59 protein-coding genes and 1 other annotated feature (1 of these 60 running past the window's edge) are annotated in these 57,671 nt (G+C 28.8%); of the genes, 10 read left to right on the forward strand and 49 right to left on the reverse strand.

The window, feature by feature from the left end; translation table 11 throughout:
• Positions 1-106 precede the first annotated feature (106 nt).
• From QX51_RS05955 to QX51_RS05965, 3 genes are all read left to right on the forward strand, one after another.
• Positions 107-658, forward strand: coding sequence for a DUF3793 family protein (locus QX51_RS05955; protein WP_052232906.1), 552 nt, complete (start codon positions 107-109; stop codon positions 656-658).
• Positions 659-777: 119 nt separating this feature from the next.
• A complete protein-coding gene (locus tag QX51_RS05960) occupies positions 778-1,206 on the forward strand; it encodes a MarR family winged helix-turn-helix transcriptional regulator (protein ID WP_039678992.1) in 429 nt (142 codons plus the stop codon).
• A 5-nt stretch (positions 1,207-1,211) separates the two neighbouring features.
• On the forward strand, positions 1,212-1,607 hold the full coding sequence (locus QX51_RS05965) for an HsmA family protein (RefSeq protein ID WP_039678993.1): 396 nt from the start codon (positions 1,212-1,214) through the stop codon (positions 1,605-1,607).
• A gap of 88 nt (positions 1,608-1,695) precedes the next feature.
• Here QX51_RS05965 and QX51_RS05970 read toward each other — a convergent pair whose 3' ends face one another.
• From QX51_RS05970 to deoC, 4 genes are all read right to left on the reverse strand, one after another.
• Positions 1,696-2,454 carry an AAA family ATPase gene (locus QX51_RS05970; protein WP_039678994.1) on the reverse strand — a complete coding sequence of 253 codons (759 nt, stop codon included), beginning with the start codon at positions 2,452-2,454 and terminating at the stop codon, positions 1,696-1,698.
• A gap of 22 nt (positions 2,455-2,476) precedes the next feature.
• The gene (locus QX51_RS05975; RefSeq protein WP_039678995.1) at positions 2,477-3,307 is read right to left on the reverse strand and encodes a DUF975 family protein; all 831 of its coding nucleotides are present in this window, start codon (positions 3,305-3,307) and stop codon (positions 2,477-2,479) included.
• Positions 3,308-3,475: 168 nt separating this feature from the next.
• On the reverse strand, positions 3,476-7,009 hold the full coding sequence (gene nifJ / locus QX51_RS05980; protein WP_039678996.1) for a pyruvate:ferredoxin (flavodoxin) oxidoreductase: 3,534 nt from the start codon (positions 7,007-7,009) through the stop codon (positions 3,476-3,478).
• 374 nt (positions 7,010-7,383) lie between these two features.
• Positions 7,384-8,058 (reverse strand): deoxyribose-phosphate aldolase, encoded by a 675-nt coding sequence (gene deoC, locus QX51_RS05985; RefSeq protein WP_039678997.1) that lies wholly within the window; start codon positions 8,056-8,058, stop codon positions 7,384-7,386.
• 441 nt (positions 8,059-8,499) lie between these two features.
• On the opposite strand from deoC, the gene QX51_RS05990 reads away from it, so the two are divergent.
• A complete protein-coding gene (locus tag QX51_RS05990; RefSeq protein WP_039678998.1) occupies positions 8,500-8,865 on the forward strand; it encodes a winged helix-turn-helix transcriptional regulator in 366 nt (121 codons plus the stop codon).
• Between the two features lie 57 nt (positions 8,866-8,922).
• Here QX51_RS05990 and QX51_RS05995 read toward each other — a convergent pair whose 3' ends face one another.
• From QX51_RS05995 to QX51_RS06075, 17 genes are all read right to left on the reverse strand, one after another.
• Positions 8,923-9,486: a phosphate propanoyltransferase gene (locus QX51_RS05995; RefSeq protein WP_039678999.1), complete on the reverse strand. Its 564-nt coding sequence runs from the start codon at positions 9,484-9,486 to the stop codon at positions 8,923-8,925.
• A gap of 101 nt (positions 9,487-9,587) precedes the next feature.
• Positions 9,588-10,853, reverse strand: coding sequence for a 3-phosphoshikimate 1-carboxyvinyltransferase (gene aroA, locus QX51_RS06000; protein WP_039679000.1), 1,266 nt, complete (start codon positions 10,851-10,853; stop codon positions 9,588-9,590).
• Positions 10,846-11,952 carry a 3-dehydroquinate synthase gene (gene aroB / locus QX51_RS06005; RefSeq protein ID WP_039679001.1) on the reverse strand — a complete coding sequence of 369 codons (1,107 nt, stop codon included), beginning with the start codon at positions 11,950-11,952 and terminating at the stop codon, positions 10,846-10,848. Before aroB ends, aroA begins: the two co-directional genes overlap by 8 nt.
• Positions 11,940-13,109, reverse strand: a complete 1,170-nt coding sequence (gene aroC / locus QX51_RS06010; RefSeq protein WP_039679002.1) for a chorismate synthase — start codon at positions 13,107-13,109, stop codon at positions 11,940-11,942. Before aroC ends, aroB begins: the two co-directional genes overlap by 13 nt.
• Before the next feature lie 241 nt (positions 13,110-13,350).
• Positions 13,351-14,793 (reverse strand): Na+/H+ antiporter NhaC, encoded by a 1,443-nt coding sequence (gene nhaC / locus QX51_RS06015; RefSeq protein ID WP_039679003.1) that lies wholly within the window; start codon positions 14,791-14,793, stop codon positions 13,351-13,353.
• Between the two features lie 31 nt (positions 14,794-14,824).
• Positions 14,825-15,889, reverse strand: a complete 1,065-nt coding sequence (gene orr, locus QX51_RS06020; protein WP_039679004.1) for an ornithine racemase Orr — start codon at positions 15,887-15,889, stop codon at positions 14,825-14,827.
• Positions 15,874-17,277, reverse strand: a complete 1,404-nt coding sequence (locus QX51_RS06025) for a GlmL-related ornithine degradation protein (protein WP_330376045.1) — start codon at positions 17,275-17,277, stop codon at positions 15,874-15,876. The genes orr and QX51_RS06025 overlap by 16 nt, the downstream gene beginning before the upstream one ends.
• The gene (gene oraE / locus QX51_RS06030) at positions 17,270-19,477 is read right to left on the reverse strand and encodes a D-ornithine 4,5-aminomutase subunit OraE (protein WP_039679006.1); all 2,208 of its coding nucleotides are present in this window, start codon (positions 19,475-19,477) and stop codon (positions 17,270-17,272) included. Before oraE ends, QX51_RS06025 begins: the two co-directional genes overlap by 8 nt.
• A 1-nt stretch (position 19,478) precedes the next feature.
• Positions 19,479-19,880 (reverse strand): ornithine aminomutase subunit alpha, encoded by a 402-nt coding sequence (locus QX51_RS06035; protein ID WP_039679007.1) that lies wholly within the window; start codon positions 19,878-19,880, stop codon positions 19,479-19,481.
• A 69-nt stretch (positions 19,881-19,949) separates the two neighbouring features.
• The gene (gene ortB, locus QX51_RS06040) at positions 19,950-21,383 is read right to left on the reverse strand and encodes a 2-amino-4-oxopentanoate thiolase subunit OrtB (protein ID WP_039679008.1); all 1,434 of its coding nucleotides are present in this window, start codon (positions 21,381-21,383) and stop codon (positions 19,950-19,952) included.
• Positions 21,376-21,684, reverse strand: coding sequence for a 2-amino-4-oxopentanoate thiolase subunit OrtA (gene ortA, locus QX51_RS06045; RefSeq protein WP_039679009.1), 309 nt, complete (start codon positions 21,682-21,684; stop codon positions 21,376-21,378). Before ortA ends, ortB begins: the two co-directional genes overlap by 8 nt.
• A gap of 45 nt (positions 21,685-21,729) precedes the next feature.
• Positions 21,730-22,800: a 2,4-diaminopentanoate dehydrogenase gene (gene ord, locus QX51_RS06050; RefSeq protein WP_039679010.1), complete on the reverse strand. Its 1,071-nt coding sequence runs from the start codon at positions 22,798-22,800 to the stop codon at positions 21,730-21,732.
• A gap of 146 nt (positions 22,801-22,946) precedes the next feature.
• Positions 22,947-24,356 carry a sigma-54 interaction domain-containing protein gene (locus tag QX51_RS06055; protein WP_039679011.1) on the reverse strand — a complete coding sequence of 470 codons (1,410 nt, stop codon included), beginning with the start codon at positions 24,354-24,356 and terminating at the stop codon, positions 22,947-22,949.
• Between the two features lie 43 nt (positions 24,357-24,399).
• Complete coding sequence (locus tag QX51_RS06060; protein WP_039679012.1) at positions 24,400-25,002, reverse strand: flavodoxin family protein; 603 nt, start codon at positions 25,000-25,002, stop codon at positions 24,400-24,402.
• Positions 25,003-25,010: 8 nt separating this feature from the next.
• Complete coding sequence (locus tag QX51_RS06065; protein ID WP_039679013.1) at positions 25,011-26,777, reverse strand: GAF domain-containing SpoIIE family protein phosphatase; 1,767 nt, start codon at positions 26,775-26,777, stop codon at positions 25,011-25,013.
• Positions 26,778-26,856: 79 nt separating this feature from the next.
• Positions 26,857-28,278, reverse strand: coding sequence for a M14 family metallopeptidase (locus tag QX51_RS06070; protein WP_039679014.1), 1,422 nt, complete (start codon positions 28,276-28,278; stop codon positions 26,857-26,859).
• A gap of 96 nt (positions 28,279-28,374) precedes the next feature.
• Complete coding sequence (locus tag QX51_RS06075) at positions 28,375-28,851, reverse strand: hypothetical protein (RefSeq protein ID WP_039679015.1); 477 nt, start codon at positions 28,849-28,851, stop codon at positions 28,375-28,377.
• 252 nt (positions 28,852-29,103) lie between these two features.
• Here QX51_RS06075 and QX51_RS06080 point away from each other — a divergent pair, with 252 nt between their 5' ends.
• On the forward strand, positions 29,104-29,580 hold the full coding sequence (locus tag QX51_RS06080) for a hypothetical protein (RefSeq protein ID WP_039679016.1): 477 nt from the start codon (positions 29,104-29,106) through the stop codon (positions 29,578-29,580).
• Positions 29,581-29,636: 56 nt separating this feature from the next.
• Here QX51_RS06080 and QX51_RS20875 read toward each other — a convergent pair whose 3' ends face one another.
• From QX51_RS20875 to hpt, 6 genes are all read right to left on the reverse strand, one after another.
• Positions 29,637-29,807 carry a hypothetical protein gene (locus tag QX51_RS20875; RefSeq protein ID WP_200886382.1) on the reverse strand — a complete coding sequence of 57 codons (171 nt, stop codon included), beginning with the start codon at positions 29,805-29,807 and terminating at the stop codon, positions 29,637-29,639.
• A gap of 75 nt (positions 29,808-29,882) precedes the next feature.
• Entirely contained in the window at positions 29,883-30,491 is a 609-nt protein-coding gene (locus QX51_RS06085; protein ID WP_039679017.1) for a manganese efflux pump MntP, read from the reverse strand.
• Between the two features lie 496 nt (positions 30,492-30,987).
• On the reverse strand, positions 30,988-31,206 hold the full coding sequence (locus QX51_RS06090) for an alpha/beta-type small acid-soluble spore protein (protein ID WP_039679018.1): 219 nt from the start codon (positions 31,204-31,206) through the stop codon (positions 30,988-30,990).
• 90 nt (positions 31,207-31,296) lie between these two features.
• Entirely contained in the window at positions 31,297-32,523 is a 1,227-nt protein-coding gene (locus QX51_RS06095; RefSeq protein WP_039679019.1) for a BaiN/RdsA family NAD(P)/FAD-dependent oxidoreductase, read from the reverse strand.
• Between the two features lie 31 nt (positions 32,524-32,554).
• On the reverse strand, positions 32,555-33,475 hold the full coding sequence (locus QX51_RS06100; RefSeq protein WP_039679020.1) for a phosphatase PAP2 family protein: 921 nt from the start codon (positions 33,473-33,475) through the stop codon (positions 32,555-32,557).
• A 223-nt stretch (positions 33,476-33,698) separates the two neighbouring features.
• Entirely contained in the window at positions 33,699-34,223 is a 525-nt protein-coding gene (gene hpt, locus QX51_RS06105; RefSeq protein ID WP_039679021.1) for a hypoxanthine phosphoribosyltransferase, read from the reverse strand.
• A 206-nt stretch (positions 34,224-34,429) separates the two neighbouring features.
• Between hpt and QX51_RS06110 the strand changes: the two genes are divergently transcribed.
• Positions 34,430-35,506: a pyridoxal phosphate-dependent aminotransferase gene (locus QX51_RS06110; protein ID WP_039679022.1), complete on the forward strand. Its 1,077-nt coding sequence runs from the start codon at positions 34,430-34,432 to the stop codon at positions 35,504-35,506.
• A gap of 33 nt (positions 35,507-35,539) precedes the next feature.
• On the opposite strand, the gene QX51_RS06115 is transcribed toward QX51_RS06110, so the two are convergent.
• The 3 genes from QX51_RS06115 to QX51_RS21435 form a co-directional block, all read right to left on the reverse strand.
• Positions 35,540-36,304, reverse strand: coding sequence for a ribonuclease H1 domain-containing protein (locus QX51_RS06115; RefSeq protein WP_039679023.1), 765 nt, complete (start codon positions 36,302-36,304; stop codon positions 35,540-35,542).
• A 69-nt stretch (positions 36,305-36,373) separates the two neighbouring features.
• Complete coding sequence (locus QX51_RS19390) at positions 36,374-37,306, reverse strand: macro domain-containing protein (RefSeq protein WP_052232907.1); 933 nt, start codon at positions 37,304-37,306, stop codon at positions 36,374-36,376.
• Positions 37,307-37,492: 186 nt separating this feature from the next.
• The gene (locus tag QX51_RS21435) at positions 37,493-37,615 is read right to left on the reverse strand and encodes a hypothetical protein (RefSeq protein ID WP_257560945.1); all 123 of its coding nucleotides are present in this window, start codon (positions 37,613-37,615) and stop codon (positions 37,493-37,495) included.
• Positions 37,616-37,841: 226 nt separating this feature from the next.
• Between QX51_RS21435 and QX51_RS06125 the strand changes: the two genes are divergently transcribed.
• Entirely contained in the window at positions 37,842-38,057 is a 216-nt protein-coding gene (locus QX51_RS06125; RefSeq protein ID WP_039679024.1) for a YdbC family protein, read from the forward strand.
• Between the two features lie 134 nt (positions 38,058-38,191).
• On the opposite strand, the gene QX51_RS19395 is transcribed toward QX51_RS06125, so the two are convergent.
• Complete coding sequence (locus QX51_RS19395) at positions 38,192-39,280, reverse strand: GIY-YIG domain-containing protein (protein ID WP_052232908.1); 1,089 nt, start codon at positions 39,278-39,280, stop codon at positions 38,192-38,194.
• A gap of 17 nt (positions 39,281-39,297) precedes the next feature.
• Positions 39,298-39,966: a PAQR family membrane homeostasis protein TrhA gene (gene trhA / locus QX51_RS06135; RefSeq protein ID WP_039679025.1), complete on the reverse strand. Its 669-nt coding sequence runs from the start codon at positions 39,964-39,966 to the stop codon at positions 39,298-39,300.
• A 243-nt stretch (positions 39,967-40,209) separates the two neighbouring features.
• Here trhA and QX51_RS06140 point away from each other — a divergent pair, with 243 nt between their 5' ends.
• Positions 40,210-41,040 (forward strand): DegV family protein, encoded by an 831-nt coding sequence (locus tag QX51_RS06140; protein WP_039679026.1) that lies wholly within the window; start codon positions 40,210-40,212, stop codon positions 41,038-41,040.
• A gap of 194 nt (positions 41,041-41,234) precedes the next feature.
• Here the strand turns inward: QX51_RS06140 and QX51_RS06145 are convergent, their stop codons facing one another.
• From QX51_RS06145 to QX51_RS06165, 5 genes are all read right to left on the reverse strand, one after another.
• Positions 41,235-41,912 (reverse strand): Crp/Fnr family transcriptional regulator, encoded by a 678-nt coding sequence (locus tag QX51_RS06145; protein WP_161791905.1) that lies wholly within the window; start codon positions 41,910-41,912, stop codon positions 41,235-41,237.
• A 252-nt stretch (positions 41,913-42,164) separates the two neighbouring features.
• A complete protein-coding gene (locus tag QX51_RS19400) occupies positions 42,165-43,367 on the reverse strand; it encodes an Ig-like domain-containing protein (RefSeq protein WP_052232909.1) in 1,203 nt (400 codons plus the stop codon).
• A 133-nt stretch (positions 43,368-43,500) separates the two neighbouring features.
• Positions 43,501-45,180 (reverse strand): biosynthetic-type acetolactate synthase large subunit, encoded by a 1,680-nt coding sequence (gene ilvB, locus QX51_RS06155; protein ID WP_039679028.1) that lies wholly within the window; start codon positions 45,178-45,180, stop codon positions 43,501-43,503.
• Between the two features lie 28 nt (positions 45,181-45,208).
• A complete protein-coding gene (gene ilvC / locus QX51_RS06160; RefSeq protein WP_039679029.1) occupies positions 45,209-46,198 on the reverse strand; it encodes a ketol-acid reductoisomerase in 990 nt (329 codons plus the stop codon).
• An 81-nt stretch (positions 46,199-46,279) separates the two neighbouring features.
• On the reverse strand, positions 46,280-46,498 hold the full coding sequence (locus QX51_RS06165) for an ACT domain-containing protein (protein ID WP_039679030.1): 219 nt from the start codon (positions 46,496-46,498) through the stop codon (positions 46,280-46,282).
• Positions 46,499-46,577: 79 nt separating this feature from the next.
• Positions 46,578-46,839: a binding site (T-box leader), on the reverse strand.
• A 208-nt stretch (positions 46,840-47,047) separates the two neighbouring features.
• Here QX51_RS06165 and QX51_RS06170 point away from each other — a divergent pair.
• Positions 47,048-47,251, forward strand: a complete 204-nt coding sequence (locus tag QX51_RS06170) for a 4Fe-4S dicluster domain-containing protein (RefSeq protein ID WP_039679031.1) — start codon at positions 47,048-47,050, stop codon at positions 47,249-47,251.
• An 8-nt stretch (positions 47,252-47,259) separates the two neighbouring features.
• On the forward strand, positions 47,260-47,889 hold the full coding sequence (locus tag QX51_RS06175; protein WP_039679032.1) for a 4Fe-4S binding protein: 630 nt from the start codon (positions 47,260-47,262) through the stop codon (positions 47,887-47,889).
• 66 nt (positions 47,890-47,955) lie between these two features.
• Here the strand turns inward: QX51_RS06175 and QX51_RS06180 are convergent, their stop codons facing one another.
• From QX51_RS06180 to QX51_RS06235, 12 genes are all read right to left on the reverse strand, one after another.
• Positions 47,956-48,396, reverse strand: coding sequence for a DUF134 domain-containing protein (locus QX51_RS06180; RefSeq protein WP_039679033.1), 441 nt, complete (start codon positions 48,394-48,396; stop codon positions 47,956-47,958).
• Positions 48,366-48,839 (reverse strand): Fur family transcriptional regulator, encoded by a 474-nt coding sequence (locus tag QX51_RS06185; RefSeq protein ID WP_039679034.1) that lies wholly within the window; start codon positions 48,837-48,839, stop codon positions 48,366-48,368. Before QX51_RS06185 ends, QX51_RS06180 begins: the two co-directional genes overlap by 31 nt.
• Before the next feature lie 5 nt (positions 48,840-48,844).
• Positions 48,845-49,201, reverse strand: coding sequence for a NifB/NifX family molybdenum-iron cluster-binding protein (locus QX51_RS06190; RefSeq protein ID WP_039679035.1), 357 nt, complete (start codon positions 49,199-49,201; stop codon positions 48,845-48,847).
• A 26-nt stretch (positions 49,202-49,227) separates the two neighbouring features.
• A complete protein-coding gene (locus tag QX51_RS06195) occupies positions 49,228-50,079 on the reverse strand; it encodes an ATP-binding protein (RefSeq protein ID WP_039679036.1) in 852 nt (283 codons plus the stop codon).
• Complete coding sequence (locus tag QX51_RS06200) at positions 50,070-50,987, reverse strand: ATP-binding protein (RefSeq protein WP_330376046.1); 918 nt, start codon at positions 50,985-50,987, stop codon at positions 50,070-50,072. The genes QX51_RS06195 and QX51_RS06200 overlap by 10 nt, the downstream gene beginning before the upstream one ends.
• Before the next feature lie 189 nt (positions 50,988-51,176).
• Positions 51,177-51,533 (reverse strand): NifB/NifX family molybdenum-iron cluster-binding protein, encoded by a 357-nt coding sequence (locus tag QX51_RS06205; RefSeq protein WP_039679038.1) that lies wholly within the window; start codon positions 51,531-51,533, stop codon positions 51,177-51,179.
• A 14-nt stretch (positions 51,534-51,547) separates the two neighbouring features.
• Positions 51,548-52,378 (reverse strand): Mrp/NBP35 family ATP-binding protein, encoded by an 831-nt coding sequence (locus QX51_RS06210; protein WP_039679039.1) that lies wholly within the window; start codon positions 52,376-52,378, stop codon positions 51,548-51,550.
• Positions 52,379-52,509: 131 nt separating this feature from the next.
• Positions 52,510-54,204: a CoA-disulfide reductase gene (locus QX51_RS06215; protein WP_052232910.1), complete on the reverse strand. Its 1,695-nt coding sequence runs from the start codon at positions 54,202-54,204 to the stop codon at positions 52,510-52,512.
• A gap of 246 nt (positions 54,205-54,450) precedes the next feature.
• Positions 54,451-55,287, reverse strand: a complete 837-nt coding sequence (locus tag QX51_RS06220) for a DegV family protein (RefSeq protein ID WP_039679040.1) — start codon at positions 55,285-55,287, stop codon at positions 54,451-54,453.
• A gap of 164 nt (positions 55,288-55,451) precedes the next feature.
• On the reverse strand, positions 55,452-55,859 hold the full coding sequence (locus QX51_RS06225; protein WP_152607217.1) for a YdeI/OmpD-associated family protein: 408 nt from the start codon (positions 55,857-55,859) through the stop codon (positions 55,452-55,454).
• An 84-nt stretch (positions 55,860-55,943) separates the two neighbouring features.
• Complete coding sequence (locus QX51_RS06230) at positions 55,944-56,534, reverse strand: ATP-dependent Clp protease proteolytic subunit (RefSeq protein ID WP_039679041.1); 591 nt, start codon at positions 56,532-56,534, stop codon at positions 55,944-55,946.
• A 94-nt stretch (positions 56,535-56,628) separates the two neighbouring features.
• On the reverse strand, positions 56,629-57,671 hold the 3' portion of the coding sequence (locus QX51_RS06235; protein WP_039679042.1) for a DUF6179 domain-containing protein. Its footprint extends 268 nt past the window's final position; only the last 1,043 of its 1,311 coding nucleotides appear in the window; its start codon lies off the right edge, out of view — the gene reads right to left on this strand; the stop codon is at positions 56,629-56,631.

The raw sequence follows: 57,671 nt of genomic DNA on the forward strand, positions 1-57,671 counted from the left end.
AATAAAATATAAACTTTATATACAAAATTTAACATAAAAATCCAATTATAGATTAGTTATTTATAAGAATAATAAAAGTATATAACTTTTAAAAGGATGATGTTTTATGATAGATAGAATTTTAATAAAATATGCTTCACCTACTTTGGCTGGAGTAAAAACCGGTAGCTTATTTAAAATTTATAAAAATAATCAATTAGATTTAAACAAGGAAATTAGAAATTATAATCTTCTTTTAAACCCTTTGGATGTATATTTAGATATTATATATACTTGTGATAAATATAGCCTCATCTATCTTTATCGATTAAAAATGCTCCTTCATGATTTAAAAAATAAAAATGTTATAAACTTTTTAAAAGCTTATGGATATGAAGGTATTCTTCTAAAAGATTATATTTCTCATCTAAAAAGTAGATTCGAATATTTTAATAAAACACCTCATGAAGTTGGTATTTTTCTAGGTTATCCTTTAAATGATGTGCAAAGTTTTATTAAACATAAAGGAAATAATTTTAAGGTTTGTGGTTGTTGGAAAGTTTATCATGATGTTGAATTTTGTAATAATAAATTTAGAACTTTTAAAAAATATACTCAAGTTTTTTCTTATCTTTATGATAATAATTATCCATTGGAAACTTTAGTATATAATAGATAATTAAATTTCAATTATAGTTTGTTGACAAAAATCAATTTAAATTATATAATAGTTTGCATAGAAACTAATTAGTTTGCACGCAAACAAAAGTTTAATTAAACAAATAAGGGGATTTTATAATGAAATATAATTCATTTGAAATAGCTATGCTAATTAAAGAAATATATGCAAGTACAATTGAAATTGTAAATGATAATTTAAAGGAAAGTGGTCTTACTCATCAGCAAACCATGGTTATTAAATTAATAGCTCACAAGGAGAAAATAACCATATCTGAATTGTGTAAGGAGATGTCTTTAGCAAAAGGTACAATATCAGGGATAGTTAGTAGACTAGAGGCTGCTGATTATGTAAAAAAAGTGAAATGCGATAATGACAAAAGAAATACCTATGTGGAATTTTCAACTAAAGGATATGAATATGCTAAAAACTTTAGAAATGAAATAAACAAAAGTTTTGATAAAATATTTGAAAATTTTACTGATGATGAAGTAAAAGAAACAAAGGAAAATTTAATTAAATTAAGAGATAAATTGAAAAGGAGATAATAAAAATGAGTAATATTTTAATCTTTGCAATAGTAACTATAACATTAGCTTTAATATTTTATACAATAGGTGTATTTTCAGAAAGAAGAGCTAAGAGTCTTAATAAAAATCATGTTATTATATTTTGGTTAGGTTTACTATGTGATACAACTGGTACTTTGACTATGAGTAAAATAGCTAAATCAGGTGCAGCTACAATGAGTGCAATGGGTCAAAGTTTACACGGAATTACAGGCTTTTTAGCAATTGTGCTTATGTTATTCCACGCTGTTTGGGCAACATGGGTATTATATAAAAATGACGAAAAGAAAAAAGAGACATTCCATAAATTTAGTATAGTAGTCTGGGTTATCTGGCTAATACCTTACTTTATAGGAATGATGCTAGGAATGGGAATATAAAATTTGACTTTGCATGAAAAATAGCAAGTATATCATATGGTATACTTGCTATTTTTCATTTATATTATTGTAAATTATGATATAAGTTTTAATCATCTAGTAAAATATTTAAAAACTTCTCTTTATTATTTAAAAATGATTTTGTAATTTGAAAATGATCTGTTTCTTCCACATTTACCTCTTTGATTTTATCATCTTTAATTTCATATATTTTAGAATCTGGATAAGCCATAAGTATAGGCGAATGTGTACTTATGATAAATTGACAGTTTTCTTTCACCAATTCATTTATCCTAGTAAGCATTGACATTTGTCTAGATGGAGATAAAGCTGCTTCTGGTTCATCAAGGATATATATACCATTTTTTGAAAATCTATTCATCATTACAGAGAAAAAAGATTCTCCGTGGGATTGATTATGAAGAGATATTCCTCCATAAGAATCGATTACTCTAGCCCCCGGCCCAATTATACTATCTAGCTCCTCTATATTTGTAGCCAAATTATACATGGACTCAGCTCTTAAGAAAAATCCATCCTTGGGGCTTTTTATTCCTTTTATTAAAGTAATATACTCATAAAGCCTAGAATGACTACTTCGTGTGGAAAAATTAAAATTCTTAGTCCCACCTTCTGGATTAAATCCATATGATACCGCTATGGCTTCCAACAAAGTTGATTTTCCACTACCATTTTCCCCCACAATAAAAGTAACTTTTGGATGCATTTTTAGTTTATCTAAGCCATTTATTATTGGTAAAGAAAAAGGATACTCATTTATATTTTCTATTTTTTCTTTATTAATTTTAACTTCTCTTATATAAGTATTATAATTTATTTCTTCCACTTCTCATCTGCCTCACAATATATTAAAATCCTATTAGCTCACTACTACTAACATATCCATTTCTTAATGCATCTTCTCTAAGATAAGCATATAATTCTGCATTTGTACTTTGTACATAAGGATTAACATAGAAAATACCAAGTATACCTATAGTAAGACCTGATAATATCTCCCATCCTAAGAAAGATAAATCTAATACAAATGTATTCCATTTATTACCCATCATCATTTTTTTGCTTATCTCAAAAACTCTTTCTCTACTTATTTCTGGATTTTCACTTAATATATATGGTATCATTCGATATTCATAAGCTTTTATTATTCCTGGTATTACAAATAACAATGACCATAAAAATTGGAATAAACCTTTCATAAACATTGTAAATATTGTATTTTTAAGTTGACCACTTTTATAAATAAAAATTAAACTATCCAATGTTTTTTCTTCTTCTCTTATTCCCATGAAGAAATTATTTTTACCTATTTCTATTGGATATATAATTAGTAATTTAATAATAAATCCTACAATCATAATAACTATTGATATTCCTAAAAATAAAAAGAAGAATCCACTAGTAAAAAATCCTATTGCAGCGTCTTCAAAGTCTAATATTTCTTGTTCAAAATCTCCATCGTAATAATACTCACCATCAGAATCGTAGTATTCATCATCGCTATAAGTATCATATATATTATTCATATTAGAATCATAAGAATCACTTATTCTATTTGTAACACTACTACCTAACCCTCCAGTTAATAATAAACATATAAAGCAAACTATCACTGACTTCCAATAAAATCTTTTAAACGTAATTTTTCCTCTTTCTTTTAATTCACTTCTAATCCACATAAATTTCCCTCCTTTTCCCCATAAATATATTATATGCTAAATTCTTATTGTATATTATTACAATTTTGTATTATTTGGAATATAAAAAATATTATTACAATATAAAAATGGTGGACTATAACAGTCCACCATTTCTTATATATTAATTAATTAAATTTTGATTTTATATTAGTCAGCTAATCTTTTATAGCTATCTAATCTATCTTTAGCAGATTCTTCAGCCATTGTGAATAATTGTTCTGCTTCTTCTGGGAATTGTTTAGCTATAGCAGAGTATCTTACTTGTTTCATTAAGAAGTCTCTGAAGCTTTCAGTTGGCTCTTTAGAGTCTAGTGAGAATGGATTCTTACCTTCAGCTCTAAGAGTTGGGTTATGTCTGTATAAATGCCAGTATCCAGCTTTAACAGCTTGTTCTTCATTAGCAACACTTCTACCCATACCTTCTTTTAATCCATGAGATATACATGGAGCATAGCATATGATTAGAGATGGTCCATCATAAGCTTCAGCTTCTACAACTGCTTTAACAAATTGATTGTAATCAGCACCTATAGCAACTTGAGCAACATATACATTACCATAGCTCATTGCCATCATACCAAGGTCTTTCTTTCTAGATCTCTTACCAGCAGCAGCGAATTTAGCCATAGCAGCAATTGGAGTAGATTTAGAAGATTGACCACCAGTGTTAGAGTAAATTTCTGTATCGAATACAAGAATATTTACATTTTCTCCTGATGCAAGAACATGATCAAGTCCACCGTAACCTATATCATAAGCCCAACCGTCTCCACCAAGTATCCATTGAGATCTCTTAGCTAAGTAATCTTGTCTTGATTTAACAGATTCGATTAATGCTTTAGTTTCTTCATCTTTTGGCTCAGCTTTATTTATTAATTCAACAACAGCTTTACTTGCCTCAACAGATGCCTCTCCGTTATCTTTATTTTCTAACCAGTTATTGAATACTGTTGCACCCTCTTCACAACATGGGTTAGCTGCAAGTTTTTGTATATCTTCAACTAATTTACCTCTTATTTGTTCAACAGCTAAATGTTGTCCTAATCCATACTCAGCATTGTCTTCGAATAATGAGTTTGCCCAAGATGGACCTTTACCTTCATGGTTACAAGTGTATGGAGTTGATGGAGCAGATCCTCCCCAGATTGATGAACATCCAGTAGCATTAGCTATCATCATTCTATCTCCAAATAATTGTGTTACAAGTTTGATATATGCAGTTTCTCCACATCCTGCACAAGCTCCTGAGAATTCCATTAATGGTTGTCTAAATTGAGAACCTTTAACAGTTTTAGGATTCATTATATCTCCTTTTGGAGCAACTTTTGCTGGATCTACAGCATAAGCCCAGTTTTCAACTTCTACGTCTTGAGTATCAAAAGGTTTCATAACTAAAGCTTTTTCTTTAGCTGGACATACGTCAGCACAGTTTCCACATCCTGTACAGTCCATTGGAGAAACTTGGATTCTGTATTGTAATCCATCGAATCCTTTACCAGTAGCTTTCTTAGTTTTAAATGCTTCTGGTGCATTTTCTAATTCTTCTTCATTTACAAGAACTGGTCTTATACAAGCATGAGGACATATGAATGAACATCTATTACATTGTATACAGTTTTCTGTAATCCATTCTGGAACATTTACAGCTATACCACGCTTTTCATAAGCAGCAGTACCACATGGGAATGTACCATCTTCGTATCCTAAGAATGTACTTACTGGTAAATCATTACCTTTTTGTCCACTCATTGGTCTTAATATATCTTTTATGAATGCTGGTTCTTCACAAGTTGTAGTTGCTTCATCTTCTGTAGCATTTGCCCAAGAAGCTGGAACATTAACTTTAACTAATGAATTTATACCTGCTTCAACAGCTTGGTAGTTCATGTTAACTACTTTTTCACCTTTTTTACCATAAGCTTTTTGTATAGAATCTTTTAGGTACTTAACTGCATCATCAACTGGTATTATATCAGCTAATTTAAAGAATGCAGCTTGACATATCATGTTTATTCTATTTCCAAGACCTATTTCTTGACCTATTTTAACAGCATTTATAGTATAGAATTCTATTTCATTTTCTGCTATATATTTTTTCATTTCTGCAGGAAGATGAGCTTCTAAGCCAGCTTCGTCCCATATAGTGTTAAGTACGAAAGTACCACCTTTTCTTAATCCTTGTAATAAATCATATTTAAATACATAAGATTGGTTATGACAAGCTATATAATCAGATTCATCTAATAAGTATGTAGATCTGATTGGAGTATCACCAAATCTTAAGTGAGACATTGTTATACCACCAGATTTTTTAGAATCATAGTCGAAGTATGCTTGAGCATATTTATCAGTGTGGTCACCGATTATTTTTATTGCTTGTTTGTTAGCACCAACAGTACCATCTGATCCTAATCCCCAGAATTTACATCTTACTGTTCCTGGAGCTTTTATTTTAATTGGCTCAGCTTTTGGTAAAGATGTATTTGTTACATCATCTACTATACCTATAGTAAATCCATTTCTAGGTTCTTCTATGTTTAAGTTTTCAAATACTGCATGTAAATCAGTTGGAGTTGTATCTTTTGATCCAAGTCCATATCTTCCACCTACTACTAATGGAGATAATTCAGATTTAGCAAGTACGTTAACTACATCTAAGTATAATGGTTCACCTGGAGCACCTGGTTCTTTTGTTCTATCAAGAACACATACTCTTTCAACAGTCTTAGGCATTGCTGCTAAGAAATGTTCAGCTGAGAATGGTCTGAATAAGTGAACTTTTATCATACCAAGTTTTTCACCTTTAGCGTTTAAGTAATCTATTGTTTCTTCTAAAGCTTCTGTAACAGAACCCATAGCAACAACTACATGTTTAGCATCTTCTGCTCCATAGTAATCAAATAAGCTATGTTTTCTGCCTGTTATTTCGCTCATTCTCGCCATATTTTTTTCAACTATTCCAACTATATCATTATAGTATTTATTAGAAACTTCTCTTGTTTGGAAGTATATATCAGGGTTTTGAGCTGTACCTCTAGTTACAGGGTGATTTGGAGATAAAGCTTTATCTCTAAATGCTTGAACAGCATTCATATCTAATAATTTTTCATAATCTTCATTTTCCATTAATTCAACTTTTTGAATTTCATGTGATGTTCTGAATCCATCGAAGAAATGTATAAATGGTAAAGATCCTTCTACTGCAGACATATGTGCAACTGGAGCTATATCAGCAACTTCTTGAACTGAACCTGAAGCTAACATAACAACACCTGTTTGTCTTGCAGCCATAACGTCTTGGTGGTCTCCAAATATTGATAATGCTTGAGCAGCTAATGCACGAGCAGTAACGTGGAATACACCTGGTAATAATTCACCAGCACATTTATACATATTTGGTACCATTAATAATAAACCTTGAGAAGCAGTAAATGTTGAAGTTAATGCTCCTGCTTGTAATGAACCATGAAATGCTCCTGCAGCTCCTGCTTCAGATTGCATTTCAACAACTTTTACTTTTTGTCCAAAGACATTTTTTCTCCCTTGAGATGCCCATTCATCAACTAATTCAGCCATAGTTGAAGATGGTGTTATTGGATATATAGCAGCAACTTCTGTAAATGCATAAGCAACATGAGCAGCAGCTGTATTTCCATCAACTGTTTTCATAAATTTAGCCATTTTTATGTTTCCTCCTTAATTTTACCCTATATACTATACAATTTGTATTTGTATGTTTATAAAACTATTAATTGTGTCATTGCAATAAGTAGTCGTCTGTTTCATAAAACATCTTTTACCATTTATTAACAGTATTCTGCATAATAATGTAAAGTCCTTTATAACTCTGACATATTTTAAAATTTAAATAAAAAACTTTTTTCATTATAGAATTTGTTTATTTAAAATCACATTTAATACATTACCCATAAAATAACAAATTAAATCACATCAGCTTGTATTGGTTAAAATTTCCTAACAACATATTTTTAGCTCTAATTTTTGTCATATATTTCAAATGTTATTGTTGATTAGATAAATTCTAACTTGTAATATTAGTATCCTATAGTATCTGTCTTTTCTCCAGTAGCTATAGATATAGACGCACTTGCTCCTATTCTAGATGCACCTGCATCAATAACTTTTATAGCATCCTCTGTTGTTCTAACTCCTCCAGATGCTTTTACACCAATATTTGGTCCCACTACATCTCTCATTAATTTTATATCCTCTGGAGTTGATCCACCTGTTCCAAATCCAGTTGATGTTTTTACATAATCAGCTCCAGCTTTAACTGATAACTCACATGCTATTTTCTTTTCTTCATCAGTTAAGTAGCAAGTTTCTATTATTACTTTTACTAAAGCTTCTTTATTAGCTGCATCTACTACTGCTTTGATATCATTATAAACTAAATCATACTCTTTATCTTTTAATGCTCCTATGTTTATAACCATATCTACCTCATGAGCACCTTTAGCTATAGCATCTTTAGTTTCAAAAGCTTTTACTTCACTAGTATTTGCTCCTAAAGGAAACCCTATTACAGTACAAACTTTTACAGTACTTCCTTCTAATTCTTTCTTTGCAAGCTCTATATGTGTAGGATTTATACAAACTGAAAAGAATCCATATTCTTTAGCTTCCTTACAAACCTTTATTACATCTTCTCTAGTTGAGAATGCTTTTAATACTGTGTGATCAATCATTTTTGCAATATTTTTTTTCATTATTATAACTCCTTTTATATTATGTAATATTTCCTAAATGCATTATAAATATGTGCTCTTGTATTTATAATGCAATCTGTTGTTAATAAATATACTTTCATTATTATGTTAGCACATATAATTATTTTTTTAAAGAAGAGTTTCCTATATTTTCATAATTATATTTATATCTATTTAGTATTTTTCTTTAAATATTAAGTAGATATTATAACAATGTTCATAATTATTTTTTATACACAATATATCTAAGTTATTACATTTATATATTATTCGTATTTGTACTTTTTATCAATAAGGCACTATTTTTATACATAGTATCTAAAAGTATACTATTATTATAATGCTCAACTTTTTAACTTTATTGATTTTTATTTAATATTAGTGATATAATTTTTCTGTTAATTTAAAAGATTACAAATTAATATATTAGAGGTGTTAACAATGACAACTAGCTTCAACTCTCATAATTCATGCCACAATAAAAAAGATTGTAAAAAATTTGATACATGCCCTATGATACTAGTTCACAAATTAATATCAGGTAAATGGAAAATTTTAATCTTATGGTATTTATGTGGTGGTTCATTAAGATTTAGTGATTTAAAAAGAAAATTACCACATGTAACTCAAAAAATGTTAACTAATCAGCTTAGAAGCCTTGAGGAAGATGGACTTATATATAGAAAAGTTTATCCTGTATTTCCACCTAAGGTTGAATATGGTCTAACTGACATAGGTAATAAGATAGTACCTATGTTAAAAGAAATGTATAATTATGGGATTCATTATTCGAAAGCATCTGACTAAGTTAATATGCCTAAATAAAAAAGTATGTACATTGTACATACTTTTTTATTTATATAATTATTTTACTAAAGTTACTAAGTCTCCGTTTTTAACTCCAGCAGCGTTTCCTTCTTCTAAGTCAACATGCATTTCTAATTTGAAAGCAGCATTAGCTCTAACTAATACGTTGTTGAATAAAAGTCCTCTTTCTCCTTCAGTTTGAACTGAAACTACATCTTTATCTTTAACACCGAAGTTTTCAGCATCTTCTAAACTCATGTGTATATGTCTTGAAGCAACTATTACTCCTCTTTCTAATTCTACTTCACCTTTAGGCCCTACTAATTTACATCCTGGAGTTCCTTCAACATCTCCTGATTGTCTAACTGGAACAGCAAGTCCTAATCCTCTAGCGTCTGCTAAAGATACTTCAACTTGAGATTCTGGTCTAGTTGGTCCTAAAACTCTCATTTTAGTTGATCCTTTTGGTCCTACTACTTCTACCATTTCTTCACAAGCATATTGTCCTGGTTGAGATAAGTCTTTTTTGTGAGTTAACTCATATCCTGCTCCGAATAAAGCTTCAACATCAGCTTGGCTTAAATGTATATGTTTATTTGATAATGCTATTGGTAATTTCATAAAATATAACCTCCCAAAATTTTTCTTGTATATAATTATTTCTAATTATTGTATGCAATTCAATTATACATAAATTTTTATGTAAAATCAAACCATATTGATTATTTTGATAATTTCTTTAATAAATTGAAGTAACCTGGAAAAGAAATATCAATACAATTGTCACTATCTAGGATGACTTTATTGCTACTAATTAAATTTGCAATGGAAAATGACATAGCTATTCTGTGATCATTAAATGTTTGAATCTTTCCGCCTTGTAGATAAGTTTTTCCTTTTATTATCATTCCATCTTCAAGTTCTATTACTTTTGCACCTATTAAGTTTAGGTTGTCTACAACAGATTTAATTCTATTACTTTCTTTTACTTTTAATTCTTCTGCATCTTTTATAATAGTATCACCTTCTGCTTGGGTTGCCAGAACTGCAATTATTGGAATTTCATCTATTAGTTTCGGAATTAAATCTTTGTCTATAGTAGTTCCTATTAAGTTAGGACTGTATCTTACTAAAACATTCCCAACCTTTTCTCCACAAATCTCGTGTTCATCTACTATTTCTATATTTCCATTCATTTTCTTTATCACTTCTATAATTCCCACTCTTGTATCATTTAAACCAACATTTTTTATTAATACTTCTGAGTTTTCTGTTATTAAAGCTCCCACCATAATAAAAGCTGCAGAAGATATATCTCCAGGCACATAAATATCATTATTAAATAATTCCTCAACGGGGTTTATCTTTATATCTAGATTGTTCACTTCTATATCCGCTCCAAAAGATTTAAGCATAATCTCTGTATGATTTCTACTTCTTACTTTTTCATGAATAAAACTTGTATCATCTCCATATAAGCTAGCTAAGATTAATGATGATTTTACTTGTGCAGATGATACTGGCATATGATAGTCTATATGAGTTAAGTTTCCACCCTCAATAGTTATGGGCGTTAAGTTCGCATCCTCTTTACCTGTTATCATAGCTCCCATTTGTCTTAATGGATCCGTAACTCTTTTCATAGGCCTTTTTCCTATAGACTCATCTCCCATGATTGTTGTTTTGAAATTTTGCCCAGCTAAAATTCCCATCATAAGCCTTATAGTTGTTCCCGAGTTTCCCACATCTAAAAGTAGATTTGCTTCTAGTGATTTCAACCCTCTTAGACCTTTTCCAATTACATAAACTTCATTATTATTTATTTCAATATCCACACCCATTTTTCTAAAACAATTTACTGTAGATAAGCAATCTTCTCCCATAAGAAAATTGCTAATTTTATTTTTACCTTTAGATATAGATGAAAACATAATTGCTCTATGTGATATGGATTTATCTCCAATTAACTCAAAACTTCCTTTAAGCATTATTACACTCCTTTATTACGTTCATAATAAGATTTTCTTCTATATTATCAAATACTTCTACTTTACCTTCACCTACAGGAAGTACAAGGTTTATTTTGAAGAAACTATTTTTCTTATCATTTTTCATTATATTAAATACTTTATTAACATCTTCATATTCAAAAGTTATAGGTAAGTTAAATTTTTCACATAAACTTGTAAATTTATTATAATACTTTTCGTCAATTAGTTTTTTTTCTAATGATAATTTAAAAGCCATATTCATTCCAATAGCCACTGCTTTGCCATGACTTATGTGACACAGTTTTTCTATCCCATGGCCAAAAGTATGACCAAGATTTAAGATTTTTCTAAAATTTCCTTCTTTTTCATCTTTATCTACTACATTCGCCTTAACTTCTGCGCATGTTTTCACCATTTTTAATAAAGTTGTAGTTTTTCTATCTAAAATTTCCTCATGATTTTCCAGTAAAAAATTCAGGAAGCCCATTTTTCCTTCACAAACATTACCTTCTATAAATGCATATTTTATTACTTCTCCCATGCCACTTAAATATTCTTCTTCTGGTAAAGTTTTTAAAGCTTCTATATTTATATATGTTATTTTAGGTTGATGAAAAGCACCTATTATATTTTTGCTATTACCTAAGTTTATACCCGTTTTTCCTCCTATGGAAGAGTCTACTTGAGATAATAAAGTCGTTGGTATTTGTACCACATCGATTCCCCTCATATATGTGGCTGCGACAAATCCTGCCAAATCCCCAACTACACCTCCACCTAAAGCTATTACTAGAGATTTTCTACTAAGATTTACTTTTATACAGTAGTTCATTATTTTTTCATAATCTTCTATGGATTTTGAATCTTCACCAGGATTTATTATATATTCATAAACATATTTTCCCTTAAGGTGTTTCATCATTTCATGTAGTTGAGTATTATATGTATTGTAGTCACAAATTACAAAGTAAGCATCATAAATTTCATTTAATTCTTCTGCGGAATCCACATTGCAAGCTTCGCATAAGCTTTTTTGAAAATTTCTATATCCTTCATCAATGTATATTTTACAAGTATTATTGATTATTTTTTCCATCCTCTATCACCTAACCTTTTCATATAAGATTTATAATTGTTTTGTAAATCTTCTAAAGAGTCTCCTCCTATTTTGTCTAAGAAAAACTTGCAGATTACAAAAGCTACAACATTTTCACACACGATGGAACAAGCAGGAACTGCACAAGAGTCTGATCGTTCTACACTAGCTTTATATTTTTCTAATGTATTTATATTTATAGTATCCAATGGTTTATATAAAGTTGGTATGGGTTTCATAGCACACCTTATGATAATCTCCTCCCCTGTAGTCATTCCACCTTCTATTCCACCTAGATTATTACTTTTTCTAGTTATTCCATTTTCTTCATTATATAGTATCTCATCCATAACGTCTGAACCTGTAAGTGTAGCGGTTTCAAATCCCAATCCTATTTCCACACCTTTTATTGCTTGTGTTGCCATCAAATGCATAGCTAAATGTCCATCTATTTTTTTATCAAAATGAGTATAAGATCCAAGACCTGGTATTAAATTTTTAACTCTAACTTCTATTATTCCTCCTAAAGTATCTCCTTCTTTTCTGCATTTATCTATTTTGCTTTTTATTTTTTCTTCTAAGTCTTTATTTACGCACCTTATTTCACTATTATCCACATTTTCTTTAATATAATCAAAGTCATAGATTTTGTCATCTTTTATTTCTCCAATTTGCACCACATGAGATAAAAATTCTATGTCGAAGTTTTTAAGAACTTGTTTACAAATAGCTCCCACTGCTACCCTTGATGCCGTTTCTCTAGCTGATGATCTTTCTAATACATTTCTAGCATCATCAAAATCATATTTTAAACAACCTACTAAGTCAGCATGTCCTGGTCTTACATTTTCTACTATTTTCCCTTTTTCATCTATGTCATTCATCGGAGACATATATTTCTCCCAATTTTCAAAATCCTTATTTTTTATTTCAAAAGAAATAGGAGCCCCAATAGTTTTCTTTCCTCTTACACCTCCTATTATATTAATTTTATCTTTTTCTATTTTCATCCTACCGCCACGACCATATCCGCCTTGACGTTTTCTTAATTCTTCATTTATTTCATCTATATTAAGTTCTATATTTGATGGTATACCATCAATAATAGTTATTAAACCTTGTCCATGAGATTCTCCACTCGTTAAATATCTAAGCATATTATTCTCCTTCTCTAATTTTTACTTATTTTATTAGTTTATCAAAATAAGTAAAAAAAAGACATATTAGTTTTACATAAAAAAACTAGCTATTAGACATAATCTAATAGCTAGTCTCTTATATTCTTACTTTAAATGCAAATAAAATAGTTATTACAACAAGATTAAATCAAATCTTACTGCAATAACTATTATATATAAATTTTACTAATATAAATTTTCGTTTATTTATAACAAATAATTAAACTAAGGTAATAGATTCATTATCGTTAATATTTAAACAAGTTTCAGGTTCGTCATCTATTTTAGCTATTTTAATTTTACATACAATTAATATTAATGATACTATTGGATTTATAATGTTTAATAGTGCATATGGAGCATATACAAATGCTGATACACCTAGTGTTCCAGCTATATAAGCACCACATGTATTCCATGGCACCAATGGAGAACTTAATGTTCCACTATCTTCTAATGCTCTTGATAGCATTTTAGGGTGTATACCTCTTTTTTGATATTCTTTACTATACATTCTTCCTGGTATAACAAGAGACAAATATTGTTCACCTGCAATTGCGTTTGTAAAGAAACAAGTTACCATTGTGCATAATACTGTTCCAAATATGCCTTTTGCAAATCTTAATAAAGATGAAGCAATTACTTCAAGCATACCTGTTTTCTCTAATATACCACCAAGAGATAAAGCACATATTGTCATAGATACTGTAGACATCATATTCATAAGTCCACCTTTAGATAGCAAATCATCTACTAATGCTACTCCTGTTTGTGACACATATCCATTTTGAGCTGCTTCTAATATGGCACCTATTGATTGCCCTTGTAAAAATACTGCAAATAATATACCTGTTACAGCGCCTACTATTAACCCTGGTATAGCTGGAACTTTAAATATAACAAGACCTATTACTATTACAGGTGCTAATAATAATACTGGTGATAATGTGTTAAAAGAGGATGATAATGTATTTCTAATTAATTCAATTTGACTTACATCTAAAGCTTGCCCGGAATATTTCATCCCCATTACACCATATATTACCAAGCAAATTATTAATGATGGTATTGTTGAATAAAGCATGTATTTGATATGTGTAAATAAGTCTGTACCTGCCATTGCTGGAGCTAAGTTAGTTGTCTCAGATAATGGTGATAATTTATCTCCAAAATAAGCACCAGATATTATAGATCCTACAACTAGTCCAATAGGAATACCTAAACTTTGGCCTATGCCTAAAAGAGCCACTCCAACAGTTCCCATTGTGCTCCAAGATGATCCTGTTGCAAGAGACACAACAGCACATACCAAAACTGCTGCTACTAAAAATATATTTGGTGATAAAATTTTTAAGCCCCAATAAATCATACATGGAACTACTCCACTAACTATCCAAGTACCTATTAGTATACCTATTATCATAATAATTAATATGGCTTGCATAGCCATCTTAATACTATCAAACATACTTGTTTCAAGATCTTTCCACTTAAATCCCAGCCTATAAACAGCTACAATTCCCGCTACTGCTGTGGCTCCTACTAATGGAACATGAGGTGATGCTCCATACATAAATATTCCCACACCTAAAAATAACATCAAAGCTGTGATTGGTATCATTGCGTCAAATAGAGTTGCTTTCCTTCCACTTTGTTCCTTCATAAAATATTTTCCTCCTATTTTTTGAAATAATCTAACCTATTATCTCTTTCGAAACATATTCACTTGTACTAGTTGACATTAGACCTCCGTATGTTAGTAAAAATTCTACTTCATCCCCTACCTTATAGTCATTTTCTGATTTGCTTATATCCAGTATCATGTGATCTGAACTTGCTCCTAGTATTTCTATAGAAGTGTCTATTGGCATTAATGAATCTGTATCTATGTCCTGCTTACCAATTGCTACAATTGCTCTTTTTAAAATCCCTTTATCTTCGTATACAGGTTTATTTCCAAAAGCATCAATACCTATTTCCCCTATTGGTACTGATGGTTTTTCTTTGCACTCAACTATTTCACATACAAGTTTGAACGCATCTTGATATGTTCCTTTTATGTTTTTTCCATATGCTGTTTCTCTTCCAAGAACTATTGATTCTCCTATTCTAAGATTAGTTACCCCTCTTGGCATATCATCATTCATCAATAGATCTAATGAACTTGAGTTTCCTCCTGACACTATTTCTAGTTTTAAGTCAAACTCATTTTCAACTTTTCTTGCTATTTCAACTAATCTTCCTGTATTTATTGGAGATGGTATAATTGCTCCATAACATGTTAAATTTGTTGCTATACCAATTATTTTAATGTTTTTAAATTTCTGAATATTTTTTATATTATTAAACAAATCCTCTTCATAAAAATACCCTTCTCTTAGATCTCCCAAGTCAAACATTAAAACTATTTTATGGATTATATTTTTTCTTTCACATATTTCATTTAATGCCTTTATTGTTTTCAACTCTGAATTAAAACTTATATCGCTATATTCTACAACTTCTTCTAACTCACTTATCATTGGTATTCTAATAAGCATCTTCGGTAAATCTATATTTTTTAATTTTTTTAAATTATTTATTCTAGAGTCTGCAATATAATCTATACCTTCTTCAACTAACTTCTCTACTACTTTCTCTCTTGCACAAAATGATTTAGTTACAAAAGCTAAACTTATATTGTTATCATGGCACATATGAGAAATAACTTTGACATTTTGTTTTAGTTTATTTATATCAATTTCTAATTTAGGGTACATAGCTTCTTCTCCTCAAAATTTAAACTTTTTAGCATAAGTTTTAAAGATGCCTCTTCATATTTCTTAGATAAAACACCAATAGAGGCCATAATATAATCATTATCTATTAGTATTTTTGTATTTTCTTTTGGCAGTAGTAATTCTTTATTTTTGTTGTACCTAGTTACATATTCTAAAATTTCAACCCTATTTGGAAGTCTAGTAAGTGCTCCACCTGTTCCAATTATATACTTAACACCTGTTAAATCCTTGCCTTCTGCTATTTTGCTTTTTCCATTAGTTCCATAAATATTCCTTATTCTCCCTACGTGTCTTATAATAGCTTTTATAACTGCTTCTTTTGTCAACCTTTCAACAAATAGTATTTCTTCTTTTGATTTTGGTATTGGCGGATAATTGTTCATTATTGAGTCTATATCTATTGATAGCTCTTCTTGTAAACTTTCTTTACCAATAACTTCTACTATATTTTTCATATTTACATATACACCCAAATCACCTTCTACACTTCTTTTTGAAACAGGTTCTGGGTTTAATAGTATTTTGTTAATGAATTCACTCCCTTCAGTAGCAGAGTGAACATCTGTAGTTGCTCCACCTACATCTAAAGTCAACAAGTCACCAATGTTTCTATAAAGAAGCTTAGATGCCTCCATTACCGCACCAGGAGTTGGTGTTATATTTTCATTCACCATATCCTTTATGTATTTCATACCTGGAGCTTTAGTTATATGTTCTTCAAATACATCTTGGATAATTTTTCTTGTTGGTTCTATATTTAATAAATCAATTTTTGGGTATACGTTTTCCGCTATATAAAGCTTGTAATTACTCTCTTCAAATATTAACTTAACTTCTTCATGATTTTCCACATTGCCAGCATATATAACTGGCACTCCTAGATTTAAAGATGATATCATTTCTGCATTATATATGGCAGTGTCTCTTTCTCCATAATCCACTCCACCAGCTATCAAAATTATATTTGGTTTTATTTCTTTTATTTTTTTTAAGTCAGTTCTTTTTATTTTTCCAGCTGTAACTTGCTTAATAACTGCACCTGCACCGAGTGCTGCTTCTTTTGCTGCTTTTACCGTCATATCATAAACCAATCCATGAACAGTCATTTTTAATCCTCCAGCAGCACTTGATGTTGCAAACATATCTTTATATTTAATTTCTCCTACATTTAAATTTGCCGCTAAATCTTTAATGGCACCTGATAAGCCATTTCTTACATCTCCACCTTCGAAAACTGTAGTAGGTGATTGACCCTGACCTAAAAATTCAGGGTCTTCACCATTAATATTATTGAAGGCGTTTACAACTGTTGTTGTGCTTCCTATTTCTGCAACTATGACATCTATTTCTAATATGCTTTTAGACATTTTGATTCATTTCTCTTCTTTTTTCTACTAAGAAAGTAGCTACATTTATACCTTTGCTATTTCTTCCAAAACCTGCATCTACTCCTTGTTCAATGGCTATTTCAGGTGTTACTTGTGTTCCTCCACAAGCGATCATTACTTTATCTCTTATTCCTTTTTCTATACAATACTCATGTAACTTCTTCATATTTTTATAATGTATATCATCATGGCTTATTATTGTAGATGCTAATATAGCGTCAGCATTTAATTCTATTGCTGCATCTACTAATTTTTCTACTGGTACTGAAGTTCCTAGATAATGACACTCTATACCATATTTTTCTATACCACCATGTTTTATATCTATTATTTCTCTTAACCCAACTGAATGCTCATCTTCTCCCACTGTTGCTGCAACAATTTTCATAGGTTTAGCATCTATGTCTTCTCTAATTTCTTCATCAGTTAATACTTTCGGTTCTTCTGGTATAACTAAATCATTTATATCTATATCAAAAGGAACTTTACCTTTCATTTCAATTCTAGTACCTTCAGATTCATGCATAACTTCTCTACTTATAACTTCAATATCTTCCAAATTCATCTTTTTACCAAATTCAAGAGCTGCAAATTCAGCAGTTCTTTTATCTGTTGGAAGCATCATTGTTATCATAACAATACCGTCTGCACACCATTCCATCTCAGGCTTTATTTTAGTTCCAAGTCTATATTCTTCTGATTCTTTTAATCTTGTTTCAACATTATCAAAATCATCAAGTTCATCTATATACACTATTTTTTCAGGATTTTCAAAAGTAGAACCTCCTATTAATGAAGCTGGATTATCTATAGCATTTTCATCATATTGAGCTACGTTATTATATCCAAAGTGAGCAGTTACAGGTGCAAAATAATCTTCATCTCTTTCGTAAACAGTGCCTTCTCCAACTCCTCCTTTTATTTTTCTTGATATTCCATCTCCGTTTCTTTCTGGATAATTTCCTGAATCAACAAAGAATCCTTGCTCAACAGCTTCGAAATATCCACCAGCTTCAATTATTTCTTCCATGTAAAGAACTGCTCTTTCTTTGATTTCTCTAGACTTATCTCTTAATTCACCTACATTTTTAAGTTCTATCATATCCATAAGTCCATCCATACCAATTAAGGCTTGTTTAGCTGTATCACATGCTTCTATATTATAAATATGCCATGGAACATTTCTGCCTTCGTCAGGAGTTATAGTTGATTGCACATCTGCCCTAGTTAATACTGATGTTAATAAGTTCAACACATGAGTAACTGTTGCTTCTCTAGTAGATGAATCCATATATTTAGTATTCATTTGAGCTCTCATTTTATAGTCACTGAAAAATTCTCTAAGTGCAACAGCATAAGGTAAATCAATTCTTAAACAAGGAGCAGGAGGAGCTGTTGGAGGAACTGTTGATAAGCAAATATTAGTTTTATCTATCCCTATTTTTTCAGAAAAAATTGAGTTTAAAGCATGTTGAACCATAAGTTCTGGCATTACCTTCCATGCTTCTCTTGCAGTTGCATTGGCATTATGAGCTCCATCTATTTGAGCCATATTAGCAAAAGCCATTATTTTTTTAGCTTCACAAGCATCTACAAAAGATCTTATCATGTTTATATTTCTATATAAAACGTTATATTGTGGATCTTGATGTGCTCCATTTATTCCTTCTTCAGCAAACATTACTGCTACTTCTGGCCCTGCAATACCACTTACATATGAATGATAATTAATAGGTCTTCCAACTTCTTCTTCTATAAAGTCTAGGGCTTTTCTTTGAGCTCTAACTTGCTTTCTTGTTATCGGAACACCACCAATACCTTGAGGGGTACCTTCTATAAGTCCATCAAAGTGTGATTGTCCAGCAGTTCTTATAACCATTAAGTGATCTGCACCATGGTGAGCTGCCATTCTCATTCTTCTTATATCATCTTCAAATCTTCCTGATGCAATTTCAGTAGTTATAACAGGTACTGGTTGAGGGTCTATATTATTAAAATATTTTGCTGATGGTAATGCAACACCATCTTTTAGAGGTTTTGTAGCTTGCTTGTATTCAAATGGACCCATCTCAAGATTTTCTACATGTTCTCTCCATGTCCATCCTCTTCTTTTTGGTCTATATTTGTCTAGATCTTTAAGAATATAATCTATATCTAATTTTTTATTTTCTTTTAGCATTCTACTTTTCCCCCTCTCCAGTTACTTCCATAGTTGATTTTTCATTGTTATGAAATAAATCTACTACTTCATCCCAACCTTCACCATCTATTAACATTAATCCTGCTTCTCTAACTGTTATCCCTTTTTTCATTGCTAATTTATAAACTACATGACCAGCACCTTTTCCTATTAATCCTCTTTCCATAACTCCCTCTAATATTGGTTTTACTTCAAGAGAAGAAAATCCCATTCTAAGTAAAATAGATCTTTCTATTGATGGTGTTGTATTTTTTCTACCTAATTCTACCATTGGCTCAACTATTTGGCTTGCTAATTGCCAGAATCTGTCTTTTAGTTGTTGATCACTTAGTTCTTGAAGATGTTTTCTTCTAACTTCAAAATCATCTTGTCTTTTTTCCATATATATTCCCCCTCATTTATTTACCACTATAACTATGGTTTTCACCTATTTATATTTATTTAATAACTCCTATTTCAAATTATCTAAAACTTCTATTACAAACTCTCTAGAAGTCTTTGTCTCTTTCATTAGAAACTCAATATCTTCATTACTTAGATTATCGACATCATCTATTTTATTGTTTAATACACAATTTTTTATATAAGATCTTCTTATTTTATTCATATCAACATCTACACATTTTAATAGTTCTGGACTTTGTGGTAGTATTAAATTTTCACCAGCGATTTCATCTTTTGGATTACCAAATTTTATTTCTATTCCATTTTCTCTGGCGAAAGTAAGTTGAGGATTAATATGCTTTCCAGCTCCAGTGTATTCAGTTTCTTGAACTACTATAATTTTATCCTCATCTAACTCTTGTGCTAAAGAAAATGCTGCTGTTAAAGATGTATTTCCTGCAGGACCTCTTTCAATACCTTCTAACTGTGCCAACAACTCAGTTATATAAAATACCTCTCCTTGTTTAACTAACACATATCTATCCATATATCTAAGTGGTCTAGCTGCTGATCTAGGAACATCAGATCTATCTGGCCATGTACAAAATGGAATTCCAAAACCTGTATGTCCTGTAGTAAAGGATTTTCTATTAAACTGACTGTCACTAGCCATATGTAATCCTTTTAAGTCAACGCTAGCGCCTACAACTTGAGTATTCAAAGCATCAGCTTTTATTAAGCCTCTTGCTGTTCCTGTAAGGTTGCCACCGCCTGCATTAGTACAAACAACTACATCAGGATTTTTTCCATATTTTTGTTTAAATTGAGTAGATAATTCATCTCCTAAAGTTTCAACACCAGCTATACCAAATGGAGAATATAAAGAAGCATTAAAATATCCTGTTTCCTCAAGTAAAGCTAAAAATGTATAAAATAACTCTGGCCCAACTGTTAATTGAACAACTTCTGCACCATAAGCTTCACATTTTCTTGCTTTTTCAATAATTTCTGGCTGTCCTATTCCCTTTGAATCATAGCACTCTTGAACTATTATACATTTTAAACCTTGCATAGCTGCTTGAGATGCTACGGCCGCACCATAATTACCACTAGTTGCTGCTATTACACCTTTATATCCCATTTTTTTTGCATGGTATACAGCAGTAGCTGCTCTTCTTGCTTTGAAACTACCAGAAGCATTCATTGCCTCATCTTTTATAAAAATTCTAGCTCCTTTTCCTTTTGGAGCACATTTTCTTGCTAACTTAGTTAAATTTTTAAGTTCTATTACTGGAGTGTTCCCTACAGCATATTGTGATTGAATAGACTCTATCTCTTCAAGTGTGTATCCAGTTTCACTCATCATTTTTTCATAATCAAATCCAATACCATTTTCTTCAAAAGTAGAATAATCTAATCCTATGGCATTTTTCATTATTTCATTTTTTCTACCCATAACAGCTTCATAACTCATATCTTTTTGTAAAACACTACTACTCATTATCTTCACCTCCAAATAATATTTCCTTTGCTTGAATTCCTATTTGAAGTAACTCTGGTATGCACTTACCATAGTCATGAGTATAATATGGATTTACTTGAACTAAATTACCTTTTACAAGTCTTCCTGTTATAGTTTTTACTTCAACCAAATCCCCTATATTAGCATCTTTTTGTATAAATCCTTTTACCCACATTTCCAATGGCACTTTCTTAGTATCATCTGGAACTTGTGGAGCTCTTTCATCAGGTGTTAATACTAGATTGTGTATAATAACCCAATCATTACATTTTGCATCCATTTTGTTCTCCCCCTTTGCCTACTATCTAATTTTCAACTTCAATCCTTATATCTCTACTGTTGCATCTTCTTCTAATTCAACTTCTATTTGATCTCTTACATCACCCATTATTGCTCTTGGTACTGGTATATCTAACATAGTTTTTAGACCTGGTCTTGCATTTATTATTAGAGGTATAGAGTTTACTATCATTGCATATGTTCCTATTCCTCCAGGTATTTCAGGGTTTATTTGTAAATCTATATTTGGTATTCCTTTTATTGATATATAATCTCCTGTTTTAGTTCCTTCAGCTTCTGGTATTATTTGTTGTGGATGTTCCATTTCTACTAAAGCTTTTCCATTTACATATCCGTATCCGCATTGTCTACAACCAGCAACATTTCCTGCTAAAGCTTCTCCATATTTAGACTGTCTGTCTACTGTAGTCATTATCGGCTCTTTTGTTTGCTCTATTTTATCTAACTTCCATCCTAGTCCATCTGCAATCATATTTATTGATTCCACAAATCCGACATGACCTGCTATTGTATTATTTTCTACACCTTTTAAGAATTCTTCTTTACTTACACCTACTCCTTGTTCTACCATAACTGCTTTTCCAAATGGAGATAAATCATTTACTCTTTTAGCACTTATACTATTAACTTCTTCGCAAGTTCCTGATAAAGCTAAAACTAATAAATCTAATACAAATCCTGGATTTATACCTGTTCCTAAAACACTTACACCATTCTCTTTTGCAACTTCATCCATTTTTTTAGCTAAGTCTGGATCATCAGCTTGTGGATATGCCATTTGTTCAGCAGTAGAAATAACATTAATTTTTTTCTCTAATAGATAAATTATTTTATCAAAAGCTTTTTTTGTAAAAGAGTCAGTCGCTAATAAAACAACATCACAACTTTTTTCTGTAAAAGCTTCTTCATAGTTCCCATTTATAATAACTTCGTTTCTATCTCCTCTTTCTATATCTAAGACATCATATATGCTTTTACCTGCAGTACTTCTGCTGCAAACTGATACTATTTCCATACCATCTTTTTTTAATATCATATTTGCCATTCCTGTTCCCATTGCTCCAAATCCCCAAATTCCTATTCTTACTTTTCTCATTACTAAATCCTCCCAAATAAATTATTTTAATTTTCTTACAATTTTTATAAAGCACAAATTATGCCAACTTTAAATTATTAAGCTTAATTTTTTTTTAACAATAAAAAGAGCAAAAAAATTTGCGTAAGCAAAACTTTTTGCTCTTTTTATTTATTAAAATTTTTTATATTATACTTTTTCATTTTATACTGCAAATTTTGCCTATTTATTCCCAGAATAGCTGCTGCCTTACTAATATTGTATCCCGTTTTTTCTAAAGATTCTATTATATATCCTTCTTCTATATCTCCTATAATATGATCTAATGTTTTGTATTCTAAATCGTCCAAAGAATAGCCATCATTTATTTTTTTTTCTTTCAAATTATAATAATCATTTAAATGAATCATTTCAGGAACTATATTTTTTTCATTGTCCATCATACTCATAGTTGAATATATTACATTTTCTAATTCCCTTACATTTCCTTGCCAACTATGTTTTTTTAAATAATTAATACTATCATAAGAAATACCCTTTACGTTCTTGTTCAATTTTTTATTATATTTTTTAATAAACATATCACAAAGCAATGATATGTCTTCTTTTCTTTCTCTTAATGGTGGTATTTCTATATTTATTACATTCAGTCTATAGTATAAATCTCTTCTTATTTTATTTTCGTTTAATATTTGAGTTGGACTTTCATTAGTTGTCGCTATAACTCTAACATCAACAGGTATGTCTTTTGTTCCTCCGACTCTTCTAACATAACCTTCCTGTAACACTCTAAGTAGTTTTGCCTGTAAAGCCATAGGCATTGAATTTATTTCGTCTAATAATAAAGTTCCTTTGTTGGCTTGTTCAAACAAACCAGGCCTATCGACTGCTCCCGTAAATCCTCCTTTTATAGTTCCAAAAAGTATTCCTTCAAATAAAGATTCTGGTAGCGCTGCACAATTTTGTGCTATAAAAGGATGTTCTTTTCTATTACTAGCATAATGTATAGATTGGCTAATTAATTCTTTACCAGTTCCAGTTTCTCCATATATAAAAACTGATGCATCAGACTTGCTTGCTTTCTCACACTTTTTAATAGAAGCTTTCATCAACTTACTGTTTCCTATAATATCTTCAAATCTATATCTTCCTTCTAATTTATTTTCTTTATTTGTTGAATTATTTTTTAAGTTTGTTACTTGCTTAGATAAAGTTTCTATTGTTGTAATATCCTTTGATATTTCTAAAGCACCTATGAAATCATTGCCATTTATAATTGGGATTGTAGTATTTAACGTAGTTATTTCTTTTCCATTTTTATCAACATATCTCTGCATATTATTTTCTATGGTCTTTTTTTTATTTAGTACCTCTAACAATGTGCTATTTTTTATATTCATTTCATCAACAATATCCACAAATGACTTACTCATTACATAATTTTTACTCATTTTTTCTATTTTTTCCATACAGTCATTATAGATTATTGTTTTACCCTTATTGTCTATAAAATGTATCCCCTCATCAATATTTATTAATATTTCCCTCATTAATATTTCATATAGTTCTAAATTCAATAGCTCCCCCTCCAAAATAACTGACTTAATTATGAATTTTTTATTATTCTATAAGATCACTTATTTCTTTTACGTAATTTATCACCGCTCCATTTAACTCTTCTTGAAATACTTTATTTTCACTAAACGGTACTTCATCACTATTGCTCATATAAACATTTGAAATTAATTTAGTATTTATACACTTAAAAAATAAATCCATTACAAGTTGTCCGCCTAAAAATTGATTTTCATATTTAGGTTGGCCTCCTACAGCTATAAACATTCCTCTTCGTTCTTTTTTTACATCTATAGAAGGCTGCTTTAATATATATTTACTTGAGTAAAATGCTTGAGTTCTATCTACTAATGTTTTTATTTTTGTTGAAATACTTTGGAAGAACATTGGACTTACTACAATAGTCCCTATGGATTTATCAAATTCTTCATATAAAGGTGTCATATCATCTTTTATTACACATTTTCCAGTTCTTTCGCAGTATCCGCAGGCTATGCAATAATCTATATTCATTTTGTAAATATTTAATACTTCGTAGTTAATTTGATTTTCATCTAATTTATTAGTTATGTTTTCAATTATTTTACTACAATTTTTACTTCTTCTAGGACTGCCATTAATAATCAAAACTTTATGCTTTTTATCCATAACCCCTCCTATATATTCTTTAGCATTAGAATTAAAATATCATCATCAAAATTATCATTTCCAGTAAATTTTTCTGTTTCTTTTTTTAGATTTTCTACAATTTTATTTTTATTATTTTTATAATTACTTTTAACAAAGTTCTTTAGTCTGTCTAAACCAAACTCTTCTTTATACTGATTCTTGATCTCTAAAGTTCCATCTGTAAACATAAATACCATAGGGTAATTTTCTATACTAAATGTATTACTATGATATTCTCCATCTGGTAATACCCCTATAGGGATTCCTTTTTTGCAATTAAGACTTTCCACAAGTTCACCATTATCATCAATAATTATAGGACTATAGTGTCCTGCATTAGAAACAGACAATATATTTCTTTCTGTATCAAATACATTTATTAAAGCTGTGGCAAATACACCCATCTTATCGAACTCATCATATAATATTTTGTTTAAATGTGTAGCTATTTCACCAGGTGTTTTATATTGATAACACAATGTTTTAAAAGCTCCTTTTATCATTGCAACCATGTAGTTCGCAACAATACCATGCCCCATTACATCTGCTATAATAAAAGCTACTCTTTTATCATCAATTTTGTGAGCATAGTAAAAATCCCCACCTACGACTGTTGCTGGTCTATGATAAAATTCTAACTCTTTCTCATAATTACACTTTATTTTACTATCGTTCATAATAAGTTTTTGCTGTTTATTAAGAATATTTAGTTCCTTAGCAATTAATTTATGTTTTACATTTTGCTCACTATAGTCATAAAGTTGCATAGCAACTGTAACTTGCTTTGATAATATACTTAATATATTTAAATCATCATCTTCATACTTTTTACCATCTGTACATAAAATTACACCTATTGATTCAGATTCATTAGATAACTTATAGAAAATATACGTATCTACATTTAAAGTTATTTCTCTTTCTAGATTTGTATCATTTACATATAATCCCGGAACATTTTTTGATAAAAGTAACTTAATAGTATCTTCTACATTGGTATCTCTTTCATCAAGTTTACAATAAGATCTAAATATTTTATTTTTACAATTATTCTTATCTATTAAAATAACTGAATCTCTACTATTTGTAATTTTCTTAGCTATTTCACTCAAATGTACTAAAAACTCATCTATATTTTTATTTTGATAAAGTTTTCTTGTAGCTTCACTTATTAGTTCTAAAGAATTTCTAAGTTTATCTATTATAAAATTCTTTTCACTATTTTTTTCTGTTATTTCTATAGATAAAGCTATTAGGGATGCTATGGAAGAGACGAAATCTATATCTTCATCCTTTAAAACATCACTCTCATCTAAAAAACAAGTCATAAAACCTACTACTTTTTTATTATATATTAAGGGAAATACAATCCTTCCTGTATAGTGTTCATGATTTGCCAAGTCTCTTTCCTTTATAGCTCTTTCATCTTCAAAAACATTTTTTATATAAATAATTTTTTTATATTCTACTGCATCGTGAATATACTCAGGATAATCTTCATAAAAATCAAACTTCACACCCTTGGCATCCTTAGATTTAAAAGTTTGCTTTATGTATTCCAGGCTATTTGAACATACTAGATAAGCATGCTCATAGTCATTGTTATAAAATAAATTAACACAAGCTTTTCTAGGAAAAACTACTTCAAGCATTTTTTCTATTATTTTGTCCTTTATCTCAAAGAAATTAGTAGACTCTGCAACTAATGAAGATATCTCTACTAAATTTTTCATCTTCATACTAATATTGCTCATAAATACATCCTTCCCTCCTATAAGATTTCCTTTTTCTAGAACTTATTGTAACATATTATCTTTTATTTATATATACAAATTACCTTTTTACGTCTTTTGGGAATAAAGATTTGTTATTATTTAAGTCTAGTACTTCTGTGGCAATTCCTTTGTCACTAGGAATAAAAGTTAAATTAATTTTAAAATTTTCTATATACACACTGCTTACAACATTAGTTTTAAATCTTAATAAAAATTCCAAATTCCCCACTCTTTTTAAATTATCTATCTCATTATAATTTGTATGAAATCCATTAACAGTAGCTGTAATTGGTACAACGTACTCACCTTCATTCAAATGAATATCATGCGAAAACCATAGATTTTCATTACACTTCTTATAGCTTTGTTCTTTACTACATACTTGATATAAGCACGGTAATATACTTAAAGTGCAGCTTTTTTTCACTTTTATTTTAATATTTCCATTTAAATTTACTATATAATTTCTTTTTAAAGGTATTGAGTAAGACACATTTTCCATAGTAATATAATTATTTGACTTTAAAACTCTATATCCATCTTCATCACTTTTATTCCAAATTAAAAACTTATTAAAAGGTTGAGTGTTTGCATAAGCTTCCGTATTACTTTCTATTTTTGCAAATTCAATTATAAAATTTCCTAAGAACTCTACATATTTGCTCATATCATTTTTATCTCTTCCTCTTCCATGAAGATTTTCCCTCCACTCAAGACAAAGAGCTGGTATTTTATACCTTTCACATACATAATTACTAAAAACAGGTGATATGGAAGATCCAAAAATAGTTCTATTTTCATTAGAGTTAAACTTTTTAAGAGTGTCGATAAATCTACCTAAGTAATTATCTACAAATCTAGGATAGTAAACTATTCTTTCAGCATCTACTGAAATAATATTATGCAAGTCTATTAATCCAACTAAATTATCTTCATATACATCTTCTACTAACTTCTTTATACTTTTCATTTCTATTTCACTAAAAGGACTTTCACCCTTGTAATAAATTTGGCCTTTTTTAGATTTTAAACTATTATATTCTTCCCATAAATAATCACTGTTTCTATTTAGATCAACGTCATTATAATTATTTCTACTATCATTTTCAAATCCCCAAGGGTTAACACTTGGTACAAAAATTAACCTTACTTTATTCTTAATATAATTTAATTCTTCATGATTCACATCTTCTTTGCATAATAATTCTAAAAATCTAGCTACACCAAAAAAAGGGGTATATTCATTTCCATGTATACCCGAAATTAAAACTATTGTTTTTTCATAATTGATTGGTTTAAAATCATAGCTATAAATATTGTATTTATTTGATGAATCCTTACTTAATATTCTTTTACTTACGTATTTGTTATCTACTAGTTTATTTAAAATAGCATCTAAAGATTTTTCATAATCTCTATTTAGAGGAATATCATAGTCACCAAAATTAGTGCTTTTTATATTTATATTTATTTTTTTCATTTGTCTTCCCCCTTAAATTCTCTATGCTATTATTATATAATTTTTTTCATCATAAATAAAAGTAATTATTTATAAAATTAAAAATACAATTATTTATTATTGTCTAAAGCCTTCGTATATATTTCTAGCTGTATATACAAAAACTATGACAAAGCTTATTCCTATAAAATAATTAAATCCTGTAAGTAAACTTATAATCAAAAGAGTAATTAATAAATTAATACCTTTCTTACCATTTTCATTTATAAGCTGATCAGCTGATATTTCTATATTATTTTTCACATTTTCAATAGCTTCTTTTACTTGTTTTTCGTAACTAACCTTATAAATTAAATAAGTTACTTCTACCAACAAAACTCCTACTCCAAGAAGGACCCTAACATGAAAAGACAAATAAAGTATGAAAAGAGCTAAAATTATCTTTAATCCTTTCAATAAATAACTATCTATTTTTAATGTAATATTTCTAAATTCTTTACATCCTTTTCTAAGTTCATAATCTTTATTTGGCATATTGCTCATTTTAGTTTTTACTACCTCTGAGTAAAATAATTTAATTATACTATTTATCATAACTTCACTTCCTCTTAATACATCTTTTATTTTTCATTGTTGGTAAAATTAAATTTTTTTATACTTAAAGGCTTTATTATTTGAAAATTTAAAAATATAATTATGTTTTCTTTGATCTAAGTAAACTTAAACTAAAATGATTTTTTACTCTAAATCTTTATATATTTTAATTTTCTGACAAAAGGTATGCAAATTTTAAATTTGGTAACAATAAAATATAAGAACTTACTTTAAAAATAGGAGTGGTTTCTTATGGAGATAAGAGAATTAGACTTAGAAACACGCAATAAAATTTATAGCCACACTAAAAGCATTTTGAGAAAGTACCAAAAGGGAATAGTTACTGGTAAATTAACCGCCGATAAGTTTGCAAAAAATATTTTATGCGATGATTATATTAATCATCTATTAAGCGAAGATTTATTAAATGAAGAAGATTTCAAGTCTTCTTACATAGAATATATAAATACTCTTATTGATATGCAAAATGAGAATTTATCAACTTGTCGTAAAAGAAAAAAAGAAAAGAAAAAAGTATTACCACCTAATATTTCTCAAAAACTTAAACTTAAAAATCTTTTACATAATGAAGGCTATGACTTAGTTATTCCCATACAATACCTTAACGGTAACGATATGGACAGTATAATTGAATATATTGAAACAGGAGATATAGAATTAGGAAATGAGCGAATTTACAATTACATACGAAAAACTAACCTTAGTTAAAAAAAAGCACTACTAAACAATAATTTAGTAGTGCTTTTTTAATTCTAAAGTTTCATTTATCCCATAGCCTTTTCTAATTTAGATAAATATTGTATAGGATAATATCTTAATAATTCTCTAAATTGTTCTACACTCAATCCTTCTGTAGTAGTATATATTCTTATTTTTCCATCTACATCCGAATCAATAAATTCTTGTTTAATTTTATCAAAATCTACTGTTGCCATAATAACACTCCTTATGTATTTAATATTTTACATCTAGAGTTATTTTAACCAAGACATTTATTTTTATTTATTTTTCTATGCAAATGGGAAAAATCCTAAGTGTTCAAATAGTATTTTTATACCCATTAATATTAAAATAGCACCTCCTGCAAATTCTGCTTTTGACTTGTATTTGATTCCAAATACATTACCTATTTTCACACCTATAGCTGATAAAACAAACGTAACTATTCCTATAAATGATACTGCAGGTATGATATCAACTTGTAGAAATGCAAATGTTACACCTACTGCAAGTGCATCTATACTAGTGGCAATAGCAAGCATAACCATGTTTTTGAATCCAAGTTGATCTACATCTTCTTCACCTACAGCTGCTTCAGCCAAATTTGAAATTTCACACTCATCATCTTTTTCCATAGATTCTCTTATCATGTTTATTCCTATAAATGATAATAAAATAAATGCTATCCAGTGGTCTATACTAGTTATATAGTCCTTAAATTGTACTCCTAAGATAAATCCAATAAGTGGCATACCTCCTTGGAATCCACCAAAATACAAACCAACCTTTCCACATTCTTTAAAACTTACCTTTCTAAGAGATAATCCCTTACAAATAGATACTGCAAAAGCATCCATAGAAAGTCCTACTGCTAATATGAATAACTCAATTAAGCCCATATTATTTCCTTCCTTTCACTTAATAAAAAATTTACTTCGCTCATATCGCCAACGAGATGCCTTTGCTACCGCTTCAGGCAACTCCGTTGCTCAAAATTTGCTTCTACTTTGATTTTATTCTTCCCAAAATATAAAAAAAGACCCACCTATAGCATAAGCTATAGATAAGTCTCATCATTCAAAACAAAGCCAGATAGTAAACCTATCAGTATGTTGACTTTATTACACTATAATCAGTGCCAACTACTCCCTTATCAAAGTATTTTTTATTATAGTATATTTCCTTTCATTAGTCAATATACCCTTTATTTCCCATTCTAAACATTTTTTTAATAAATATATAATTTTTTTATTTTAGAAACATATTAGAAAATCATTTTACAGCTGTTTAATTTACATGACTATGTCAAACTAAGAAGAAAGAGGCAAGTACAAAGGATTTTAACCCTTTATACTTACCTCTAATTTTAACTATATATTATTATTTTATTTTTAGTTATTGTTGACCTTTACCAGCCATTTGTTGTTCTGCCATTTCAACTAGCTTTTTAGTCATATATCCACCTACATAACCATTTTCTCTAGCTGTAAGGTTACCTTTATCTACTTGTTGGTAGTTTGACATACCAAGTTCACTAGCTATTTCTAGTTTCATTTGATTTAATGCAGCTTTTGCTTCTGGTACAGCCTTTGTATTATTATTATTAGTTGCCATGTTATTACCTCTTTTCTTTTTTAATATTTGTTTCTAATACTATTATGTTACAATTGAGATTTAACATGTATGCAATTTTTGACAAATTTTTTAGCAATTGGTACCTGCTAAATAAGCTGTTGAATAAGCTATTTGTAGATTAAATCCTCCAGTATATGCATCCACATCTATAATCTCTCCTGCAAAGAAAAGATTACTTATAATCTTAGATTCCATAGTACTAGCATTAATCTCACTTACTTTAATTCCACCAGATGTAACTATAGCTTCTTCTATTGGTCTATATCTTCTTACAGTGAAGGTAATATTTTTTAACAAATGAACTAAGTTTAATCTTTTTTTCTTAGATATTTGATTTACTTTTAAATGTCTCGGTATTTCACTTAATTCAATTATTATTGGTATAAGTTTTTTTGGAAGTAAATCATCTAATGAGTTTTCAAAGTTTTTATTAGTATATTTTGTAAAATCTTTTATAATTCTTTTGTCTAATTTTTCTTCATCCAAAGCTGGTTTTAAATCAAGAACAATTTTATAATTTTCTTTACTAGTATCTTTCATTCTACAACTAGCAGATTTTATTATAGGTCCATCTAAACCATATTTAGTAAATTCTAATTCACCAAAATCATCATATACTTTTTTATTTTTACTATCAAAAACAGTAATAGCCACGTTTCTAAGAGCTAATTTTTCTAAGTCTTTTACAAAACTTTCTTGGACTTCTATTCCGATTAAAGAAGGTTTTGGGTTTATTATAGTATGACCTAGAGATGCAGCAAATTTATATCCATCCCCTGTAGATCCAGTAAGAGGATAGCTCATTCCGCCTGTAGCTAGTATCACACTATCACATTTTATTACTTCATTATTGTTATATATAACTTTCTCTATTTTATTATCTTTTGTTACAATTTTATTAACTTTAGCATTTAGTATAACTTTTACTTTTTTGTTTTTAACCTGTTTTTCTAAAGCTTTCACCACGTCTAATGCTTTATCACTTTCTGGAAATACTCTTTTCCCTCTTTCAGTTTTAGTTGCAAGTCCAAGTGAATTAAACATAGTTATTGCATCATAATTTGTAAATGTATAAAAAGCACTATATAAAAATTTACCATTTGTAGGTACATTTTCTATTAACTCTTCCACATCACAGTCATTTGTAATATTGCATCTTCCCTTTCCTGTGATTAATAGCTTTCTTCCTAATCTATGTTGTTTTTCTAGAAGTATAACCTCAGCCCCATTATCAGCTGCAGTTGATGCAGCCATCATTCCTGCTGGTCCTCCTCCTATAACTACTACCTTTTTCAAATAATCATCCTTTCCTTATAAATAGGGAAATTTATGCTAGTCTAAATAATTTAAATAATGCTGGTGCACCTGCCATGCCCCAGAATACTACAAATGTATATTTTAAATATTTGATAATATTAATTATCTCTTCTGTTTTACCAACTATCAAAGTATCTTCCATATAATTAAGCAATAAATAAACTGCTAATAATGATATTATCCCTACTATAAATCTAAGTATTTTCTTACCTAAGCCTTCATTTCTTGAAGGTGTCTTGGCAAATATATTTTTTCTTCTGCTTTCATTTTCTGTACTAAAGTTAATATAAGTATCTTCCACCATATAACCTAGTGCAAAACCTGTATAAAGACCAAACATTTTGTATAGATCTTCTCCCCCAATAAAGTATGTACAAATCCCAAATATTAATATTAATCCAACTAATATATAATAGTTTTTACTATCATCTATATAGTCAAACAGTTTTATAAATAATATACTAAGAGCTATACCAAATACCCATCCAACAATTACGTCCATTGGCCAATGAACACCTAAGTATAATCTAGATATTCCCGCTCCTAGAATCATCAATATTCCTACTATATATATCCATGCTTTTCTAAATAAATACATCATAGAAGTCCAAAAAGTTGTAGCAGTTTGCGTATGACCACTAGGGAAAGAGTATCCTGTAGCAGTTTCCACTCTTAAAGATTCTAAACCTTCTGTTCCTATTGGTCTTGGCATTTTTACAAAGTTTTTAACACCTGCATTTATATTTAAACTTCCACAAAGAGCAAATAAAGTTCTTTGTCCTGCTTTTTTATTTATACACCAATATAGTATTCCTGTTAGCACAGTTATTACTGGTACTTCTGTGCATATTGTAAAGAAAGTAAATATGCTTGTAAGCAATTCATTTCTTATACTTTGTAAATACATTAATATATCCAGTTGAAATCCCATAATTTACCACCTTTCAATAAATACTCCTACTTATCTATTTTACATAATTTTTCAAAATAAATATATAATTTTTGACAATAAATATAATATTTTATTACTTTTATCATAATTCTACTTTTTAAATTGATTTGAATTGTAAATTATATAAATCAGATAATTTATAATTCCTTAATATGTCAAAGGAGTATAAGATTTACTCTTATACTCCTTTTTTATTATGGTCTTATATATCTTCAACAATACCTATATAAGGAAGATTTCTATATTTTTCAGCATAGTCTATTCCATATCCAACTATAAATTTATCTTCAATTACATATCCCACATAATCAACTTTAATATCTGAAGATCTTCTTTCTGGTTTATCTAATAATGTACAAAGTTTTAATGATTTTGGTTTTCTAGTTTTTAAAGCAGCAACTAACGAGCTTAAAGTTAAACCTGAATCAATTATATCTTCAACTATTAATACATTTTTATTTTCTATATCTACATCTAAATCTTTTATTATTTTAACTGTCCCTGATGAAGAAGTTGATGTTCCATAACTTGAAACAACCATAAAGTCCATTCTTACATCTAAGTTTATCTCTCTTATTAAATCAGCACAAAAAATACTAGCACCTTTTAATATTCCAACTACTAGTAGTTCTTCTCCAGCATAATCTTTTTCTATTTGACTTGCTAGTTCTTTAACTTTATTTTTTATTTCTTCTGCTGAGTACATGACTCCATTTAATTTATACATAATTCCCTCCCATTAATGATGAATCATATTTATTATAACATATATTTTTCCTTTTTAAAATATTTTCATTCGTGTTTTTTATTACATATTTTATTGTATATTCCATTTATTGTATTAGTACAATATTCTTTTTATTTTTATACATATCTACATATATTAAATTTATACTATACTATATTAAGAATTAAAAAATTGGAGGGCTAATTATGAGTGTAAATCATGGTGCTAATTTATATGATTTGTCAAAAAAATATGGTTTTTCAAAAGATGAATTTTTAGATTTCAGCTCTAATATTAATCCATTTGGTACATCAACTTTAGCTAAGGAATATGTAATTAACAATATAAATATGGTCTCAGTTTATCCTGACCCAGAATACGGTGCATTAAAAAAATCAATTTCATCTTATTGTAACTGTAATGAAGAAAATATGGTTCTTGGAAGCGGTGCTACGGAACTTATATCTGCTTTTATAGGTACTATAGCTCCTAAAAAAGCAGTTCTTATTTCCCCAGCATATTCGGAATATGAGAAAGAACTTAAGAAGAATAATTGTGAAATAATTAAATATTTTTCTAGAGAATATAATGATTTTAAAATAGACCCTGTGGATTTAATAGATTTTATAAATGAACATGAGTGTGATTTAATTATCATCTGTAATCCCAACAACCCAACAGGTTTTTCTTTTTCTAAATTTGAAATAGAGGTTATACTAAATAGTACCAATGCTTTTGTTATGGTAGATGAAACTTATGTGGAATTTACAAATACTAATATTTATTCTTCTGCTCCTCTAGTAGACAAATATAACAACTTATTTGTAATTAGAGGTACATCTAAATTTTTCTCTACACCTGGAATTAGATTAGGATATGGATTAATTGGGAATGAAAATGTAAAAAATAAAATCAACGAAAATCTTGATTTATGGAATATAAATATCATTGCCTCTGCCATGGGCGAAATTATGTTTACAGATAAAAACTATATTAATAAATGTGTAAATACAATTTTAGACGAGAGAAATTATTTATATAATTCTTTAAGTTCATTTAATAATCTTAAGGTTTATGAAAGTAAAGGTAATTTTATATTATGTAAATTAGAAGATAAAATTATGACCGCTCAAAATCTTAGAGAAAAACTAATCCCGAAAAAAATTATAATAAGAGACTGTGAATCCTTCGATGGTTTAGATGAATATTACTTTAGGGTATGTGTGCTAACACCAGAAAACAATAGATATCTTATTAGTTCTTTAAAAGAAATTTTACTTTAAAAATAAAGGAAGCTGCTCCTAAAGCAACTTCCTTTATTTATTTTCATTTAAATATTTTATAATAGCGCCTTTAGCAGCTTCATCTGCTAAGTCATTATACACACTTTCATTGCTATGTGCCTTTACTTTTACAAAACAAATATTCAGTTCCTTACTTATATCTTCCATATATTTTACATATTCTTGAGTATACTCATTCTTTGCCTGCCACTCACCACTAGCCCACAAAGCTATGTTTTTTAAATCATGATATATAGCAATATTTTTATTACCTAATTCTTTAGCTTTATTCAATGCAACCTTCACTGATTCTAACTCTCCTACTATGTTCCACTGGTCCCATTTATCATATCCTGCATTATAATAAGTATCATAAGAATTTTCTTTAGGATTAAGAACAATTACTCCAGAACCAAAAACTTGATTACCTCTGTCATAACTTCCATCTACAAAAGCTATAAACTCATAATCATTTATAATTTCTTCTGGGTTTATATAGGATTTATAAGTTTTAACCTTTGCTGTACTTCTTATAGGTTTAACATCATAACCTTCCTTTAGCTGCTTTGTTGTTGTACTCGCAATTTTCTTAGATGGTGTTTTAGATTTTAACGTATCTTCATTTTTCACAACCTTTATATTGTTATCACCAATAAATTCTAATGCTTCCTCAATAGTTGGAAAACTTTTAAACTTTGCTCCTTTATATCCTGTTACTTGTGCAGAACAGTCAGCCCATGTTAAATATATTCCCGGGGTTTTTCCAACTTTTACTGCATAGTACTTCTTTTTTGACATATTCAATTTCCTTTCTTTATGTATTACAAACATATATTATAATATCATTTATAATACTAAAATAAATAATTAATATCTATAAGAATTATTTATTTTTTCAAATATATAATCATTGGCGTGTACAAAGTATTCCTTTGTCCTTTCTTTTGCATATTCTATAGTATCATAATCTATGGTAAGAAATATTTCTTTTAATATATTTTCTGTTGATTCTAACTCTTCTATATAAACTTTTTCTGCAAAGTTTTTACTCATATTTTTCATTTGAAGAAAGATCTGTTTAAGTATTTTTACAGTCTCTTCAATAAATTCTAGCTCAATATTTCCTGCTAAAAATGCTTCTTTTAACAAAAAAATATTATATGCATTTTCTATTCCTAGGTTTTTTATAAAATCATCAATGGTAAAATTATGGTGATTATATTTATCCATTTTCTTGTATTGTTCAATCATTTCTAATGAAAATTCTATGTCCTTATAATCTTCAGAAAGATTCTTATAAACTTCATAAGTATTCTTATTTGTACATGAAAAATATATAGTTTCTAAATCATGTGAACTGTATTTTTTCATCATTCTCCAGGCTGCATAATAAGCTATATTGGCTGACTTGTTTAATGGAAATTTATTATTTCCTGAACTGATAGATGGAATTGCTATTGTTTTATTATCATTTTCTATTGCTATCTCTATAGAATTTTTATAGCATGAATATAATAAATAGCATTCATCTTCATATCCACCTTCCCATTTAGGAGTACACGTATGAACTATACTTTTTATATTTAGATTATACCCCTTTGTAATAATACAATTACCAACTTGGCAGGTTCCACTTTTAGATAATTTCTTACTAAGTTTTTGACCAGCGCTTTTCTGAATTAACTTATCCAATCCTGAACTACCGCTAAAATATTCATCTGTTGGATTTACAATGGCATCAACCTTAATATCTACAATTTCTTCTTTTACAATTTTAATTCTATCATCTATCCTACCCATATGTATAACCCCCTTTCCACAATAAAAATTTACTTTTCTTATTTTACTTTCCACAAAAAAGCATATAATCCCTTTTTATTATTAACTCTACAATAAAATTATAAACAATTTTCTTAATCTTATCATAATATAAAAAGAAAAAAGTTAGACAAATCTAACTTTTATAGCTTTAACCTATTCAACTTTTCATATATCATCTATATCATCCTCTTCCACTAATCCTATGGAAGCTTCCATATAAGCTAAGTTTTTATATTTATATATCTCTCTTTTAAAAAGTGTTCTTACTATAAATTTTAATATTGTCATCTTACACCTCCGCTGATTTTAGCCACATCTAACATTTACTTTTTTGGTGTAATATATAATATGAGAAAAAAATTTCTTGGTTACTAATAATGTAATTTTTATGATAATTAGTCTATCCATGTGTATATTTTAATATTTTTCAATAAAACTGTTTATAATATCCAATATTTTATAATAATAGACATATATGATAAAATGTTATAAAAAGAAAAAGGAGTTTGTATAAATGGCAGATTTTAAATACGATATAGTAGAGAATTTAGGAGTATTATCTGAAAATCCTAAAGGATGGACAAAAGAATTAAATCTTATTAGTTGGAATGGCGCTAAACCAAAATATGACTTAAGAGATTGGGCTCCAGAACACGAAAAAATGGGAAAAGGAATCACCTTAAGTAACGAAGAATTTGAAGCCCTAAAAGAAATAATCAACGGTTTATAATTAACAGGAGATTAGTTTTTAAATAAATTTAAGATAAAAGAAAATAAGGTAATTTTAATAAAATAATATATTTTATTAAAATTGCCTTATTTATTTAAATATTTTAATTTAGAAAACTAATTGCTATTTTATGTCTAGCTAAATTCTTCACTTTCTTCGTTTGACTTTAAACATAAGGTTATAACTTGCCTAAACTCTATTTCATTTAATTGTGCTTTATCTAATCCTTTAGATACCCACATTTTACTATCCCTAATTTCATCCATAGGGCTGTATTTTCCCAGCCACTTATCAGAGCTTTCAAAATCTTTATCGTGATATATGGTGGAAATCAGGCCTTCTTCTAGTCTGTGTCTTTCTTTCACGTCCTCAACTTCAAAACATACAAATTCAAATCTTTCTTTCATATAATTACTTATCTTTTCTTCTAAGGTTGATTCAACTTCCATATCTCTAAGTTCTGCATACTTACTTTCATTGACTTTATCATTAAAATTGATATTCCAAATATATAAGTAATAATGTTCATTATAAGATAAGATAGATTTTCCTATATTCTTCCTAAAAAAGCTACTATCTTTAAAACCATTTTTATAGTGATTCTTAATTCTCACAATTAATTTATTGTCATTATCATGAGTTCCTATCCTTACGATTCTATCCATATCCTTATATTTTTCTTTTTTGTCTAAAACTATATAAATACCATTAGTAAATGGAATTTCATCAAGATTATTATAATTATATCTTTTCATGGAATTAAAAAGTATATGTAATTTTTCCCCATATGAAATTTTACATCCATGCCCTTCATCTAACTCTTCTCTTAAGAAGTTAATCTTATCCTCAACAGATAAATTATTAAAGGGTGTGCCTACTTTTTTTAAAAACTTTATATAATTTTTATAATAGCTTCTATCTGCTAAAATAATATACTCATCTTCATGTATATCAGTAAAATTATTTAACTGCTCTAAAATCTCAAGAGACCATAATCTATTTTCCATCTCACTTCTAAAACTAGCTGACTCATTATAAGATGGTGTATAATCTCTTTCTTTTACAAGCCCATATCTTGAGGTTAGTATGTAAATTTCGTCTGCAATCTTTTTTCCATAATCCATGGATAGCTTAAACAGTTGACTTTCTTTATCTATATCCTTAACTAAATTAAATCCAGTCTTCTTCCCATTGGCGCATGATATTAATACAATTTTACTCAATAACATTCCCCCCTATTTTACAATACATAAAACATTATTCCAAGTAAATGAGCTATACTTCCAAGTAATACAAATACATGGAAAATGCAATGCATATAACTTTTATTTCTTCCTATTCCATATAAAACAGCTCCAACTGTATAGAAAATTCCCCCTGCTAAAATATACATAAATCCATTCCAAGTAAGAGCTTCAATAGCTACTGGAATTACTACAATTATTCCCCAGCCCATTACCAAATTACATATCATAGCAAATACAGCATACTTTTTTAAATCAATTGCATTAAAAATTATAGCTACTATTGCAAGAGACCACTCTATAATAAATACTCCCCATCCTACAGTTGAGTTTACTGGCTTTATAGCACATAGTGCAATTGGAGTATATGTACCTGCTATTAAAATATAAATAGCACAATGATCTAATACCTGGAAAACTCTCTTTGCAATACCATCTTTTAGGCCATGATATATGGACGACATAGAGTACAATAAAATCATTGTGATGCCATATACTACGGATGTAGCTATGGCTATAATATTGTGATGCCATGCAGAAATTGCTACACATAAAACTAGGCCTATTACACCAATAGCACCACCTACTATATGAGATATATAATTAAATCTCTCCTCTGCTATAGAATAGTTAGGTAACTTTCTATCAATTAACTTTGTTCTCATATTATTCCTCCTACTTCTTTTCAAATCCTTCTTATACAAATATCTGTATTTTTATTTTTACACATTAATTATAGTACGCTCTTCAACTTTCCAATTCCTTCTTATACGAAAATTCTAATTAATACTTTATGATATTTAAACTAAATTATCATATTTTATTTTGAATGTCAAAACTTTTGCTTTACAATATTTTTTCTTGATGATAGTATATTTTATAGTAACAAAAATTTGGAGGATTAAAAAATGATAAAAATAGTATGTGATAGTATTTCTGATTTACCACAGGAAATACTTACGAAATATAATGTTGATATAGTACCTTTAACAGTAATTTTCAATGGTACAGAGTATTTAGACGGAGAAAATTTAACAACTAAAGAATTTTATAAAATGCTTAGAGAAAGTAATAGCATGCCAAAAACTTCTCAAGCCACATATATACAGTTTAAATCTATATTTGAAAAATATGATACAGATACAGAAATAATTTATATTGCTGGATCATCAAAAGCTTCTGGAACTTATCAAAGTGCAATGTTAGCTAAAAATGATGGCCATGATAATGTATTCATATTTGATACTGAAAACCTAGCTATAGGGAGTGCTCTATTTGTAATAAAAGCTTGTGAAATGGTTGAGTCGGGTCACTCTGTTCAAGATATTCTTTCTACTTTAGAAAAATATAAAAATAATGTTGAAGTTACTTTCTCAGTTGATACTTTAGAATATTTAAAAATGGGAGGAAGAATTTCTTCTACTAAAGCCGCACTTGGAAATTTATTATCGATTAAACCTATTTTAGAAGTTAAAGATGGTTTAGTGGCACAAAAATCCCAAGTTAGAGGTAAAAAACAGATTTATTCAACTTTAGCAAAAACTATTGTAAATAGATTTGGTAAAGATTTAAAAGAAAAAACTATTATTATTGGTTGTGGAGATAATCAAGAAGATTTAGAAATAATGAAAGAAGCTTTAGAAAAGGAAGCAGAAGTTAAAAACATTTATTATGTTAATATAGGATGTGTTATCTGCTCTCATTCTGGGCCAGGCGTTATGGGAATATCTTGCATGTAATAAAAAAAAATCAAAATAGACTTAGATAGCTGCCAAGTATTCTATCTAAGACTATTTTGATTTAAAATAATACGGCTTTTAATATGTTTTTAGAATTATTTATATTACAGTCCAAGTAATATTGTTAATCCCTTATATCATTTATATATATAGTGTACATTATAAATAATTTCATGTAAGTTGTCTAAACAACACTATTCAAGAATTTCAAATTCATTTTTTTTAAATTTTATAATTCCTTCTTTTTGCATTAGAGACAATTCATGGGATAAAACGCTTCTATTTACACATAAATAGTTAGCTAGTTGGTCTCTATCAAAAGATATTTTAAACTTGTTTGAATTATTATTCTTTTTTTGAATTGATAAATAAATCATAATTTTATCCCTTATACTTTTTTGAGATACCAGCTCTATTTTATGGCATTTTTTTGCACAAATATTTGCTAAACATGTAATGACATTACCATAAATCTTTGAAGTATCCTCTTCAGATATAACTTTCCCCTTTTCTAATATTTTTTTATCTATTTTTAAAATAAAAGATGGCTTAGTTGCATAGGCATAGTAAAAACTATTTCGAGATGGTGTACATAATATATCTAAACCAAAAACTTCATGAGTTTTCAACTTAGATAATAAACTCTCACTACCGTCAGGACAATATTTGCACACATTTACTTCTCCTTCTAGTACTAAACCTAGATAATCAATGTAATCATCTTCCTTTATAATCAATTCACCTTTTTTTATAAAAACAACTTTATATGATAAAGAAGACAAGAATTCTTTTATTATAGCCTTGTCTACACCTTTAAATATTATAGATTTTGAACATATTTCCGTTACTCTATCTTCATTGAAATCCATCATAATACCCACCTCTTTTCCCCTTAAGTAATTATACCATTTTTGTATAAAAAAGTTGTTGCTCAAAAACTCATTTATATTATATAAAACAAAAAGTATGTTGTTCATACAACATACTTTCAAAAGTATTAATTACAGTATATAATTTTTATTTCATCTTTATTAAAGATTCGGTTATAACTTGTCCATTTTTATTGCTATAAATTTAGTCTATTTATATATTACAATAGTTTAAAAGACAATAAAAGCATCATATTATTTAACTGTTACACTTTTTGAAGATGAAGCAAAACCTTTTTTGGACATTTTAACTGTTATAACTTTCTTCTTTGATTGTTTAGGTATAGAAATTGAGTAAGTTCCATTTGATTTAACTGTAGATTTACCTATTTCTTTGTTATTAACATAAGCTCTTACTGTTGCTCCCTTAGAACCTTTACCAGTTATTGTTTTTTGTGTTGATTTTACAGAGTTAACTGTAAGTAATTTAGTGAAAACTTTTTTAACAGTTACAGTTTTAGATTTTGTAATATAACCTTTTTTATACATTTTTACTAATATGTCTCTACCAGAAGATTGTTTTGATATTTTCATAGAATAAGTACCATCTGATTTTACTGTAGCTTCTCCTATTTTTTTACCATCTACAAAAGCTCTTACTGTTGCTCCACTTTTCCCTTTACCAGTTATTCTTATTGAAGTTGATTTTACTTGATTAACTGTAAATGTAGAGAACTTAGCATATTCAACCTCTACTAAATTCAGTTTTGCACCATAACCTTCTTTTTCTATTTTAATCATTAATACAGAGTCTTCCTCTTGCTTAGGAATAGTTACTTTATATGTATTATCTGATTTTACAGTTGTTGTATATGTTTTAAAATTCTCTGTCGTAACACTTACTTTTGCACCAGCTACACCTGTTCCTGATAAAGAAGTTGCTCCTGGCAATACTTTTTTTACAGTGAAAGGTGACATTGTTTTTAAAGTTTTTGTTGTCTTAGGACTTATTGTATAATTCCCTTTAGTTGCGGTTACTAATATTATATATTCACCTTTTTTTAACTTTAAATTTACCTTATTTGATATCTCTTTTGAATTACTTACTCTTGTATCTGACCATATTGCTGATTCCCCATCACTACCAACCATTGCTATTTCAAATAATTTTGATGTTGACTTATAGCTCAGATTTATACTCTTATCACTAGCTAATTTAAACTTGTACATTATCATAGACAAATCTGCATTAACTGTATATTTTTTTTCAGTATCTAATTTGATACTACTAGTTTTAGTTTCTACTTCTGCATTTTCATCAAACAGGATATCTCCTAAAATATCTTCCACACTTGTGCTTCTTGGAATTGCATTTGTTAGTTCATCTGCAAAAGATGATGCTGTTATACTTACTATCATCATAAATGATAGTAACAGTGATAATAATTTTTTCTTCATTGATTTGCCCCCAATTTACATATTTATTCTAAAGATAACACTTGATGGTAATTAATTCCACCTTTCTTAAGCTATTGTAACTTATTTGTTAAAAAATGAGCAAGCGAGCTTATTTTAAACTCACTTGATTATTTTAATTACATATTAAATTTAATAATGTTTCATTTGGAGGTACTATTGGATAAACATCATAGTCAGTATTTATTACACATTCTAAAAATACAGGCCTATCTATATTTATCTCACTTAAAATAGTTTTTAGTTCTTCTATATTTGTCGCCTTATACCCATCTATTCCATAGGCTTTTGCTAACATTACATAGTCAACACTAGGATCTACGTTTGTTTCTGAGTATCTTTTATTTGAGAAAAGTTTTTGCCACTGTCTAACCATTCCTAGAGTAGAATTATTAAACAGTAATATTAACATAGGTATTTTATAAGTAGAAACTGTAGCCATTTCATTACAGTTCATTCTAAAACTTCCGTCTCCTGTAACTAAAACTACATTTTTATTTGGTACACCAAGTTTTGCTCCTATAGCTGCACCTAATCCAAATCCCATGGTTCCAAGTCCTGCTGATGTTATAAAGCTTTTTCCAAGAGGAAAATTCCAATACTTAGCAGTCCACATTTGATGCTGACCAACGTCTGTAACTGTTACTGTATTATCGCCTATTCTTTTGTTTACTAAAGATAATATATTTTGTGGATGGAACTCTTCTTCACCTATGATATGTTCTTTGTCCTCATAAGTTTTTATTTCATCTTTCCACTTAGAATTATCCTTTTTATCTACTTTATTATATAAATCTTTAAGCAAAAACGATAAATCTCCCACCAAATCAACCTCTGCTTTTATATTTTTATTTATTTCAGAAGGATCTATATCTATGTGAATTACCTTAGCATTTTTAGCAAATTCAGAGCTCTTACCTATTACCCTATCACTAAATCTAGCTCCTATAGCTATTATTAAATCTGAGTTGGATATAGCTAAATTTCCTTCCCTGCTACCATGCATTCCTAGTAAACCTAAAGATAATTCATCATTTCTATCTATGTCCCCTAGACCCATTATTGTATTTAATACTGGAGTGTCTATTTTTTTTGCAAAATCCACAAGGAGTTTTTCCTCGTTTGCAGATTTCACGCCTCCTCCAGCATATATTATTGGTCTTTTACTATCTCTTATTAACTCACGAGCTAAATCTGCTTTTTTCTTATTTTCACACTCTTCTTTTAGTTCAAATTCGCTCTTTGAAGGATTTTCTAAATTAGATGGAATGTAATCATCTAAATTAAAATCAATTTCTGCCAACATTAAATCCTTTGGGATATCTATTAATACAGGACCTTTTCTTCCACTATTGGCAATTTTGAATGCTTCTCTTATGGTTTTTGGCAAGTCTTCTACTTTTCTTAATAAGAAATTGTGTTTTGTTACTGATAAAGTAACACCAGTTATATCTATTTCTTGAAAAGAATCTTTTCCTAGCAAAGCTGTAGGAACTTGACCGCTAAAGCATACTAAAGGAGAAGAGTCCATATATGCTGTTGCTATTCCTGTAATTGCGTTTGTTGCTCCTGGACCTGAAGTTAAAAAGCATACACCTACCTTATTACAACTTCTTGCATATCCATCAGCAGCGTGAACTGCTCCTTGTTCATGAGAAGTTCTAACATGATTTAATTTATCTGTATAATCATATAAAGCATCATAAAGAGGTATCACCGCTCCTCCAGGGTAACCAAATATGGTGTCTACCCCTTCCTTTATAAGACATTCTAATATTACTCTTGACCCATCCACCTAATTTACCTCCTTTTATATATAAATCTTATTTATTTAAGAAAGTCATCATACTTCTTAAATTTCTACCTGTTTCTGATATTTCTGCATGATATTGTTGAGTTCTTCTATTTAAGAAATCTTCACATCCATCTTCATTTTCTTGTATCCACTCTTTTGCAAATTTTCCATTTTGTATATCTGTAAGTACATCTTTCATAGCTTCTTTAGACGCATCATTTATTACTCTAGGTCCTGATACATATCCACCCCATTCAGCAGTATCACTTACTGAATAATTCATTCTTTCAAGTCCACCTTCATACATTAAATCAACTATTAATTTCATTTCATGTAAGCATTCAAAATAAGCAACTTCTGGTTGATATCCTGCATTTACTAAAGTTTCAAATCCAGCTTTTATTAACTCTTCACAACCACCACAAAGTACTGCTTGCTCTCCAAATAAATCTGTTTCAGTTTCTTCTTTAAAAGTAGTTTCAAGTACTCCAGCTCTAGTTCCACCTATTCCCTTAGCATAAGCAAGAACTGTCTCTTCTGCTTTCCCACTGGCATTTTGATATACTGCAAATAAACAAGGAACTCCACTTCCTTCTTTGTAAACAGATCTTACTAAGTGTCCTGGTCCTTTTGGTGCTACCATTACTACATCCACAAATTCTGGTGGATTTATTAAGTTATAATGTATGTTAAATCCATGAGCAAAAGCTAAAGTTTGACCTTCTCTTAAATTTTCTTTTATATGCTCATCATATATTTTCTTTTGAGCTGTATCTGGCATTAAGCACATAACTACATCACTTTGTTTAGTAGCATCTGATACGCTTACCACTTCAAATCCATCATTTTTAGCTTTTTCTCTTGATTTACTAGTATCATGTAATCCTACTACTACCTCTACACCGCTATCTCTAAGGTTTTGCGCATGAGCATGACCTTGACTTCCATATCCAAGTACTGCTACCTTTTTCCCTTTTAAGGCATCCATTTTTACATCTTGTTCATAAAACATTTTCATTTCAATTTTCCCCCTGTGTTTAGTTAAAATTTATAGTTATGAATCTATCTTTTTAGATATTTCTTCATATTCATTTAATCACTACATTACTTTTAAGTCAGATACATCATGTAACTTTCTCATATAATTTATTACATCTTCTAAAGATGTTGTTTCATCATTTATTGTTAATTGCATTCCACAGTTTTCTACTGATATACTCATTGATTCAACTTCTAACTCTTTTCTTCTAAGGGTCATTGCCACCCTTAAGAATGAATCCATGCCTTGATTTAAATTTGCATATACATTTCTTTTCATATAAATTACCTCCTATTAACTCTTTACAGTTTTTATGCAATAAAAAAACTTCCGCCATTATAAGCAACATTTGTTTGCTCATAAGGACGAAAGTTATATTCCGCGGTACCACCTTACTTATAACCTAAAAAAATATACAGGTTATCTCTCATTTATTCTAGTCAGAGCTAATCTTAACTATAGCTAAGTAACGCTAGCATACGTTCATATTTACTAAGAAAACTTTTCAATATGAAAGCTGGGAGTGATCATTATATACTTAAATTAACACCAATTCTCAGCAATCTTGGCTCTCTGTAATTAATTAGATTAAGTATTTTTGTCTCCGTCAACGCTTTTAAAATTTATTAATTTCAATTTATAACAGTAATTATATTTAGGTTATTATATAATGTCAACCTGTTTTTTGAAATTTTCTGAATCTTCTTTTTAATATACAATCCACACAAATACGAATGTAACTATATCACTGTATTTTATCTATTAAAATATTATAATATTTTTAAATCGATATAATAATATTTTTTAATCATTAAGGAGGGTAAATAAATGGCTAAAATAAAGAGAAAAGCAATTATAGATAAGGACTACTGTGTTGCTTGCGGTACTTGTGTAAAGGTATGTCCTTTTAATTTAATACACATAGAACAAGGTGTCTTTGCAGATATAAACTTAGATAAATGTGTCGGATGTGGAAAGTGTGCGAAATCATGTCCTGCATCTGTTATAAATATAGAAAAAATGGAGGTTTAAGAATAATTATGACTAAAAATAAAAAGACTTTTAAAGATTATATGTGGATTTTAAGTGTCACATACTTAGCATTAGGATTTTTTAATATACTATTTGCGTGGCTAGGTCTATTATGTTTCTCAATACCTCTAATAATTTCTTTAACTGGTCATGGTAAAACTTATTGCAACATTTACTGTGGTAGAGGTCAAATGTTAGATTTAATTGGAAATAAACTGAAATTATCAAAAAATAGAGACATTCCTAAATTTTTAAGAAGTAAGTGGTTTAGATATGGATTTTTAACATTCTTTATGACCATGTTTATTGTTATGTTATTTAATACTTACTTAGTGTTTAATGGAACTAATGGATTGAAAGAAGTTGTAAAATTACTTTGGACATTTAAAGTTCCTTGGTCATGGACTAATACTAGTCTGGTAACTCCGTGGGTAGCTCAATTCGCCTTCGGATTCTATAGTATGATGTTAACATCAACAATCCTTGGAATAATAACAATGTTATTGTATAAACCAAGATCTTGGTGTGTTTATTGCCCAATGGGAACTATGACACAATTAATATCAAAAGCAAAATATACTGATAAAAGCAATATATCATGTAACAGTTGTAGTAACTGTTCTAGCAATGTTATCTAAAAAAACTATTCAAATATAAAATAGGCATTACCTTATATTAAGGATGATGCCTATTTTATATTACAACTATTTATTTTTATCACACCATATTTTGCATATATGTGCTTTTTTACTACAAAGTACATTTTTTGAACCACATGAAGGACACTTTTCTTTATCTTGTAAATAATTTATCTCATAAATATTATCACAATCAAGACATTTAAATTTGCAGAATTTGGCTCTATAATTTCCACCATCTATTCTTATTGCCTTTCCTTGAGTTAAGGCTATAGCAACTTTTTCTCTAGCTGAATCTATAATATTTTGAAAAGTTTGTCTAGATACCTTCATTTTTTCTGCACACTCTTCTTGATTTAATTTTTCAATATCTTTAAGCCTCATGGCCTCTAGTTCTTCTAATTTTAGTATTACTTCCTCTAATTCACATTTAGACTTTCCCATTGGAGTAAAATAAGTACTCTCTGGGAAAAAATCTACTGTTCTAACTTTTGTTGGTCTTGCCATCTAAACTCCTCCTTACATTTGGAACATAGTCCTGTAAAAATAATATCTATGTCATATATATCCAAATCCTTTTCCATTTCTGCTTTATTTTTTAATTCTAAACATTGTAAATTAATATCTTTACTTTTAATATCAATTATACTATTACATTTAGAACATTTAAAGTGAATATGAAAAGGATCTTTGCTAAATATTTTTAGTTCAAAATATCCTATGCCATTGATGTTTATTTCTTTAACTATATCAAATGTTTTAAAAAGGTTTAAAGTTCTATGAATTGTACTAAGACCAATTCTTTTATCTTTTAATCTATCATGAATTTCTTTTGAGTTTAAATGAGTTTTACTTTCGATTAGCACCTCTAATATGGCCAACTTTTGAATAGTAAATTTATACCCATTATTTTTTAAAATCTTTTCGATTCTTACAACAATATCATCCATGTTATTTATTCATTACAGTGACCTTCATGCATGTGTTCTCTGCAAACACTTCCACTTGATACTAGTGTTCCATCAATATATTTATTTATTATATCATCAGTTGATCCACTAGCTCCCACTATTACATCTATATTATTGTCTGCAAATAATTGTTGTGCTGTTTCTCCCATACCTCCAGATATAATGATATTTACATCTAAATCTTTTAAAAATACTGGTAGAAAACCTGGTCTATGCCCTGGATTAGCAACAAATTCTTTTTTTGAAATACCATTATTTTCTATATCATATATTTCAAATCCTTCACAATGACCAAAATGACCACTTACACACTTATTTTCACTTGCAACTGCTATTTTCATTTTACATACCTCCATTAATTTATTAATTATATTTTAATTATTTTTTTAATATTATTTAACATATCCTCAATAGCTTTTTTTGCCAGACTATTGTCATATTTAGTTATGGGCTTTAGTTCATTTATAGATTTTACAACCATGTTATCGTAAGGAATTTTTCCAACAAGATCAATATTTTTACTTCTTAAATATTCATCTATTTCTTTTGACATGTCTTCGTTAATATCATATTTGTTTATACATGCCATAGTAAAAATACCAAAATGATTGCAAAGATCTACAACTCTTGTCAAATCTTTAATTCCTGATTTAGTTGGTTCTGTTACTACTAGTACTGCGTCACTTCCTGTTATGGAAGATATTACAGGACAACCAATTCCTGGGGAACCATCTATTATGGTAAAACTATTATTGTCATTAGCTGATGATGCATTTCTTCTCAACTGGCTTATTAATTTACCAGAACCATCACTTCCAATTTCCATTTCTGCTCTAGATATTACTCCTTTGGCCACTTTGCTTAAAAATACATCTGCTGTTTTTGCATCTTTTAATTTTATAGCTTCATAAGGACATACTAATTTACATGCTCCACATCCTTCACATAAAAATGGATCTATTTTGTAATTTTTAATAGCTGAAAATTTACATACTAATTCACATTTATTACATTGTTTGCATAAGTCTTTATTTATTTCAGCTTTTTTGCCTCCAATAAAACTACTTTCTTCTATATTCTTACCTTTGTAAAACAGATGAAAATTAGGTGCATCTACGTCACAGTCAACTCTTGTTACATCATTAATTAATTCACTTAATGCTGTTGCTATAGTTGTTTTTCCTGTTCCACCTTTTCCACTTAATACAACTAGTTCCAAGGTAGCACCTCCTTTAATCTATTAGAAAGCTTGTCAAATATGCGTTTGTAATTCGGATCACTGTAAAGCATTTCACCTTTTGAATATATTCTTGCAACTTCTTTATCATAAGGTATACTTCCTAATAAGGTGATTTTTTCATCTATGCAATATTCTTTAATTATGTTATTTTCATCATCCTCTTTGTTTATAACTATACAAAATGGAATTTTATATAGTTTTACAAGCTCTACTGCCATTTTTAAATCATGAAGTCCAAATTGAGATGGTTCTGTTACAAGTATGGCTACATCTGCATAATTAAGGGCATTTACCACATTGCAAGATGTTCCAGGAGGACAATCAATTAAATTATTACCCTGTGGAAGGTTTTTCAAAAGTGTTTTAATAACAGGTACAGCCATTGGCTCACCCACATTTAAAACACCTCTAATACAATTTAAATCATTGATACTACCTATTTCTATTTTACCAATCTCTCTTTTTCCATATGATATAGCATCAAATTTACAACTTATTTGACAAGCTCCACAACCATGACATAATTTATCAAATAAAAGTATCTTATTATTTGATTTTGCAAGAGCATTAAATTGACATACCTCTACACATTTTCCACAATTTGTACACTTATCTTTATCTATAATTGGATATTCTACCATAACCTTTTCTTCATTATGTATTTTGGGGTTTAGAAATAAAAAACCATTAGGCTCTTCCACATCACAATCTATATAATTGCTTTTTAGTGCTAAAGACAAATTTGTTGATACAGTTGTTTTTCCTGTGCCACCCTTTCCACTAAGTACAGCTATATTCATTGTCAATTCATCTCCTATAAAAAATTCGCTTCGCTCATATCGCCAACGATATATCTTTGCTCTGCTACAGATACATCCGTTGCTCAAAATCCCCTTCGCTCATATCGCCAACCATATATCTTTGCTCCACTGCAGATACATCCGTTGCTCAAAATCCCCTTCGCTCATATCGCCAACGATATATCTTTGCTCCGCTACAGATACATCCGTTGCTCAAAATTCGCAACCCTTTAGAGACATGTCGGCGAAACACTCCATGTGGCCAAATTAAAGATACTATCCTTGATGTGGTGCTCCACAAGAGTTTATTTCTTCAAGTTCTTTATTATTATATTTTTCAATAACTTCATCTATTGGTAAACTAGAACATTTATATGCTTTTATATTAGATTCACTAATTATATCAAATGCATTTGGTCCAAGGCTTCCTGTAATAATAACCTGAACTTTTTCATCTATTAACTGATTTGAAGAAGCAATTCCAGCACCTCCAGATGCTGTAAATCCTTTATTTTCAATTACATTAAATTCTTTACTATCTGTATCATAAATTTGAAAATAATTACATCTTCCAAATCTTTGATCTAGTAAACTTTCTTTTGTTCTCCCATTTGTAGAAATGGCTATTTTCATGTTGAACTCTCCTTTTACTTATTAATATTTAGTTCATCTATTATTTTTTTTACTATAGGATTAAATACCTGATCTAAATCTTCTTTTTCCCTATTATCTTGTGATAGCTTACTTATGCTACTTAACATTGGTAGTTCACCAAATAGTTTTAAGTTATTTTCTTGTAAAAATTTATTTGTACTTTCTCCATCAAACAACTTAATTTTTTTGCCACAATCTTCACATATTATGTAGCTCATATTCTCAACTACCCCAAGTAGTCTTACATTCATTTTTTTAGTCATCTTTACAGCTTTTGACACTATCATAGATACAAGATCTTGAGGAACAGATATCATAACTACTCCATTTATAGGAATTGATTGCATTACTGTAAGTGCTACATCTCCTGTTCCTGGTGGCATATCTATAAGAAGATAATCTAAATCTTCCCAGATAACATCTGTCCAAAACTGTTTAACCATATTAGATAACATAGGACCTCTCCATATTACAGGGTCATCCTCATTATCTGTAATTAAATTCAAGGACATAATTTTTATGCCATCCTTATTCTGCACAGGTAAAATTCCCTGTTCAATATATGTTGCTCTTTTATCTTTTACTCCTAATAATCTTGGAATACTGGGTCCTGTTATATCTGCATCTAATACACCAACTTTATATCCTTGTTTTTTCAATGTTTTGGCTATTAATGAACATATGGATGATTTTCCTACTCCACCCTTTCCACTCATTACCCCTATTATTTGTTTAACATTATTTAAAGGATTATTTTCAATCATACAACTTTCTTTGTCCTTTGTGCATTTTTGTGCAGTTGGACAGCTGTTACAACTAGCCATATTTTCATCTCCCACTTAGTTATTAGCATATGCTAATTAAATATTAGCACCATTTATAGTTATTGTCAAATGCCAATAACTATTTTTTTCATAAAAAATAGAGGATATTTCTTATCCTCTATTCTTTATAACTATAAAATTACTTCTAAGCTTTCATCTTGATCACTTATCAATTTTTCTGCATTTTTTATACTGCTATAAGTTTTATATCCACCATCTATATTTGAAGTATTATATCCATATTGATTTAAAATAGTGCATGCAATGTATCCTCTTAATCCAACTTGGCAACATACATATATTTTTCTATCCTTAGGTATTTCATTTAGTCTATCTCTCAATTGTCCTAATGGTATATTTATAACATTTGGTATAGATCCATTTGCAACTTCATATTCTTCTCTTACATCCAAGATATATTCATTATTTTTCACCAAGTCCTCAACTTCATACCATTGTGTATTTTCAACTATATTTTCCATAATATTTGCACCACAGTATCCCATCATATTTACTGGATCTTTAGCCGAATTGTAGGGTGGAGCATAACATACTTCTGTGTCTTGTAAATCATATACTGTAAATCCTGCTTTTATAGAATTTGCTATTAAATCTATACGTTTATCTATTCCAACTTCTCCCACACCTTGAGCACCTAATATTTTACCTGTTTCTGGATTAAATAACATTTTAAATGAAACTTGCGTTGCCCCTGGATAATATCCCGCATGAGATGCTGGGTGAATATGAATCGCTTCATATGGAATACCATGTTCTTTAAGAGTTTTTTCATTATTTCCTGTTGCTGCTACAGTTAAATCAAATACTTTTGCAACTAACGAACCTAAAGTTCCTTTATATTCTACATCTTTTCCTGATAATATATCTGCCACTAACCTACCTTGTCTATTTGCAGGCCATGCTAAAGGAATCATTGTCGGTTTTTTATTTACAAAATCTATAACCTGTACAGCATCACCTACAGCATATATGTCTTCATCTGAAGTTCTCATCTTACTATTTACAACAATAGCTCCTCTTTCATTTACTTCTAGTCCAGCATCTTTTACTATTGAACTTTCAGGTGTTACACCTATAGAAAGAATAATCATATCTGTTTCAATTTCTTTTCCACTTCTTAAAATAACTTTTTTACCATTATTTTTGAACTTAGCAGGCTTATCTTTTAATATTAATTTTACACCTTTTTCTATTAAATGAGAGTGAAGTATGCTTGCCATTTCATAGTCCACAGGTTTCATAACTTGTTCTCTTGAGTGAACTAATGTTACTTCAACTCCTCTTTCATGTAAGTTTTCAACCATTTCTAACCCTATAAATCCACCACCTATTACAATAGCTTTTTGCGGCTTTTTAATATCAACATAACTTTTTATTTTATCAGTATCTGCAATATTTCTAAGAGTAAATAAATTTTCACAAGATTTTATTCCTTCTATATCTGGTATTTTAGGCATTGCTCCTGGTGAGAGTATTAGCTTGTCATATGTCTCTTCATATATCTCTCCAGTTTTATGATTTTTTACCTTAACTTTTTTATTGTTTTTATCTATTTCTATGACTTCACTTAAATTTCTAACATCTAAATTAAATCTTTCTTTCATTCCTTCTACAGTTTGAACAAGAAGAAAACCCCTATTTTTTATACTCTCCCCTATGTAATATGGAAGTCCGCAGTTTGCAAACGATATGTACTCTCCCTTTTCAAACATAATTATTTCAAAATCTTCATTTAATCTTCTAAGTCTTGCCGCTGCAGAGGCTCCACCTGCTACTCCTCCAACTATTAAAACTTTTTTAGACATGTTTTTCCCCTCCTCTTGGATTTTATCCATATAATTATATTATAGTATCAATAGTTGCAGAATACATCTTATTTAGTAAGTTATTGCTTATCATTTGATAATACTAGTATAAAATTCATATTTATAATAATATTGTTACACAATGTAAAAGAGTTGTTGAAGAACTATCTCATATCCTTGTCTGTAAAAAAGAGCTACCTTATAAATAATTTTTAATTATTTATAAGGTAGCTCTTAATCTCATTTTTATAAAACACTTACCAATATGGCACCTTCTGATGTATAAGTTCCCATAACTGAACCTATTTCGGTTATAATAATTTCTTCAAAATCGTGATTTTTCAGTATTATTTCCTTAGCTTTTTCCGCCTTTTCTAAACAATTTGCATGAGCTATAGCTAAAGATGTATAGTTTCCATTACTAATCATATCACTAATTTTTCCTGCAACCTTTTTTATAGAATTATTGCATCCTCTTGCCGAATCTATTGGTTTTACCTCACCATCACCAACTTTTATTATAACTTTCATATTTAAAGCATTTATGAGCTTTCCAGCTAATGGATTTACCCTTCCACCTTTTATTGCATTTTCTAAAGTTTCCAATGAGCCATAGAAAAATTTATCTTTCTTTAATTTTTCTATTTCATCTATTACCTCTTCAAAAGTCTTGCCTTCTTCCACCAATTTAGCAGCTTTTATAATAAATTGTCCCTGTGCTATTGATCCTGTTTCTGTATCTATTACTGCTATTTTTTTATTTGGATTTTCTTCTAACATCATATTTTTAGCAAGAAGAGCTGCCGAGTAAGTTCCTGATAAAGCTGAGGCTATAGTAAATATTATTACATCCTCATCTCCTTCATAACTTTGCATAAATTTATCCGGTGATGGACATGAAGTTTTTGGTAATTCTTTTGAATTTCTCATTCTTTCATAAAACTCACTTTTGTCCAATTCTCCGTCTATGTAGGTATCTTCTCCAAAAGAGACATTTAATGGTACTATGTTTATATTATATTTTTCAATTATATCCTTATTTAAATCGCAAGAGCTATCTGTTATTATTTTTATTTTTTTCATGATTATATATACTCCTTTTCATAGCATAAGTCGGTCGTCCGACCGATTATTAATATAATTATATCCTCTACCAATATTAATGTCAATCATTTCTTTTGAATATCAAATTATTTTATTTAAAAATCGTCATAATTCCTTACAATAAAAATAAAGCTATGATATAATCATAACTTTACTTTATCTTTTAATTTCAAAATTGCTTCAGTAATTCTTTTTTCTCTTGTTTCAGCCTTTTTCTCACTATTTATCAAATTTACATATTTTCCTTTCCCAGAATAAGATAGTGTTTCATAAAATTCTTTTGCTTCCAAATTTTCTTCCATAAGCTTCGCAAAATCCTTTGGAACCTCTACTACTCTTTCTTCTTCATCTTTTTCAACTTCAACAAATATGATGTCTCCTGGGTCTTTTCCTAATTTTTTTCTAATATCTTTGGTTATTCCTATTATATGGCACCGTCCACCCATTTTAACTATGGAACCACGGTACTCTATATTATCAAATTTAGCCTTCACTTTCACTCTTTTGGCACTAAATTCCTTTTCCACATCGAAAGGAATCTCATATAATATAAGTTTTTATTTTATCATCTTCTACAAATAAAAAACAATACTTCTTAATTTATATAAAAAAGAGGGTCTATACAGACCCTCTTTCTATAAACTTGGTAATTCATCATAAGATGTTATTACTTTGTTTACTATTCCATAATCCACTGCTTCATTACAATTTAACCAATAATTTCTATCTGTATCATTTTGTACTTTTTCTAGTGGTTGATTTGTAGCAGCACTTATTATTTTATTTATTCTTTCACGAACTCTAGCGATTTCTAAAGCTTCTATATGAAGATCTGTTGCTTGACCTCTACATTGACCAAGTGGTTGATGTATCATATATCTTGTATTTGGTAAAGAGTATCTATTTTCTTTATCAGCGGCAAGATATATGGTTATTCCAGCACTAGCTACCCATCCTGTACCTATAACTATAACCTTTGGTTTTACAAATTTAATCATGTCATGAATAGTATCCCCAGCTTCAACATGTCCACCTTGACTATTGATAAATATTTTTATAGGTTCATCACCCATTTCTTGTAAAATTAATAATTGTGTAGATACTTTTTCTGCTAATTCTTGATTTATCTCTCCTGAAATAAATATTGTTCTAGATTTTAATAGTTTTTCCATCACTACACTAGATGTATCTTTTCCCTTTTCTTCTTTTTCCCCTAAATAAATCATTAACGTTCTCCTTTTATACTGTATTAATATAAATCATTTAAAGATAAATGTTAATTTATCCCTTATTAAACATTATATCTCTATCTTAATTACCTTACAACTTTCCATTTATTAAATTTTCTATTTCTTTTAATTTATTTTCACTTAATGATTTTAGATATTCTATATATAGTTCTTCCCATTCATAATTTGTATCTATCTTATTTGATAGAATTTTTATAATATCTAATTTTTCCATTCTATATTCTCCATAGAAAACTAACTTACCTAAAATACTAAGCTCCAAATTACTTAAAGACATGAATAAAAGTAAGTATTCGTCTTCAAAAATACAGTTACTTTTTAACATATCTACATAATCTTTTATGGAATTTATATTTTTATTGATTATCTCTATTTTCTCATAGATATTATCACTTTCTAATATTTCTTCTACAACTGATCTAAAAGTATCGTCATCTAATCTAATTTCTTCATCAATAATTAAATGATTTTCATCATTTTTAACTTTATCTGTTATTACTAAAACGCTGATTAAGTTATCTCTTTTTATTGCATCAATTGTAAGATTTATCAAACTTTCTTCATACCCTTTTAAATAAGTACTCTCATATTCTCCTAAGCTATAGCATTTAATTATTTTATTTATTATCAAACTAATTAAAGTTTTTACTTCTTCTTTATTTAGTTTTTTTAAATTATCGTTCAACTTTTCAAAATCATTTTTACTAATTTCTAAAGACTCATTATTACAAGTATCTCCATAAGATTTTAATATTTTATGAATATCATCATTATTAAACTTGTTGCATATTTCATTTTCCAGATATAGATTCCATAGATAATTTTTTATATAATAAAGACCTACCACATCCCAATCATCAAAAGCCAATGGATAATCTATATCTGCCACACATTCATCTGGCTCAAATTCTAAATTATAGAACTTAAAAAAATTAGAAATTCCAAACAAAGTGTCTTTATAAGCTGTTAAATCAGTATAAATTTGATTTTTTAATGTTCTTTTATATAGCTTTTCAGTATGAATAAAGTCTTCTTTTAAAATTATCTTTCCCTTTTCATAAATATATGATATTTCTTCTTCCTTTAAAGTTTTTATAGCCAATTCTATATTTT

Origin of the sequence: Terrisporobacter othiniensis (assembly GCF_000808015.1) — a bacterium.
GTDB lineage: Bacteria > Bacillota > Clostridia > Peptostreptococcales > Peptostreptococcaceae > Terrisporobacter > Terrisporobacter muris.

Coding starts and splice junctions, on each gene's coding strand:
- QX51_RS05955 (WP_052232906.1), top strand. CDS start 107: ATGATAGATAGAATTTTAATAAAATATGCTTCACCTACTTTGGCTGGA.
- QX51_RS05960 (WP_039678992.1), top strand. CDS start 778: ATGAAATATAATTCATTTGAAATAGCTATGCTAATTAAAGAAATATAT.
- QX51_RS05965 (WP_039678993.1), top strand. CDS start 1,212: ATGAGTAATATTTTAATCTTTGCAATAGTAACTATAACATTAGCTTTA.
- QX51_RS05975 (WP_039678995.1), bottom strand. CDS start 3,307: ATGTGGATTAGAAGTGAATTAAAAGAAAGAGGAAAAATTACGTTTAAA.
- nifJ (WP_039678996.1), bottom strand. CDS start 7,009: ATGGCTAAATTTATGAAAACAGTTGATGGAAATACAGCTGCTGCTCAT.
- deoC (WP_039678997.1), bottom strand. CDS start 8,058: ATGAAAAAAAATATTGCAAAAATGATTGATCACACAGTATTAAAAGCA.
- QX51_RS05990 (WP_039678998.1), top strand. CDS start 8,500: ATGACAACTAGCTTCAACTCTCATAATTCATGCCACAATAAAAAAGAT.
- QX51_RS05995 (WP_039678999.1), bottom strand. CDS start 9,486: ATGAAATTACCAATAGCATTATCAAATAAACATATACATTTAAGCCAA.
- aroA (WP_039679000.1), bottom strand. CDS start 10,853: ATGCTTAAAGGAAGTTTTGAGTTAATTGGAGATAAATCCATATCACAT.
- aroB (WP_039679001.1), bottom strand. CDS start 11,952: ATGGAAAAAATAATCAATAATACTTGTAAAATATACATTGATGAAGGA.
- aroC (WP_039679002.1), bottom strand. CDS start 13,109: ATGCTTAGATATTTAACGAGTGGAGAATCTCATGGACAAGGTTTAATA.
- nhaC (WP_039679003.1), bottom strand. CDS start 14,793: ATGAAGGAACAAAGTGGAAGGAAAGCAACTCTATTTGACGCAATGATA.
- orr (WP_039679004.1), bottom strand. CDS start 15,889: ATGTACCCTAAATTAGAAATTGATATAAATAAACTAAAACAAAATGTC.
- QX51_RS06025 (WP_330376045.1), bottom strand. CDS start 17,277: ATGTCTAAAAGCATATTAGAAATAGATGTCATAGTTGCAGAAATAGGA.
- oraE (WP_039679006.1), bottom strand. CDS start 19,477: ATGCTAAAAGAAAATAAAAAATTAGATATAGATTATATTCTTAAAGAT.
- QX51_RS06035 (WP_039679007.1), bottom strand. CDS start 19,880: ATGGAAAAAAGACAAGATGATTTTGAAGTTAGAAGAAAACATCTTCAA.
- ortB (WP_039679008.1), bottom strand. CDS start 21,383: ATGAGTAGTAGTGTTTTACAAAAAGATATGAGTTATGAAGCTGTTATG.
- ortA (WP_039679009.1), bottom strand. CDS start 21,684: ATGGATGCAAAATGTAATGATTGGGTTATTATACACAATCTAGTATTA.
- ord (WP_039679010.1), bottom strand. CDS start 22,800: ATGAGAAAAGTAAGAATAGGAATTTGGGGATTTGGAGCAATGGGAACA.
- QX51_RS06060 (WP_039679012.1), bottom strand. CDS start 25,002: ATGGATAAAAAGCATAAAGTTTTGATTATTAATGGCAGTCCTAGAAGA.
- QX51_RS06065 (WP_039679013.1), bottom strand. CDS start 26,777: ATGAGCAATATTAGTATGAAGATGAAAAATTTAGTAGAGATATCTTCA.
- QX51_RS06070 (WP_039679014.1), bottom strand. CDS start 28,278: ATGAAAAAAATAAATATAAATATAAAAAGCACTAATTTTGGTGACTAT.
- QX51_RS06075 (WP_039679015.1), bottom strand. CDS start 28,851: ATGATAAATAGTATAATTAAATTATTTTACTCAGAGGTAGTAAAAACT.
- QX51_RS06080 (WP_039679016.1), top strand. CDS start 29,104: ATGGAGATAAGAGAATTAGACTTAGAAACACGCAATAAAATTTATAGC.
- QX51_RS20875 (WP_200886382.1), bottom strand. CDS start 29,807: ATGGCAACAGTAGATTTTGATAAAATTAAACAAGAATTTATTGATTCG.
- QX51_RS06085 (WP_039679017.1), bottom strand. CDS start 30,491: ATGGGCTTAATTGAGTTATTCATATTAGCAGTAGGACTTTCTATGGAT.
- QX51_RS06090 (WP_039679018.1), bottom strand. CDS start 31,206: ATGGCAACTAATAATAATAATACAAAGGCTGTACCAGAAGCAAAAGCT.
- QX51_RS06100 (WP_039679020.1), bottom strand. CDS start 33,475: ATGGGATTTCAACTGGATATATTAATGTATTTACAAAGTATAAGAAAT.
- hpt (WP_039679021.1), bottom strand. CDS start 34,223: ATGTATAAATTAAATGGAGTCATGTACTCAGCAGAAGAAATAAAAAAT.
- QX51_RS06110 (WP_039679022.1), top strand. CDS start 34,430: ATGAGTGTAAATCATGGTGCTAATTTATATGATTTGTCAAAAAAATAT.
- QX51_RS06115 (WP_039679023.1), bottom strand. CDS start 36,304: ATGTCAAAAAAGAAGTACTATGCAGTAAAAGTTGGAAAAACCCCGGGA.
- QX51_RS19390 (WP_052232907.1), bottom strand. CDS start 37,306: ATGGGTAGGATAGATGATAGAATTAAAATTGTAAAAGAAGAAATTGTA.
- QX51_RS21435 (WP_257560945.1), bottom strand. CDS start 37,615: ATGACAATATTAAAATTTATAGTAAGAACACTTTTTAAAAGAGAGATA.
- QX51_RS06125 (WP_039679024.1), top strand. CDS start 37,842: ATGGCAGATTTTAAATACGATATAGTAGAGAATTTAGGAGTATTATCT.
- trhA (WP_039679025.1), bottom strand. CDS start 39,966: ATGAGAACAAAGTTAATTGATAGAAAGTTACCTAACTATTCTATAGCA.
- QX51_RS06140 (WP_039679026.1), top strand. CDS start 40,210: ATGATAAAAATAGTATGTGATAGTATTTCTGATTTACCACAGGAAATA.
- QX51_RS06145 (WP_161791905.1), bottom strand. CDS start 41,912: ATGATGGATTTCAATGAAGATAGAGTAACGGAAATATGTTCAAAATCT.
- QX51_RS19400 (WP_052232909.1), bottom strand. CDS start 43,367: ATGAAGAAAAAATTATTATCACTGTTACTATCATTTATGATGATAGTA.
- ilvC (WP_039679029.1), bottom strand. CDS start 46,198: ATGAAAATGTTTTATGAACAAGATGTAAAAATGGATGCCTTAAAAGGG.
- QX51_RS06165 (WP_039679030.1), bottom strand. CDS start 46,498: ATGAAAAGAAATGTATATGCAAATTTAAATCAAGGCATGGATTCATTC.
- QX51_RS06170 (WP_039679031.1), top strand. CDS start 47,048: ATGGCTAAAATAAAGAGAAAAGCAATTATAGATAAGGACTACTGTGTT.
- QX51_RS06175 (WP_039679032.1), top strand. CDS start 47,260: ATGACTAAAAATAAAAAGACTTTTAAAGATTATATGTGGATTTTAAGT.
- QX51_RS06180 (WP_039679033.1), bottom strand. CDS start 48,396: ATGGCAAGACCAACAAAAGTTAGAACAGTAGATTTTTTCCCAGAGAGT.
- QX51_RS06185 (WP_039679034.1), bottom strand. CDS start 48,839: ATGGATGATATTGTTGTAAGAATCGAAAAGATTTTAAAAAATAATGGG.
- QX51_RS06190 (WP_039679035.1), bottom strand. CDS start 49,201: ATGAAAATAGCAGTTGCAAGTGAAAATAAGTGTGTAAGTGGTCATTTT.
- QX51_RS06205 (WP_039679038.1), bottom strand. CDS start 51,533: ATGAAAATAGCCATTTCTACAAATGGGAGAACAAAAGAAAGTTTACTA.
- QX51_RS06210 (WP_039679039.1), bottom strand. CDS start 52,378: ATGGCTAGTTGTAACAGCTGTCCAACTGCACAAAAATGCACAAAGGAC.
- QX51_RS06215 (WP_052232910.1), bottom strand. CDS start 54,204: ATGTCTAAAAAAGTTTTAATAGTTGGAGGAGTAGCAGGTGGAGCCTCT.
- QX51_RS06220 (WP_039679040.1), bottom strand. CDS start 55,287: ATGAAAAAAATAAAAATAATAACAGATAGCTCTTGCGATTTAAATAAG.
- QX51_RS06230 (WP_039679041.1), bottom strand. CDS start 56,534: ATGATTTATTTAGGGGAAAAAGAAGAAAAGGGAAAAGATACATCTAGT.